At 68.8% G+C, this 43,627-nt stretch carries 42 protein-coding genes, 1 tRNA gene and 3 pseudogenes; 14 read left to right on the top strand and 32 right to left on the bottom strand.

Features of this window, described 5'->3' with window-relative positions; genetic code table 11:
- The 10 genes from QN152_06680 to QN152_06635 form a co-directional block, all read right to left on the bottom strand.
- The coding region (locus tag QN152_06680; protein MDR7539203.1) for an ABC transporter permease subunit at positions 1-554 on the bottom strand (554 nt) is incomplete at its 3' end.
- Entirely contained in the window at positions 523-1,533 is a 1,011-nt protein-coding gene (locus QN152_06675; protein MDR7539202.1) for an ABC transporter permease, read from the bottom strand. The genes QN152_06680 and QN152_06675, both read right to left, overlap by 32 nt.
- Positions 1,534-1,588: 55 nt before the next feature.
- The gene (locus QN152_06670) at positions 1,589-3,199 is read right to left on the bottom strand and encodes an ABC transporter substrate-binding protein (GenBank protein MDR7539201.1); all 1,611 of its coding nucleotides are present in this window, start codon (positions 3,197-3,199) and stop codon (positions 1,589-1,591) included.
- A gap of 109 nt (positions 3,200-3,308) precedes the next feature.
- Entirely contained in the window at positions 3,309-4,232 is a 924-nt protein-coding gene (locus tag QN152_06665) for an amidohydrolase family protein (protein ID MDR7539200.1), read from the bottom strand.
- The gene (locus QN152_06660; GenBank protein MDR7539199.1) at positions 4,229-5,026 is read right to left on the bottom strand and encodes an amino acid ABC transporter ATP-binding protein; all 798 of its coding nucleotides are present in this window, start codon (positions 5,024-5,026) and stop codon (positions 4,229-4,231) included. Before QN152_06660 ends, QN152_06665 begins: the two co-directional genes overlap by 4 nt.
- A 117-nt stretch (positions 5,027-5,143) precedes the next feature.
- The gene (locus QN152_06655; GenBank protein ID MDR7539198.1) at positions 5,144-6,160 is read right to left on the bottom strand and encodes an amino acid ABC transporter permease; all 1,017 of its coding nucleotides are present in this window, start codon (positions 6,158-6,160) and stop codon (positions 5,144-5,146) included.
- Positions 6,161-6,171: 11 nt separating this feature from the next.
- A complete protein-coding gene (locus tag QN152_06650; protein ID MDR7539197.1) occupies positions 6,172-7,191 on the bottom strand; it encodes an ABC transporter permease subunit in 1,020 nt (339 codons plus the stop codon).
- A gap of 100 nt (positions 7,192-7,291) precedes the next feature.
- Positions 7,292-8,305: a transporter substrate-binding domain-containing protein gene (locus tag QN152_06645; protein MDR7539196.1), complete on the bottom strand. Its 1,014-nt coding sequence runs from the start codon at positions 8,303-8,305 to the stop codon at positions 7,292-7,294.
- Positions 8,306-8,416: 111 nt separating this feature from the next.
- Positions 8,417-9,121: a rhomboid family intramembrane serine protease gene (locus tag QN152_06640; GenBank protein MDR7539195.1), complete on the bottom strand. Its 705-nt coding sequence runs from the start codon at positions 9,119-9,121 to the stop codon at positions 8,417-8,419.
- Between the two features lie 101 nt (positions 9,122-9,222).
- Positions 9,223-9,657, bottom strand: a complete 435-nt coding sequence (locus tag QN152_06635) for a DoxX family protein (protein ID MDR7539194.1) — start codon at positions 9,655-9,657, stop codon at positions 9,223-9,225.
- A gap of 174 nt (positions 9,658-9,831) precedes the next feature.
- Between QN152_06635 and QN152_06630 the strand changes: the two genes are divergently transcribed.
- Positions 9,832-10,182: a helix-turn-helix domain-containing protein gene (locus QN152_06630; GenBank protein MDR7539193.1), complete on the top strand. Its 351-nt coding sequence runs from the start codon at positions 9,832-9,834 to the stop codon at positions 10,180-10,182.
- Positions 10,183-10,290: 108 nt separating this feature from the next.
- Positions 10,291-11,295 (top strand): RNA polymerase sigma factor RpoD, encoded by a 1,005-nt coding sequence (gene rpoD, locus QN152_06625; protein ID MDR7539192.1) that lies wholly within the window; start codon positions 10,291-10,293, stop codon positions 11,293-11,295.
- 61 nt (positions 11,296-11,356) lie between these two features.
- Here the strand turns inward: rpoD and QN152_06620 are convergent, their stop codons facing one another.
- From QN152_06620 to QN152_06605, 4 genes are all read right to left on the bottom strand, one after another.
- The gene (locus tag QN152_06620; GenBank protein ID MDR7539191.1) at positions 11,357-11,713 is read right to left on the bottom strand and encodes a nitroreductase family deazaflavin-dependent oxidoreductase; all 357 of its coding nucleotides are present in this window, start codon (positions 11,711-11,713) and stop codon (positions 11,357-11,359) included.
- A 15-nt stretch (positions 11,714-11,728) separates the two neighbouring features.
- Positions 11,729-12,520 carry a phosphosulfolactate synthase gene (locus QN152_06615; GenBank protein MDR7539190.1) on the bottom strand — a complete coding sequence of 264 codons (792 nt, stop codon included), beginning with the start codon at positions 12,518-12,520 and terminating at the stop codon, positions 11,729-11,731.
- Positions 12,521-12,749: 229 nt separating this feature from the next.
- Positions 12,750-14,120 carry an MmgE/PrpD family protein gene (locus QN152_06610; GenBank protein MDR7539189.1) on the bottom strand — a complete coding sequence of 457 codons (1,371 nt, stop codon included), beginning with the start codon at positions 14,118-14,120 and terminating at the stop codon, positions 12,750-12,752.
- A gap of 4 nt (positions 14,121-14,124) precedes the next feature.
- Positions 14,125-16,431, bottom strand: coding sequence for a copper-translocating P-type ATPase (locus QN152_06605; GenBank protein ID MDR7539188.1), 2,307 nt, complete (start codon positions 16,429-16,431; stop codon positions 14,125-14,127).
- A 145-nt stretch (positions 16,432-16,576) separates the two neighbouring features.
- On the opposite strand from QN152_06605, the pseudogene QN152_06600 reads away from it, so the two are divergent.
- From QN152_06600 to QN152_06580, 5 genes and pseudogenes are all read left to right on the top strand, one after another.
- A pseudogene (locus QN152_06600) lies at positions 16,577-17,029 on the top strand (ABC transporter substrate-binding protein).
- Between the two features lie 12 nt (positions 17,030-17,041).
- Positions 17,042-17,293: pseudogene (locus QN152_06595) on the top strand (ABC transporter permease subunit).
- A gap of 24 nt (positions 17,294-17,317) precedes the next feature.
- Positions 17,318-17,445 (top strand): annotated as a pseudogene (locus QN152_06590) (hypothetical protein).
- Positions 17,446-17,744: 299 nt separating this feature from the next.
- Positions 17,745-18,197 (top strand): ABC transporter permease, encoded by a 453-nt coding sequence (locus QN152_06585; GenBank protein MDR7539187.1) that lies wholly within the window; start codon positions 17,745-17,747, stop codon positions 18,195-18,197.
- A 28-nt stretch (positions 18,198-18,225) separates the two neighbouring features.
- Entirely contained in the window at positions 18,226-18,357 is a 132-nt protein-coding gene (locus QN152_06580; protein ID MDR7539186.1) for a hypothetical protein, read from the top strand.
- Positions 18,358-18,420: 63 nt separating this feature from the next.
- On the opposite strand, the gene QN152_06575 is transcribed toward QN152_06580, so the two are convergent.
- The gene (locus tag QN152_06575; protein MDR7539185.1) at positions 18,421-19,002 is read right to left on the bottom strand and encodes a cation diffusion facilitator family transporter; all 582 of its coding nucleotides are present in this window, start codon (positions 19,000-19,002) and stop codon (positions 18,421-18,423) included.
- A gap of 100 nt (positions 19,003-19,102) precedes the next feature.
- Between QN152_06575 and QN152_06570 the strand changes: the two genes are divergently transcribed.
- A complete protein-coding gene (locus tag QN152_06570) occupies positions 19,103-19,468 on the top strand; it encodes a hypothetical protein (GenBank protein ID MDR7539184.1) in 366 nt (121 codons plus the stop codon).
- Positions 19,469-19,478: 10 nt separating this feature from the next.
- Positions 19,479-20,147, top strand: a complete 669-nt coding sequence (deoC, locus tag QN152_06565; protein ID MDR7539183.1) for a deoxyribose-phosphate aldolase — start codon at positions 19,479-19,481, stop codon at positions 20,145-20,147.
- 10 nt (positions 20,148-20,157) lie between these two features.
- Here the strand turns inward: deoC and QN152_06560 are convergent.
- Positions 20,158-20,234: transfer RNA gene (locus QN152_06560), tRNA-Asn, on the bottom strand.
- 124 nt (positions 20,235-20,358) lie between these two features.
- Here QN152_06560 and QN152_06555 point away from each other — a divergent pair.
- Entirely contained in the window at positions 20,359-21,531 is a 1,173-nt protein-coding gene (locus tag QN152_06555) for an AI-2E family transporter (protein ID MDR7539182.1), read from the top strand.
- Here QN152_06555 and QN152_06550 read toward each other — a convergent pair.
- The 3 genes from QN152_06550 to QN152_06540 are packed head-to-tail and all read right to left on the bottom strand — an operon-like array spanning position 21,528 to position 24,479.
- Complete coding sequence (locus tag QN152_06550; GenBank protein MDR7539181.1) at positions 21,528-22,976, bottom strand: M3 family metallopeptidase; 1,449 nt, start codon at positions 22,974-22,976, stop codon at positions 21,528-21,530. The genes QN152_06555 and QN152_06550 overlap by 4 nt on opposite strands.
- Positions 22,963-23,820 carry a hypothetical protein gene (locus QN152_06545; protein ID MDR7539180.1) on the bottom strand — a complete coding sequence of 286 codons (858 nt, stop codon included), beginning with the start codon at positions 23,818-23,820 and terminating at the stop codon, positions 22,963-22,965. Before QN152_06545 ends, QN152_06550 begins: the two co-directional genes overlap by 14 nt.
- The gene (locus QN152_06540) at positions 23,817-24,479 is read right to left on the bottom strand and encodes a hypothetical protein (protein ID MDR7539179.1); all 663 of its coding nucleotides are present in this window, start codon (positions 24,477-24,479) and stop codon (positions 23,817-23,819) included. The genes QN152_06545 and QN152_06540 overlap by 4 nt, the downstream gene beginning before the upstream one ends.
- 415 nt (positions 24,480-24,894) lie before the next feature.
- On the opposite strand from QN152_06540, the gene QN152_06535 reads away from it, so the two are divergent.
- Positions 24,895-25,920 (top strand): DUF362 domain-containing protein, encoded by a 1,026-nt coding sequence (locus QN152_06535; protein ID MDR7539178.1) that lies wholly within the window; start codon positions 24,895-24,897, stop codon positions 25,918-25,920.
- Positions 25,921-25,940: 20 nt separating this feature from the next.
- Here QN152_06535 and QN152_06530 read toward each other — a convergent pair whose 3' ends face one another.
- From QN152_06530 to QN152_06505, 6 genes are all read right to left on the bottom strand, one after another.
- Positions 25,941-28,082 (bottom strand): acetate--CoA ligase family protein, encoded by a 2,142-nt coding sequence (locus QN152_06530; GenBank protein ID MDR7539177.1) that lies wholly within the window; start codon positions 28,080-28,082, stop codon positions 25,941-25,943.
- A gap of 82 nt (positions 28,083-28,164) precedes the next feature.
- Positions 28,165-28,983: a hypothetical protein gene (locus QN152_06525; protein MDR7539176.1), complete on the bottom strand. Its 819-nt coding sequence runs from the start codon at positions 28,981-28,983 to the stop codon at positions 28,165-28,167.
- 101 nt (positions 28,984-29,084) lie between these two features.
- A complete protein-coding gene (locus QN152_06520; GenBank protein ID MDR7539175.1) occupies positions 29,085-29,984 on the bottom strand; it encodes an ABC transporter permease in 900 nt (299 codons plus the stop codon).
- Positions 29,977-30,984 (bottom strand): ABC transporter permease, encoded by a 1,008-nt coding sequence (locus QN152_06515; protein ID MDR7539174.1) that lies wholly within the window; start codon positions 30,982-30,984, stop codon positions 29,977-29,979. Before QN152_06515 ends, QN152_06520 begins: the two co-directional genes overlap by 8 nt.
- Before the next feature lie 64 nt (positions 30,985-31,048).
- Positions 31,049-32,626 carry an ABC transporter substrate-binding protein gene (locus QN152_06510; protein MDR7539173.1) on the bottom strand — a complete coding sequence of 526 codons (1,578 nt, stop codon included), beginning with the start codon at positions 32,624-32,626 and terminating at the stop codon, positions 31,049-31,051.
- Positions 32,627-32,755: 129 nt separating this feature from the next.
- Positions 32,756-33,856: a pyridoxal phosphate-dependent aminotransferase family protein gene (locus tag QN152_06505; protein MDR7539172.1), complete on the bottom strand. Its 1,101-nt coding sequence runs from the start codon at positions 33,854-33,856 to the stop codon at positions 32,756-32,758.
- A gap of 197 nt (positions 33,857-34,053) precedes the next feature.
- On the opposite strand from QN152_06505, the gene QN152_06500 reads away from it, so the two are divergent.
- Positions 34,054-35,253 carry an 8-amino-7-oxononanoate synthase gene (locus tag QN152_06500; protein MDR7539171.1) on the top strand — a complete coding sequence of 400 codons (1,200 nt, stop codon included), beginning with the start codon at positions 34,054-34,056 and terminating at the stop codon, positions 35,251-35,253.
- A 68-nt stretch (positions 35,254-35,321) separates the two neighbouring features.
- Here the strand turns inward: QN152_06500 and QN152_06495 are convergent, their stop codons facing one another.
- The gene (locus QN152_06495; GenBank protein ID MDR7539170.1) at positions 35,322-35,945 is read right to left on the bottom strand and encodes a CsgG/HfaB family protein; all 624 of its coding nucleotides are present in this window, start codon (positions 35,943-35,945) and stop codon (positions 35,322-35,324) included.
- A gap of 397 nt (positions 35,946-36,342) precedes the next feature.
- On the bottom strand, positions 36,343-37,149 hold the full coding sequence (locus QN152_06490) for a GNAT family N-acetyltransferase (protein MDR7539169.1): 807 nt from the start codon (positions 37,147-37,149) through the stop codon (positions 36,343-36,345).
- An 80-nt stretch (positions 37,150-37,229) separates the two neighbouring features.
- On the opposite strand from QN152_06490, the gene QN152_06485 reads away from it, so the two are divergent.
- Both QN152_06485 and QN152_06480 read left to right on the top strand, forming a co-directional pair.
- Positions 37,230-38,639 carry a serine hydrolase gene (locus tag QN152_06485; protein ID MDR7539168.1) on the top strand — a complete coding sequence of 470 codons (1,410 nt, stop codon included), beginning with the start codon at positions 37,230-37,232 and terminating at the stop codon, positions 38,637-38,639.
- A 112-nt stretch (positions 38,640-38,751) separates the two neighbouring features.
- Positions 38,752-38,925, top strand: a complete 174-nt coding sequence (locus QN152_06480) for a hypothetical protein (GenBank protein MDR7539167.1) — start codon at positions 38,752-38,754, stop codon at positions 38,923-38,925.
- A 6-nt stretch (positions 38,926-38,931) separates the two neighbouring features.
- Here QN152_06480 and gabT read toward each other — a convergent pair whose 3' ends face one another.
- Genes gabT through QN152_06455 form a run of 5 tightly spaced genes read right to left on the bottom strand, consistent with a single transcriptional unit; the run spans position 38,932 to position 43,596 of the window.
- A complete protein-coding gene (gene gabT, locus QN152_06475) occupies positions 38,932-40,260 on the bottom strand; it encodes a 4-aminobutyrate--2-oxoglutarate transaminase (GenBank protein ID MDR7539166.1) in 1,329 nt (442 codons plus the stop codon).
- A gap of 37 nt (positions 40,261-40,297) precedes the next feature.
- Positions 40,298-41,002, bottom strand: a complete 705-nt coding sequence (locus tag QN152_06470; GenBank protein ID MDR7539165.1) for an ABC transporter ATP-binding protein — start codon at positions 41,000-41,002, stop codon at positions 40,298-40,300.
- On the bottom strand, positions 40,989-41,711 hold the full coding sequence (locus QN152_06465; protein ID MDR7539164.1) for an ABC transporter ATP-binding protein: 723 nt from the start codon (positions 41,709-41,711) through the stop codon (positions 40,989-40,991). Before QN152_06465 ends, QN152_06470 begins: the two co-directional genes overlap by 14 nt.
- A 6-nt stretch (positions 41,712-41,717) precedes the next feature.
- Positions 41,718-42,722, bottom strand: coding sequence for a branched-chain amino acid ABC transporter permease (locus tag QN152_06460; protein ID MDR7539163.1), 1,005 nt, complete (start codon positions 42,720-42,722; stop codon positions 41,718-41,720).
- Between the two features lies 1 nt (position 42,723).
- Positions 42,724-43,596 carry a branched-chain amino acid ABC transporter permease gene (locus tag QN152_06455; GenBank protein ID MDR7539162.1) on the bottom strand — a complete coding sequence of 291 codons (873 nt, stop codon included), beginning with the start codon at positions 43,594-43,596 and terminating at the stop codon, positions 42,724-42,726.
- Positions 43,597-43,627 lie beyond the last annotated feature (31 nt).

The raw sequence follows: 43,627 nt of genomic DNA, 5'->3' as shown, positions 1-43,627 counted from the left end.
CCGCGGGCCAGCCGGGCGTAGGGTGTCCAGGTGACCAGAGAGATGGCGAAGATCATGTTGGGCAGACTGGGTCCCAGAGCGGCGGCAAAGGCCATGGCCAGCACCAGGCTGGGAAAAGCCAGGAACATGTCCGTCAGGCGCATCAGCACCTCGTCTGTCCGGCCACCGAAGTAGCCCGCCACCCAGCCGATCGCGGCTCCCACGCTGCCGCTGATGACCGACACGATGAGGATGATCTGCAGGGCGATGCGTGAGCCGAAGATGACCCGGCTGAAGATGTCGCGGCCGAACTGGTCCGTTCCGAACCAGTGCGCCCGGCTGGGCGGCTGCAGGCGGATGGAGAAGTCCTGGGCCAGGGGGTCGTAAGGGGCGATCCACGGTGCCAGTACCGCCACCAGAAGGATCATGCCCACCAGCACCGTTCCCACGATGGATAGAGGGCTGCGCTGCCACAGGCGGTAGGCGCGGCGCAGCTCCTCGTACCGGGGTGGGGCGGCGATGCGTCCCGCTGCGCGGGCCAGCTCAGAGGCGGATGCGGGGGTCCAGGAAGGCATAGGTCAGGTCCACGATCAGGTTCACCAGGGAGAAGACCACGGCGATGTAAAGGGTCCCGCCCATCACCGCCGGGTAGTCCAGGGAGATGTATCCCGTGGTGATGTACCGCCCCAGTCCCGGCCAGGCAAAGACCGTCTCGGTGAGGACCGAACCTTCCAGCAGTCCGCCGAAGACCAGGCCGATGACGGTGACGGTGGGGATGAGGGCATTGCGCAGTGCGTGCCGCAGGATGACCACCCGTTCCACCAGGCCTTTGGACCGTGCGGTACGGATGTAGTCCTGATGGAGGATGTCCAGCATGCTGGAGCGGGTGACGCGGGCAATGGTCGCCGTGGCCACATACCCCAGGACGAAGGCGGGCATGATCAGGTGGGCCACGGCATTGCGCAGGGCCACCCAGTCGCCGGCCAGGAGGCTGTCCACGATGAGCAGCCGCGTGCGGTTGGGCGGGGGGAGGACGGCCAGGTCCAGCCGCCCAGGTCCGGGAAGCCACCCCAGGCGGTAGTAGAAGAGGAGCAGGAGGACAAGCCCGGTCCAGAAGACCGGCATGGACACCCCGACGATGGAGAAGACCCGGGTGGTGTGGTCCTGCACCTGATTGCGCCGGATCGCCGAGACAACCCCCAGAGGAATCCCCAGTATGATGGCCAGAAAGATGGCGCTGAAGGTAAGCTCCACGGTGGCCGGAAAGTATTGTTGGATGTCCTGCCAGACCGGCCTGCCGGTGCGCAGGGAGCGTCCCAGGTCACCGCGCACCGCGCCCCAGATGTAGGCCACGAACTGCTGGTGCAGCGGCTTGTCCAGACCCAGTTCCCGGCGCAGCGCATCCACCTTCTCCGCCGGGGCGTTCCCCCCCAGAATGGCCAGAACCGGGTCGGCCGGGATGACGTGGGAGACAATAAAGGTGATGACCAGCACCCCGAAGACGACCAGCACCATCAGCGCCAGCCTGCGGGCGATGTAGGTGGTCAGGTTCATGGGGCGCTCCCGGTGGGGGGCCCCCTCATCTGGGGGCCCCACCGAATCTTCCGGACTACTGTCGCACCTTGCTGATCTTGGTGTAGTCGAAGTGGAAGGTGCCGAGCGCCGCCGCCGCCTCGAACCCTTTCACGTAGGTGCGGATGACCCAGTTATTGGTGACCTGGAAGAGGATGGCGAACGGACCCTTGTGGGCCACGAGCTCGGTGAGCTCCTTGTACATAGCCACCCGACGGGCAGAGTCCCGCTCCAGCATGGCCTTCTTCGTCAGGTCCGTGGCTTTGGGGTCCATCCAGGCATTGCGCCAAGCGAGCTGCCGGATCGTTCCGTCGGCGAAGGGCTTGGCCAGGGCGTCGGGGTCGGGGTAGTCCACGCCCCATCCCCACAGGACCAGCTGGTGCCCCTGCTCCCGGTACTTGGCCAGCATGGTGGCCGCGGCCCCCGTGACGATCTTGACCTTGACGCCGATCTTGGCCAGCTCGTTCTGGATCACCAGCGCGATATCGCCCCGGTAGGGGTGGGGGGCAGAGTGGATCAGCTCCACCTCGAAGCCGGCGGGATAGCCACCTTCGGCCAGGAGCCTGCGGGCCTTGTCCAGGTCCTGCTTGAAGGGCATGTAGGGGTTGTAGCCCAGGTATCCGCGCGGGATGAAGGTCTGCAGCGGAAGACCCTCGCCGCGCATGATGCCCTCCACGATGGCCCTGTAGTCGATGGCGTAGCGGATGGCCTCCCTGACCTGTTCCTTGGCCAGCGGCGCGTACTTCACGTTCATCCCCAGATACTCCATCCCGTGCCCGGGGACGCCGACGATGGCCAGCCCCGGTGTCTTGGCCGCGCGGATCTCCTGACGCATGGTCGGGGTCAGGTTCCAGGCCACGTCCACATCTCCTCGCTCCAGGGCGATACGCTGGGCGGAGGCTTCGGGGATGTCGCGAATGATAATCCGCTTGATGGGAGGGATGCCGCGCCAGTAGGTGGCGTTGGCCACCATGTCCACAACCTCATTGCGCTCCCAGCGCATGAGGATGTACGGACCGGACCCGGCGCTGTGGTCCTTGAGCCAGTCCACCCCCAGCTCACCCTCGCGGATGTGCTGCTCCACCACCCCGGGGTCCAGGACGGCCGTGGCCGGGAAGGTGAGAATGGCCAGCACCAGGTCAGGAGCGAAGGGCTGCCCCACCACCAGCTGGACGGTGTACGGATCCAGCGCCCTGACCACCGTCTCCGCATTGTCTTTGGTCAGCCCCAGCTCGTTGAACATGTACACGCTGGGACGGCTGAGGCGCAGCATGCGGCGCAGAGAATAGACCACGGCATCGGCGTCGACGGCCCGGCCGCTGGGAAACTTCATCCCTCTGCGGATCTTGAAGGTCCAGGTGCGGCCGTCGGGGGCCAGGGACCAGGACTCGGCCACCTCGGGCACCACCCGGATCTTGCCGTCGGCCAGCTCCAGCTCCACCAGCTTGTCGTACAGCTGGTCCACGATGACAGCGCCTTCGACCTCAAACACCACCGCCGGGTCCAGGGTGATGAGAATGCCGGTGTTCTGCCCGACCACCAGGGTGCTGGGGTCCACAGGGCCGCTGTGCGAAGGCACACTGGGGAACAACACCAGGGCCAGAATGAGAACGGCGCCCAGGCTGGACGCGGCCATCTGCCGACGCATCAGCATCGCCTCCCCTCGCTGCGTTTTCGGCTTCCCAGACCCAAGTATACGCCCTGCCACCCACCCGAAAGCGTCGGTCCGCGGCGGCCCGGGGGGGCCCGGCGGCGGGTCAGAGGTGGAAGACCCGGCGGGCGTTGTCGCCCAGGATGCGGGCGCGGTCGGCGGCAGTGACTCCCAGCCCATCCAGGACCTCCACCTGCTCGTGCAGGATGTGGTGCCGGTAGCCGCCCCAGACAGTGGAATCGGTGCCGAAGAGCACCCGCTCCGGCCCGAAGGCCCGCAGCGTGTCGCGGAAGACCTGCTCCAGGGAGGGTTCGCCGGGGGAGTAGTGGCGCCAGTTGTTGGTGCCGGAGGTATCCACGCAGACGTTGTCGGTGTGGTAGGCCAGGAAGAGCGTCTCCCGGAAGAACCCCGCGCCGAAGTGGGCGATGATGAAGGTCACCTCGGGGAATTCCCTGACCACGGCCGAGAGCGGAAGGGGGCTGGCGTAGGAGAGGTCGTAGAAGGCGCCCACGGTGATGCCGAAGTGGAAGATCACCGGCAGCTCCTGCTCCGCGCAGGCCTCGTAGATCGGGTAAAGCATGCGGTCGTTGGCCAGGAACCGCTGGATGGGCGGGTAGAGCTTCAGGGCGCACAGCCCCCGGGCCCGGAAGGTGCGCACGGTGCGCGCCGCATCCGGATGGCGCGGGTCGGCCAGCGACCCCACTCCATGCAGCCGCCGCGGGTTCAGGGCGACGAATCGGGCCATCTCCTCGTTGGCCTCGCCCACGGCAATGAAGACGCCGCCGGCCACCCCCGCCTGGTCGAAGGCAGCCAGCCAGGCGGCGGCGTGTTGTTCTAGAGTAACCCCTGCCACCGGCTGCAGCCGCTCCTCCAGGGTCATACCGCGGACGCGGCTGCGCCGCCGCGCCTCCTCCCGGATGGCCGGCGGCCGCTCCATCATGCGCCGGATCATCCCCTCGGTGGTCAGGTGCAGGTGCGCGTCGATGATGTCGCCGGGCGGCGTTCCGGTTCCCGCGGGGGCGTCGGTCACTGGTGCAGGATCTTAGAGAGGAAGAGTTTGGTGCGCTCGTGCCGGGGGTTGGTGAAGAAGTGCTCGGGGGTCCCCTCCTCCACGATCACCCCTTCATCCATGAAGACCATGCGGTGAGCCACTTCGCGGGCGAATCCCATCTCGTGGGTGACCACGATCATGGTCACGCCGCGCTCCTTGGCCAGCCCGCGCATGACGTCCAGCACCTCCTGGATCATCTCCGGGTCCAGGGCCGAGGTGGGCTCGTCAAAGAGCATGATCTTGGGGTTCATGGCCAGGGCGCGGGCGATGGCCACCCGCTGCTGCTGTCCCCCGGAGAGCTGGGCCGGATAGGCGTGCGCTTTCTCCGGTATGCCCACCCGCTCCAGCAGCTCCATGGCCACGCGCTCCGCCCGGGCCCGCGGCCAGCGGCGCACCTGGATGGGGGCCAGGGTGATGTTCTGCAGCGCGGTGAGGTGGGGAAAGAGGTTGAACGACTGGAAGACCATCCCCACCTCGCTGCGCACCGCGTCCACGTTGCGCAGGTCGTCGGTGAGTTCGATGCTGTCCACGACAATGCGCCCGCGGTTGTGCCGCTCCAGGCGATTGATGCAGCGGATCATGGTGGACTTGCCCGAACCGGAGGGGCCGGCCACCACCACCACCTCGCCCGGCCACACCTGCAGGTTGATGCCGCGCAGGACATGCAGGCGGCCGAACCACTTGTGCACGTCCTGCAGCAGGATGATGGGCTCCCCGGAGCGGGCCGGATGAGCCGCCGCGGGTGCTGTGGTTGGAGCCTGGGTCGCCGTCATAACCTGTCACCCCTATTGTAGCGCTCCCGGCGCCTCATTGATCAATGCCGCAGTCCACGGGTCCGAACCGGGGGGGCAGGCCCGCGGGATCATGCCGTGCGAATCCCGGATTTCCTCCTAGCGCTCGCCCAGCCCCAGGCGTTTCTCCAGCACCCGGCTGCCGTACGAGAGCAGGTAGGAGAAGACGAAATAGACCACCAGCAGGAAGACGTAGACCTCCTGCGTGTCGTGCAGGTACGCGGTGATGGCCAGCAGCGCCCGCCCCGTGCCCACCAGGTCGGAGAGTCCGATGATCACCGTAAGGGAGGTGTCCTTGAACAGGCTGATGAACTGGCCCACCAGCGCCGGGATCATGTTCTTCACCGCCTGCGGCAGGACGACGAAGCGCATGGTCTGCACGGCCGAGAGCCCCACCGCCCGTGCAGCCTCCGTCTGCCCCCGGGGCACCGACTGGATGCCGGCACGGACGATCTCCCCCACGTAGGCCGAGGTGAAGATGGTCAGACCGATCATGGCCCGCTGCACCCGGGTGATGGCGTCGCCCGAGAGCAGCGTGACGAAGACGAAGAACCAGAGGAGCACGGTGATCAGGGGGATGCCGCGGATGAGCTCGATGTAGAGGACGGAGAAGAGGCGAACAGCCGGCAGGCGGCTCACCCGGCCCATGCCCACCAGGACGCCGATGGGGAAGGACAGCGAGATGGAGACCACGGCCAGCAGCAGGGTGAGGTAGAGGCCGCCGATCTGGTCCAGCCGCACGGGAGACATCACCCAGAGCACAGCCGCCACTGTCCCGCCCCACAGCCCCAGCAGCACCCGTGCTCCCACCCTCAGCCGCGCTCCCACCGCTGTGAGCAGGGCGGCTGCGGCCACCAGGCCACCCGCCCAGTAGGCCCGGGAGACCAGCTCCACGGGCATGAGGCCCACCAGCCAGAAACGCAAGTTGTCAGTGACCACGCTCCAGTGCGCCCGCACCGCCCAGCGGAGGATGGCGGAGACAAAAAAGAACAGCGCCGCAGCGGTAGCGGCGGTGAGGAGGGTGTTCCACCAGCCGTCGAAGAGGTTGCGCCGCGCCCACCGCCAGGGGGTGAGCCGCTCCTCCGGGGGCGGCAGGACCTGGACGCGCACCGCCATGGCCGTTCCTCCTACACCGGCGCCAGGTGCAACCGGGCGCGCACCAGGTTGAGCAACCCGGAGATGATCAGGGACAGGACCAGGTAGCCCAGGGTGACCGCGGTAAAGGCCTCCAGCGAGCGGAAGGACTGGCTGCTCACCGTGTTGGCCGCAGTGAGGAACTCGGCGTAGCCGATGCCCAGGGCCAGGCTGCTGTTCTTGGTCAGGTTGAGGAACTGGTTGCCCAGCGGCGGAATGACGATACGCAGCGCCTGCGGCAGCACGATCAGGCGCAGCGCCTGCCCGTGGGTCAGCCCCAGGCTGCGCGCCGCCTCCATCTGCCCGCGGGAGACGGCCAGAATTCCCCCGCGGATGATCTCGGCGATGAAGGCGGAGGTGTAGACGGCCAGGCCGACCAACAGCGCCGCGAACTCCGTGGTAAGCTGCACCCCGCCGTCTACGGTCAGGCGGCCGAAGCGCTCGACCACGGTCCCGCCCAGGGCCAGCCCGGCGTTGGTCAGGACCACCAGGTCAGCGAAGAGGCGGATCGGTGGTTGCCCCGGCGCGCCGCTGGGCAGCTGCAGAAAGACGGCGAAGTACCAGAAGAAGAGCTGCACCAGCAGCGGCGTGTTGCGGAACAGCTCCACGAAGGCCAGGGCCAGGCGGCTGACCAGCCAGTTCCGGGAGAGACGGGCGATGCCCACAAACAGGCCCAGCAGCGTGGCCAGGACCACCCCCAGGACTGCCACCTTGACGGTGTTGAACAGTCCGGCGATCATGGCTTCCCCGGCGGAGTCTCCCGGGTCGTAGAGTTTGGGGCGCAGCGTCTCCAGGTCCACGGTCCAGGTGAGGGCGGTGAGCTGGAAACTTGCAGGCTGGCGCCAGAAGCTCCAATCCAGGTGGATGTTCTGACGGATGAAACTGCGCCCTACCTCCAGGCGCGCCCCCCAGACCGCCAGGGCCAGCAGGAAGATGAAGAGTACCTGCGCGGCGACTTCCAGCTTGCGGACATCACGCCACGGGGGGACCTTAGCTCCAGGAGAGGTGATCACATCAGGTCACCGGTGCAGACGAGCGGCGGGTGGGGCTCCACAGCCCCACCACACCGCTCGCCGGTTACCAGTCTAGCAGATCGGCCGGGATCCTGCGGCCTCAGCGCCACGGTCGGCTGGCCATGGCGCCTCCCTTTATGGCCAGCATGTTCCGCGTCCCCTCCCGGGTGATGGCCGTGCGCTGCCTGGGGCCGAAGTAGCGGTCGTAGATCTCTCCGTAGTTGCCCACCAGACGGACGGGGCGCAGCCCGGCACCCCCCTTCAGCTCGGCAAAGTTCTTGGCCACCGGGTCGCGTCCGGTGATGGCGGCCAGCCGGGCAGGGTCACGGGCGATGGCCTGGGTGATCCCCAGCTCCTCGGCCAGGATGACGGCCCAGACGGCGTACTTGACGGCGTCCGCCCACTTGGAGTCGTTCTCCTGGAACATGGGCGCCAGAGGCTCGTCGCTGAACTCCTTGCCCACCACCTTGAAGTCTGCCGGGTTGGGGGCTGTAGCCCGGAAGGCGGCCAGCTGGCTGCCGTCGGTGGTGAAGACATCGCAGCGACCCTGCACCAGCCCCTGGAAAGCCTGAGCCGCCTCCTGGAAGGTGATGAGCTGGAAGCGGAAGTTGCGCGCCCGCATCTGGTCCGTGATGTTCCGCTCGCTGGTGGTGCCCGCGTGCACGCAGATGCGCGCGCCGTTGAGATCCTCCAGACCGTTTATCCTGGAGTCGGAGCGCACCAGGAGCCGTTGGCCGTCAAAGAAGGTGACCGGGCCGAAGTCCACCTGGTCGTCCCGGGTGATGGTGACGGTGGTGGTGCGGAAGACCACATCCACCGATCCAGCGACCACGGCCGGAATGCGGCTGGCCGAGGTCAGGTTGACGAACTCCACGCGGGCCACGTCGATGAACGCGGCCACGGCCCAGCAGAAGTCGGCATCGAACCCGACCATTCTGCCTGAGGTGGGGTCAGGGAAGCTGAAGCCCGGGGTGGTCCCCGACACTCCGCAGATGAGCGTCCCGCGCTCCCGGACCACGTCCAGCCGGGAACGCGGAGCCTGCGCGTAGCCCACGTACGCCGCCAGGCCCACGGCCAGCAGCACCGCCAGCGCAAGGCCTACAACTCTTCGCATGCTCCACCCCCTCCGCTCGTATCCAGAATTGGGCGCCGCGGCGCCCCCCGGTGCATAGATCCGATGCGGTCAGGTGAGGGTACTACTTGGCTCCCCCCGGCCGCCCTTCCTTCACCAGTGAGGGCGGAAGGTACGGGCGACTTCCCGGGCGCGCCCGCGGAAGAGCAGGCCGGCCACCGCCCCCGCGCCGAAGCCCCCCACGTGGGCCCACCAGGCCACCCCTCCCTCCGTCAGGCCGCCCAGAGCGTAGGTCCCCTGAAGCACCTGGATGAAGATCCAGTAGCCGAGGACGAAGACGGCAGAAAGGGGCACAACGCGGATGAAGTAGAACAAGAAGACGAGGGTGTCAATGCGCGCGGCCGGCCAGAAGACCAGGTAGGCCCCCATCACCCCGGCGATGGCCCCGCTGGCCCCGACGAGCGGGATGCGCGAGGCCGGGGCGACGAGAATCTGGCCGAAGGCGGCCGCTACCCCCATGACCAGGTAGAAGATGAGGAACCCCAGGCGGCCGAGGACGTCCTCCACATTGTTGCCGAAGATCCAGAGGAACCACATGTTCCCCAGCAGGTGGAACCAGCCGCCGTGCATGAACATGGAGGTGAGCAGGGTGACGTACACCGGCTGCGGCCCCGGCGGCGGGAGGTCCACACCGCGGGTGATCTCGTAAGGGACCATGCCGTAGGCCTGCACCAGCGCCTCCAGGCGCGGCTGCGGCAGGCTGTCCAGGTAGAGGAAGACACCCACGTTGAGGGCGATCAGCAGGAAGACCACCACGGGGGTGCTCCGGCCGGGCAGGTGGTCTCGCAGCGGGATCACTCGACCGAGATTCGTCCCTCCCCGGGTCCCCTCCTGCCTCAGAGCGCGTAGGTCTGCTTGCAGATGAACTCAGCGAACCAGCCGGGGCAGGCGCAGCGAAGTCACAGCCCCACCGCTTGATCCAGTGCCGCGGCGCCGCCCCCCGTGAATACTAGGGAGAGGGCGGCGACCAGAAGCGCAAAGTCAAATTCCCAGCCCGTGGTCTGCTGGGCCATAAAGGGGACGTTCCATGCCCGCCTCTTTGCCCAGATTGCCACCAGCATGTCCACGGCGAAGAGGAGCCCCAGAATGCGGGTTCCCAGGCCCACGATGAGCAGCAGCGCTCCCAGGGTCTCCAGCAGGATCACGACCCAGGCAAAGAGCGCTGGCATAGGGACGCCCAACTGGCGCAGCGCGCCACTGAATCCGGCCGGACCCTTCATGGGTGAGTTCGGGTTCATCTTGGGCCAGCCGTGCACGAGGAATATAATGCCCAGGGCCACCCGCAGCAGCAACGGACCCAACCCGACTAGCGGTGCGAAGACGGCTTGCAGCATCAGCCTTCCCTCCCTTTCCTGCGGCGGAGTTCGACCCTCACGCTGGCGGGCAGTGCCCACCGGACCCTATCCTTTAAGGAGTAACTTCTTTTTCGTATGTGCTGAGAGCGTACAACTTAACGCTTCCTCTAGTCAAGCTCCTTCTCTTTTGTTAGAATCTTCCCTGGAACCACAATGCGCTCGCACCAGTCCGAAGAATCAGAACAGGTCTGCCCGCGCTTCCACCGGGCGGTCGAGCTGGTGGGGAAGCGCTGGACGGGGGCGATCGTGCGCACGCTGATGGACGGGCCGCGGCGGTTCTCCGAGATCCTGGACGCGGTTCCCGGGCTCCACGACCGTTTGCTCTCTGAGCGGCTGAAGGAACTGGAGAGCGAGGGGCTGGTGATCAGGAAAGTATATGCGGACACGCCCGTGCGCATCGAGTACGAACTCACCGATAAGGGGCGAGACCTGGAGCGGGTGGTGGCGGAGGTTCAGCGCTGGGCCGACCGGTGGCTGGCCGGGCTGACCCGCGCCGCGCACTGAGGTTCACCAGGCTTTCCCGCCGGGCAGGCTGCGGGCGCGGCCTGGCGGTCCGTCCAACCGGGAACATGGTTAGCTGAAGAGATGCCAGGAAAGGTAGGTCGGGGAAGAGTGGCACGCCAGCGGGGGCAGAAGCGCCAGCGGACAACTGACGAGCACCTGCTCCCCCCCGAAGAGGCTGTCCTGCCGGAACTCTCCGCTGAGGAGGCAGAACCGCAGCCCCAGCCCCTGACAGTTGGGGAAAGCGCCGAGGAGGAGCTGAGCGAGGAGCCCGAGGCGGGGATCGAGGACATCGACGACCCTGTGCGGGCGTACCTCAAGGAGATCGGCCGGGTGCCCCTGCTGCGGCCGGCTGAGGAGGTGGCGCTGGCACAGCGCGTCGAGCAGGGAGACGAGGAGGCGAAGCGCCATCTCATCGAAGCGAACCTGCGCCTGGTGGTCTCCATCGCCAAGAAGTACGTGGGCCGGGGTATGGACTTCCTGGACCTGATCCAGGAAGGCAACCGCGGTCTGATCCGGGCGGTGGAGAAGTTCGACTGGCGGCGGGGTTACAAGTTCAGCACCTATGCCACCTGGTGGATCCGCCAGGCGATCACCCGGGCCATCGCCGACCAGGCCCGCACCATCCGCATCCCCGTGCACATGACGGACACCGTCAACAAGGTGATCCGCGTCTCCCGGCTGCTCCTGCAGAAGCTGGGCCGTGACCCCACACCGGAGGAGATCGGCAATGCGATGGGGATCTCCGGGCAGCGTGTGCGGGAGATCCTGCGGGCCGCGGAGCAGCCGGTCTCTCTGGAGACGCCGGTGGGGGGCGAAGGGGACAGCGCCCTGGGCGACTTCATCAAGGACGAGCGCGAGGTCTCGCCGGAGGAAGCGGTCTCCTTCTCCGTCCTGAAGGAAGAGGTGGAGGAGGTGCTGCAGACGCTGCCGCCGCGGGAGCGGCATGTGCTGCGGCTGCGGTTCGGGCTGGAGGACGGCCGGCCCCGCACCCTGGAGGAGGTGGGCGGGGAGTTCGGCGTGACCCGCGAGCGCATCCGCCAGATCGAGTCCAAGGCGCTGCGCAAGCTGCGCCACAGCGGCCGCGCTCGCCACCTCAAGGACTTCACCGGGTAAGCAGCGTCGCTGCGCCCTGTGCCGGAGGGCAGAAGCATTCTCGCTCTACCCTCTCCTTCCCTTACAAGAGGCGGACCTCCACTGCGGCGTCGAAACCGCTGTAGTATTCCCCCACCTGCTCTGGCCCGTACTTGGCGCGAAACCGGGCCGCTACCCGACGGGCCACGGTCTTGTTCTCAAGCGGCCGCACGGTGAAGGTGCGGCGGTACCGCCCCGCGCGCACGGTCAGCGTGGGGTTGGCCAACAGGTTGCGGAACCAGTGGTTCCGCCTCCCCCGTGTTGGCAGAAGCCACACCCGTCCCCGCTCCAGGACGAACCAGACGGGTAGGGCGATGGCCCGCCCGGTGCGCCGCCCGATGGTGGTGATGGTGATCTGGTCACGGCGGCGCAGTGCCTGGGTGAACGGATCTTTGGCCACGCACCATCCCTCCCATCACCCTTTATAGGTCACCACCCGGCCCCAGGTGCTCTTCGTCCCCCAGATCCCCGAGCGCAGACACTCCAGCTGCACGATCTGGCTGTGGTCGACGAAGAGGTTCACCTCCGGGCCGTAGTTCTTGATGTACCAGGAGAAGACATCCGGGTCGGCGGCCTCAAACATCACCGCCTCCAGGCCCAGGGTGTTCACGATCTTCGCGGGGATGTCCGTGCGCCAGGTGGTCACACTCTCGGTAATGCCCTCCGACTCGATCATGATCATGGAAGCGCCCGCCTGGAGGAACCGCTTGGCCTGGGCGATGGCCCACTCCACGTCGCGCGTCCCCTCTGCGGCCAGCTCTGCCGCCGCGGTGGCGCCGCCGGCGCCGTACTGGATGCCCACCTCCGGCTTGGCCTTCAACCCGGCCTGGCGCACCTTCTCCACCAGGCGCAGCCAGTCGTCGCTGGGAATGCTGAGGAAGCCGGTGGAGAGCTCGATGATGTCGAAGCCCAGCGCCTTGCACTCCTCGATATACCGCTGCACGGCGGAGGCCCCCTGGGTGAGCACGTACTCGATGAAGCCCCCTGTGGAGACCAGTACGTTATAGCGGTGGCAGAGGTCGATCAGATCCGTCACTACCCGCCGCGGCATCAGGGAGAACGACCCGCCGGCGAACTTCAGGGAATCCACGTAGGCCCCCATGCTCTCCAGCAGGTCCTCCAGGTATCGCCGGCCCAGTGGGGTGTAGTACGGGCCGCGGATCTCGGTGACGCCCCGGGTGCGCGGCTTGGGCGGGCGGTCATTCATCCTGAGGAAGGGGAGGGAACGCTCCAGCAGCGGCGCGCGGGCTTCCGGCGCGGCGGGAACCGCCGCCTCCTCCCGCAGCGCCGGGACTGTCCCCGCCCGCGCGGGTCGCGGTCGCCTGGCCGGCGCCGCGACCCTGCGCCGACCACTCCTGGCACCACCACGTGCTCTGGTCATGATCGTTCCTCCTTCGGGTCTGGCTTACCTCACACCGGTGCGGACCCCCGCCGGCTCACTCCGGCCGGCGGACCTGTGCCAGCAGGCGCATTAGGTCGGCCACGGTGATTCCTTCCAGGTGCTCCACCGCCTCAGCGATCTCCCGCCGCAGACCGGCATCCGCATAGGGAGCGGCCAGGCGGTCGAACTTGGCCACAACTCCTTCCCAGCCCATCGGCCGGGTCCAGAACCCTTCGTAGTCTTCTTTCTCCCGGACCAGTATTCGCCCATCGCCCAGGACGATGCGAACGCGGCAGGGCATGCGCGCCGGGAACTGCCGGCTGAACTCCTCCACCGGCCGCACCGAGACTTTCCGCAGCAGCGTCTGCACGTCGCCGCTGTGGATGCGCTGTGGCGTGTATTGCTCGGGAAGGACCTGCCCGTCCAGCAGGGCCACTGCGGTCATGTAGTGCAGGCTGTGGTCTGCCTCCTCCTTGGTGCGGACCACCGTCTTGTCCCCCTCCTCCCCGCCGCCAATGATGTGGTAGGCGACGTCGAAGGTGTCGATTTCCACGCGCTCCACTTCCTGCGCTCGGATTCGGTGCTCGGTCCGCAGCTCCAGAACCGCCTCCAGCGTGGACTGCGAGTGGAACTCCGCATTGTACTTTTTCACGCTGGTCCGCCTCACCCGCTCCAGGTCCTCCCGGGACCAGTCGATGGTGAATCGACCGGCGATGGACTCCATGAAGCCCTTGTTGCCCTCGAAGACCAGGGGCGGACCGGTGATCCCGCACGCTGCCAGGAAGGTGGCGTGGGTGCAGGAGGCGGCGGTGTTGGGATAAGCCAGGCCCTTCCAGTGGGAGAGCGGCCCGGTGCGGGTGACCCGCAACGCGTTGAAGGCGGTCCCGCTGATGGCCAGGGCGTTGGCGGTGCGCTGCGCATCCAGCCCCAGGGCCCGGGAGACGCCGGCCGCCACGGCATAGGAGCCCTGGGTGGTGTGGTCGAAGCCCCTGGCCCGCACCGGGGCCACATCACATAGGCGGCACTGCACCTGGTAGGCCACGGCCAGGGCAGTGAGCAGGCTGCGTCCGTCGCCACCGGCATACTCGGCGGCGGCCAGCACCGCCCCCAGGTTGTCGCTGGGATGGCAAGTCTCGCCTGGAGCGACGTAGCTGTCGTTGAAGTCCAGGTAGCGCACCAGAGCGCTGTTGTAAAGGCTGGCCCGGTCCGGCGCAGCCGCCCCGCCCCCGATGAGCGTGCACCGGGGGGCCCCGGCAAACTCCTCCACGTAGGCCCGCACCAGCCGCACCGGTTCGCCGTCCAGCGCGCCGATGGCGCAGCCCAGCGCGTCCAGCACGCGGATCTTCAACTGCCGCACCGCCTCGGCGGAGAGGTCCTGGTAGGAGGTGGCGACGACAAAGGCAGCAAGCTGTTCGGCCTGGGTCATGATCTCACATCTCCTGAAGCCTGCGCCCCACCCGCTTCAGCATCACCGCATTGGTGGCCACGATCACCGAAGAGGCGGACATGAGCAGGGCGGCCCACTCCGGCCGCAGCATGATGCCGAACCGCGGGTAGAGAAGGCCCGCGGCCACGGGAATGGCCAGGATGTTGTATGCGGACGCCCAGAAGAGGTTCTGCCGCATCTTGCCCACGGTGGCGCGGGAGAGGAAGATGGCCCGCAACACGTCGGCCGGGTCGGAACGCATCAGCACCACGTCCGCCGTCTCGATGGCCACATCGGTGCCGGCACCGATGGCCATGCCGATGTCCGCCTGGGCCAGGGCCGGCGCGTCGTTCACCCCGTCGCCGACCATGGCCACGAACCTGCCCTCCTGCTGCAGCCGCTTAACGTACTGTGCCTTCTGCTCCGGGAGGACCTCGGCGAAGACGCGGGCAATCCCCAGCTGGCGGGCCACCGCCTCCGCGGTGGGAAGGTTGTCGCCGGTGATCATGGCGACCTCGATCCCCAGACGCTTCAGCTCCAGGACGGCGCGGCGGGAGGTGGGGCGTACGGGATCGGCGGCAGCGACCACGCCCACCGCCCGGCCGTCCACGGCGACGATCATGAGGGTCTGGCCTTCCCCAAGCAGCCTCTGCAGGTCGCTCTCCAGCGGGCGGAGATCGACGTTCCGCTGGCGCATCAGCCTGGCCGTACCCACCAGGACCTCGCGGTCGCCGACTGTGGCGCGTACCCCGTGCCCGGCCAGGTTCTCGAAGTCGGTGATGGCTTGATCGACCTCAATATGCCGCCGCTCGGCTTCCTCCAGCACGGCCCGGCTGAGGGGGTGTCCCGAACGGGCCTCCGCCGCGGCGGACAGGCGCACCACCTCGTCCGCGGAAACCCCGTTGGCGCCCACCACCTGGGTGATGCGCGGCCGTCCCTCCGTCAGCGTCCCCGTCTTGTCCAGCACGATGGCGGTGATGCGGGAGACCTGCTCCAGCGTGGCGGCGTTCTTGATCAGAATGTTGTGGCTGGCCCCCAGTCCGGTGCCCACGGCCACGGCGGTGGGCGTGGCCAATCCCAGAGCGTCCGGGCAGGCGATGACCACGGCGGAGATGGCAAAGGTGAGCGCCAGCAGCACAGGCTCGCGCATCCACCCGTACCAGAAGCCGAAGGTGGCCATGCCGGCACCCACGGCCAGGATTACCAGGTACTGGGCCCAGCGGTCAGCCAGCCGCTGCCCGGGCGCCTTGGACGCCTGAGCTTCCTCCACCAGTCTGACGATCTGGGCCAGGGCGGTCTGGTCGCCGACTTTCGTGGCCCTGAAGCGGACCGAACCGGACTGGTTGATGGTTCCGGCGATCACGGGATTCCCGGGCCCCTTGGGCACGGGGATGGACTCACCGGTGACCAGGGCCTCGTCCACCGCGGTCTCGCCCTCGGTGACAATGCCGTCCACTGGCACCCGGTCCCCCGGACGCAGCTCCACAAGATCGCCAACCTTGATTTCGCTGGTAGGGATCTCCGCCACGGCGCCGTCCCGCACCACGCGCGCCCTGGGCGGGACCAGGCTAAAGAGCGCCCGCAGAGCCTCGGAGGTACCGCGCCGGGACCGCATCTCCATCCAGTGGCCAAACAGGACGAAGGTGACCAGCATGGCCGCCGCCTCGTAGAACGTCTCCCCGGCGCGCAGCAGGGTGATGAGGACGCTGAACAGGTACGCCGCCAGCACACCCACGCTGATCAGCACCGACATGTTCAGGGTCCTCTTCCGCAGCGAGCGGAAGGCGCCGGCCAGGAAGACAGAGCCCACCCAGAAAACCACGGGGGTGGTGAGGAAGAAGAGAATCCAGTTAGCCGGGATGGGCCGGGGCAGGCTGACCCTCAGGAAGTTGGCCCCCAGGGGTGAGTAGAGGACGGCCGGGACCGTCAGCAGGAGCGACCAGAGGAAGCGGCGGCGCATGTCCGCCTCCATGAAGCGGGCAAAGCGGGGATCGGCCATCATCGCCTGGTGGTCGTGAGCCTCCCCCAGGCCGTGGCCCGCGGCGTGGTGAGCGTGGCTCGCCAGCCGGCGGTCGAGCCCGTACTCGAACTGCTTGGCCTCGAACCCGCACCCGCAGGTTACACTCAGGTTCGCCTCCTGACAGGAGAGGCACTCCCGGCCACAGGTGCATGGGACGCCGGCCCCGTAGCGGTGATGGTGGCCCCCAGCGATCCCAGGAGCTGGCTGGCCGGAAGCCGGCGGCGTGCCGGGGGAGACCAGCTCACGGTCGCGGCCGGAGTGATGTCCATGATGTGGCGAACTGTCCTGCATCCCGACTCCCTTGGCGCGCCAATCTCGAGCGTCCCGTGACCCTGTCCGGAAGACCTTTCCATCTGATCACGGAGACGTCCTTCCACCGGCTGCTCCGGAGCCGGTCTCTCCAGGGTCAGGCTGGTACGGATCCGGGAGGAACGACATGAGGGCTGGGCTAACCCTGATCCTGGTCCCCGTACTGGTAACCCTGCCGGCCGCAGGTCTGGCACAGACCGGCATCGTGCGCCTCGCCATCACGCGGGACGAGGGAAGCCTGAATCCCTATACCTACCAGAGCGGCTATCCCGGCTGGAACATCATGACGCTGGTCTACGACCCCCTCTTCTACCCCGACGCCAACAACGAGCCCATCCCCTGGCTGGTGCGTGAAGTCAGGGTATCCGGCGACGGGCGCACCTGGACACTGAGCCTTCATCCAAACCTACGCTGGCACGATGGCCGGGCGCTGACGTCGGAGGATGTGAAGTTCACCTTTGAGTACGTGCAGAAAGTGACCCACTCGCGCTGGACGCCGACCACGCGCAACCTGGAGGGCGTGGACGCGCCCAATCCCCAGACCGTGGTCTTTCGCCTGAAGGCTCCCCACGCCGGGTTCCGCCTGCGCCCGCTGGCGGACGCCCTGCTGCCGATCTCCACCGTCTTCATGCTCAACCTGGGATTCATCGCCAGCGGCGCCACAGTGATAGAAACGGTCTTCTCCTGTCCGGTACTCGGCCGGCTCCTCTACGAGGCAGTGCTCAACCGCGACTACCCGGTGATCCAGGCCACCTTCCTTATCCTCACCGTGAGCGTCATCGCTGCCAACGTGCTGGCCGACCTGCTCTACCCCCTGATCGACCCCCGGGTGCGCCATGCCTGAGGTCGGTACCAGGCTGAGGACGTCATGAGCACCGCCACCGCCGTGGCCGCCGGCGCCGGTCCCGTGCGCCTCCGGCCCCGCCGCCCTCTGGGGGCGGTGGGAGGGGCGGGGCTGGCGCTGCTCGCCCTGCTGGCCGTGGCCGCCGTCTTCGCGCCGTGGATCGCCCCCTATAATCCTGAGGAGACCAGCGGCGGGCCTTTCGAGGCCCCCTCGCGCAGCCACCCCCTGGGCACCAACGACATCGGGCAGGACATTCTCAGCGAACTTGTCTTCGGCGCGCGCATCTCCCTGGTGATCGGGTTCCTCGCCGCCCTGGTGGCCGTCGGCATCGGGACTGCGGTGGGCACGGTGGCCGGGTACTTCGGCGGCTGGCTGGACGTGGCCCTTATGCGGGTCGTGGACGTGGTCCTGGTGATCCCCTTCCTCCCGCTGATGATCCTGCGGGCTGCGTATGCCGGACCGGCTTTCTGGAACATCATCCTGGTCATCGGCCTGCTGGTGTGGGCGCGGCCGGCCCCGGGTGGTGCGGGCGCAGGTGGTGTCGCTGCGCTCGCTGGACTACGTGGACGCGGCGCGGGCGGTGGGCGCCTCCGCCGGCCGCATCCTCCGGCGGCAAGTCCTGCCGGGGGTACTCTCGCTCTCCCTGGCGCAGTTCATCCTGGCGGCCAGCAACGCCATCCTGATTGAAGCCTCGCTCTCCTTCCTGGGCCTGGGAGATCCCACGGCAAAGTCGTGGGGCTCGATCCTGTACTACGCGCAGGTGCGCAGCGCCTTCCTCAGCGGCGCCTGGCTCTGGTGGGTTTTCCCGCCGGGGCTGCTCATCACCCTGGCCGTCCTGGGCTTCGCCTTCACCGGCTTCGCCCTGGAAGAGGTCCTCAATCCCCGCCTGCGAGCCATGCGGTAGCAGACACCAGCCTGGAGGGACGATCGCCATGACGCCTGTTAACGAAGTCGCCATCCTGCTGCTGGCTACCTTCTATCTGGAGATGGTGGAGGCCGGCGGAGCCCTGCACTACGGACGGTCGGTCCATATCGAGCAATGGGGCGCAACTGAGGGGCCCTAGTGGGAGTGCACCGGCAGCCCGTCGTGCGTGTGAGCGGAGATCCGGTGGTGGGTCTCTCCGAACTCACCGGCAGGATCGACGTGGATGGTGGCCCGACTTTAGGTAGGGGACGTGGTGCAGGAGCTGGTGGTGGACCTCCCTGGCGATACGGTGCCCTTCGGCCACCGAGTGCGTGGCGGGCACGGCAACATTCAACTCTGCCTCCAGGTAGTGGCCGATCCAGCGGGCACGCACGTCGGTGACCCCCTGCACCCCGGGCACGTGCCCAGCGGCGTGGACCAGTGCCTCGATGACCTCGGGCTCCACCCCGTCCAGGATCCGGGTAAAGACCGCCTTCCCCGACTGCCACACGATGACCAGGATGGCTGCGGTGATGCCCAGCCCGGCGAACGAGTCGGCCAGCGGGTAGCCCAGCCAGACTCCCACCGCCCCCGCGAGCACGGCCAGGCTCGTCCAGCCGTCCACCCGCGCGTGGTAGCCGTCGGCGACCAGCGCCGCGCTGCCGATCTCCCGCCCCACCCGAATGCGAAAGATCGCCACTCCCTCGTTGCCCAGGAAGCCGATGACCGAGGCGGCGGGGCCGTGGTCAAGAGTGCTGACAGCCTCCCCTGGCGCCGATCCCCAGGTATATGCACGGACGGCCACCCCGGGGGAGGGAAGAATCAGGCGCCAACCCGATGCCGGCCCGGGGAGCGGCTGCCTATCCTGGGGAGGGAAGGAAGCGCAGGGGCGGCAGGAGGCGGACATGCGTCCCGGGCGGTGGGATGTCCTGGACGAATTGATCACGTTGCGCGAGTCCATGGAGCACCTCTTCGAGGAGGTCTACAGCTGCCGGCCGCCACTCTTCCGCGACGCGCCGGTGATGTGGGAGACGGAGACCATGCTGGTCCTGCGCGCCGAACTGCCTGACGCCGATCCCGACCGCATCGAGGTCAGCCTGAGCGCACAGACCCTCACCCTCGCCGCCGGTGGGCGGCGAAGGATCATCCCCCTGCCGCTGCCGGTGGCGCCGGGTCAGGCGCGGGCCAGGTACCGCGACGGGGTGCTGGAGGTCTGCATGCCCAAGGCGGGGACAGAGCAGGTCACGCACATCCGGGTGGAAGCCGCCTGAGGGGAAGACGATGCAGGTGGAGGAGCTGGCATCACGAATCGAGCACGCCGTCCTCAGCCCGGACGCCACCGAGCAGGACCTGGCGCGGGGCGTGCAGGTCGCCGTGCGCTGGGGTGTGCGGGCGCTGGTGGTCAAGCCCTGCCACGTGGCTGCGGCAGCGCGGCTCCTGGCCGGGGCCGGAGTGAAGCTGGTGGCCGTCGTTGGCTTCCCCCACGGCGGGCAGACCACGGAGACCAAAGTGCAGGAGACCCGACAGGCGCTGGCTCGCGGTGCCGAGGAAGTGGACATGGTGCTCAACGTGGGGGCCCTGCGACAGCGAGATCTGGCTACGGTCTTCTACGACATCCGCGCCGTGGTCGAGGCCGCGGAGGGACGGCCGGTCAAAGTGATCCTGGAGACCGGCTACCTTGACGACGGCCAGAAGCGTCTGGCCTGCCGGCTGGCGGCGCGGGCCGGCGCGGCCTACGTCAAGACCAGCACCGGGTTCGGGCCCAAGGGAGCCACCGTGGCCGACGTGGCCCTGCTGCGGCGCGCGGTGGGCAGGCGGCTGGGCGTAAAGGCCGCGGGTGGCATCCGCACCTACCAGGACGCCCTGGCCCTGCTCCACGCGGGGGCGGACCTGCTCGGCACCAGCCACACTGAAGCCGTCCTCGCCCAGGCCGTCCGGGAAGCCGCGTAGCAAGCAAAACTGGCTCCGCGGGCAGGAATCGAACCTGCAACCCTCCGGTTAACAGCCGGACGCTCTACCAGGTTGAGCTACCGCGGAGCGTCGCCTTCGGCTTCATCTTAGGAACCGCCCGCGGGGGTGTCAACTGCGCGGGAACCACCGCAGGGGTGTCAACTGCGGACGGTCCAGGAACCGTCGCCCGGGCAGCGAACCAGAAACCCCGATGGCCCGGCCGCGCGACCTGGTCACCACTACCGTCCTGGTCAGCCTGATAGTCCTGCTGGTCGCGGGGCTGATCCGCCTGCTCACCCTGATCACCGAGATCCTGCTGCTTGTGCTCATCTCCGCCATCCTGGCCACAGGTATCAGCCCGCTGGTCGTCCTGCTGCAGCGCATTCGCGTGGGCCGACGCCAGCGGCACATCCCCAAGACCGGCGCCATCCTCCTGGTGTATGCGGCCATCCTGGTGGTGGTTGTGCTCATGGGTGGGATCATCGTCACCCCGCTGGTGGCGGAGACCCGGGGGTTCCTCGCTTCCTTCCCCGAGTTCCTGGCCCGGCTTGAGGAGTCGGCCCGCGTCCTGCAGGAGCGCTACTCCTGGCTGCCCGACATCTCCGCCCTGGTCGCACGCCTGCCCCAGGAGCTCGCCGGGCTGAGCCGCTACTTCGGGACCGCAGCCGGTGTGGTCTTCCGCTTCTTCGGCGGGCTGGTCTCCACGGTCACCGTGCTTTTCATGACCTTCTACATGCTGCTGGAGGGCCGCCAGATTAAGCAGGCCTTCCTCTCCCTCTTCCCTCCGACCCAGACCGCACGGGTGGAAGGGATCCTGCATCGGGTGGGGCTCAAGTTCGGCGGCTGGGTCCGGGGGCAGCTCCTCCTGGGGCTGATCATCGGCGTCGTGGTGGGCATCGGCACCTGGGCGCTGGGCCTGCCCTACCCCCTGCTGCTGGGCCTCGTTGCCGGCATCACCGAACTGATCCCCATCATCGGTCCCATCATCGGCGCCATCCCGGCCGTACTCCTGGCCCTCTTTCAGCCGCCCTGGTGGTGGTTCCTGGCGGTGATCGCCTTCTACATCGGCGTGCAGCAACTGGAGTCGAACCTGGTGGTGCCCAGGGTGATGCGCATGGCGGTGGGGCTCTCTCCGCTGCTCACGGTCATCGCTCTGCTGGTCGGCGGCAAGCTCCTGGGGATCATCGGGGTGCTGCTGTCCGTGCCGGTGGCGGCGGCGCTTCAGGTGGTTGTGGCCGAGGTGCTCCAGGCTATTCGCGAAGCAGCCCGCCCCGAGGCTTCCCCTCCCGAGGCCGCCATACCCGAGGCTCCCCTTGCCGGGGCCGCTCGTCCCGAAACCGTGGTCCGGCCGGCCGGTGGAGACGACCAGGCCGGAGGCACCTAGACCACCCCCAGTGCCCGCAGATACGGCTCCGCGTCCAGCCTGGAGAACATCTCCGGGGGAAGGGCCCGGCCAGGCGCCATCATCTCCTCTCGCAGGAAGCGCCCCGCCTCGGCCTGACGCCACCAGCGCACGCCGAACCGCTCCTCCAGCAGCCGGCGCAGCTCCACCATCCGCACCTTGGCCAGGAGGTAGGACGGCGCGTAGACGTCGTGCAGGGCGAGGACGTGGTGCGTCTGCCAGTAGCGCCCCGGCATGGGTAGCCCTACGTAGCGGCGGTAGAGGTCGGCATAGAGGCGGTCGGCGGCGTCCATGTCCGGAGCCTCCCTCCAGTAGCGCAGCTTGAACAGGGAATTGGCGCCGTAGAAGGTGAGGAAGTACAGCTCCATGAAGCGCTCCCTGGCCACCAGGTCGTCGATGGCCGCCGCGGGGAGGCCTGCCTCCTCCGCCAGGAACTGCGGCGTGGTACCCAGGGATTCGAAGAGGGTGCTGAAAAGCTCCGCCACCCCGGCGGGGATGAGGTAGCGGTCCGCGTAGGAGCGCTCCGGCGACACGGAGGCGAAGTGCAGCGCGTGACCCAGCTCGTGGCAGTAGCCGGTGTAGTCGACCACAGGGCTGGTCCGCTGGTAGAGAACGTAGACCTCGCCGGGGATGCGCACGCCGAAGCAAACCGGAGAGGCGTGCTTGCCGGGACGGGGAGCGGCATCGATTTGAATCCGGGCGAAGGAAAACCCCAGCTCCTCGCAGACGGTCCGCAGCAGCCGGTCCAAGTCCACCTTCCGGAAGAACCGGTCCAGTGGCTCGTAGATCACATTGAGGAAAACGTAGTAGTCGTCGTAGAAGTCCGGTGAGGTGCCAAGCAGCGTCTCCGCATAGTGCTGCAGCTCCCGGGCAAAGTGCGGCTGCGCCGCCGCCGCCGTCTGCTCCACGAGCCGCTGCAGCGCCGCCAGGTCGACGCGTTCCTCCTCCAGGTAGATATCCAGGGGCGTCCGCCCGTAGCGGCCGGCGACCTCCCGGCTGAGGGCAAACCGCTCCGCCAGGAGGGGGGAGAGCACCTCCGCGCGCTCCAGCAGCCCCAGGAAGACGCGCCTGCGACGTGTGGCGTCGCGCGCGTGGCGGTGGTTGAACAGCCGCCAGTTGCTCAGGCTGACCGTCTCGCCTTCATCCTGCAGGAGGACCTCTTCGTTGCGCCGGCGGTAGATCTCGCTGTCCAGGCGGGTGTAGTCCGAGGCGCGGCTGTTGCGGATGGTGGCGTAGAGCAGGCAGCGAGGAAACTCCTGGGGCGGGATGGTCTGCAGCGCCTCCACCGCCAAGCGCTCGATCTCCCGGCTGAGGGCACTCATCCGCGTCTCGTCGTAGGGCAGGCCGGCGTACTGGCGGTACGTCTCCCGGTTGAGCTCAACCTCCAGCTCTTCCAGCCGGGCCTGGTAGGTGCTAAGGGTGAACATTGATCACCTCGACGGTCAGCCGGAAGCTCCCCCCGGGGCGGTTGAGGAAGTCCGGGATTATCACGCTGTAGGTGCCGGGGCGGTGCGCGCGGAACGCCCCGTCGAGGACGTGCAGGTTAGCATCCGGAATGGGAACCACCGTGGGTCCCCCGCCCTGGCGCACCGGCACCAGGCGCTGGCCCGGGACCAGCACCACCAGGTCGGCCTCGCCGTGGGGAACGCCGTCCCGGTCGGTCCAGTAGCGCCAGACCAGCGCGGGAGGAACCGGCGGGGGCGGAGGCACGGGACGAAACCTCCGCCCGTCCCAGCGCAGGCCGCGCGCCCCGGCGGGGTCGCGTTCCGCGATCACCCCGCCCACGACCTCCACCGTCCCACGGCTCTGTCCCACGTGCAGCACCACGGGCCGCCCCCGGCGCAGGCCGACGACGCGATAGCGCACGGTGCCGTTCGTGGCGTACTCGGGAAAGACCACGGCGTCCCGTCCGCCCAGCAGCGGGCCCGCCTGCAGCGAGGCGGGGATCTGCGCCAGGGGCAGAAGCATGAGCAGGCGCCAGCGGCGCCGCCAGCGGTCGTACCCGGCGAGCACGGCGCGCCGCAGGTTCGCGGGGCCTTCGGGGTACGCGGGGAGGTACGCAGTGGCCGCGATCTCCTGCGGAGGGCGGCCGTCCAGTTCCACGCGTCCCTGGCTGGTGACCACGCTGCCGGGCGGCAGCAGGGTACTCAGTGGGGGCGAAGCGGGCGGCGCACCCTGCCACCACAGCAGCGCCACCCCGCCCGCCAGTACGGTGGCCAGGCCCGCCCCCAGCGCCAGGCGGGCCAGGCCCCGGCGCCGGGTCCGGTTCACCGCTCGTCCGGCGACTCGACGATGGACAGCGCCTGGTAGAGGGCCGCGGCCAGGAAGGCGGTGGCCTCGTGTTCGCAGAGGTCGGTGAACCCGCGTCGGTCGAGGAAGCCCTGCAGCGGGGGGATCAGCTTGGCCAGCTTGCGGGACATGTAGGAGAAGAGGTCCCAGTAGGCCTCTTCCGTGGCCGGATCGCCCGAGCCCGTGCGCTCCATGAGGCTGAGGTAGCGGCTGTGCAGATCGCGGTAGAGGTCGTCCCGCTCGTGCTCCTCGCGGACGCGGTCCAGCAGAGCGGAGACCTCGCCGTCCTCCAGCGCCTCCTGTGCCAGGAAGGACATGTCCAGCAGCAGCTCGCTCAACTCCTCGGGCGGGTGGCCCAGGTAGAGGTCTTCCTTGTGCTTCTCCGCCCCAATCAGCCGGCGCAGCTCGCGGGAGAGCTCGTCGTCTGCCTTGGGCAGCGGCGGCGGGCCATCCTCACTGGTCCTCTCGCGGATGGCGATCTGGGGCAGGACCTCCTGACCAAACCGCTGCGAGAGGTAGTGCCGCACCTCCTCCCCGTCCACAGGGCGCAGGTGCGCCAGGATCAGGGCCTTGCCGGTGAAGCCCCGGTAGCGCCACCCCTCGCGTCCCAGTGCCTCCACCACGTCGGCAACCCGCTCCAACCACGGTCCGGCACGTTTGGCCTCCCGCCGCAGGAACGCGGTTAGCGTCTTGACCGAACGGCCGCGGAAAGGAAGCTTTCGCGGCCGTTCGAACAGGCGGATCTCTAACTCCGTAAAGGTCTGAGCTCGGGCCATGACGGGCTAGGGCTAGTATACCAGATGGCAACGGGGCGGAGCCCTGGGCTCCGCCCCGAAGAGGTCTTTGCGGGGGAGTGGCGACCGGGACCTCGCTAGGGCTTGAGACCAGTGAGAGGCCGTCGCACCGAACGGCACCCGTTCCTGGGTGTTGGGGCCGTCGCCCCCGCAATCAGTCTTTGCCCACACAGCAGGCACTCTAGACCTCCACATCCACCTGTGTGGCGGACACCCCTTGAGGGGATGCCCGGCACGGATGTCGTAGAGTAGAGGAGAAGCCATGCGTCTGGGCCGCCGCGGGTTCCTGCGCGCCGCCGTCACCACGGTGGGAGGGATGGCAGCGCTGCGGCTGTGGCCCTTTCGCTTTTCCTCCCAGCCCGGAGCGGTGCCTGTGATGGGAGCACCGCTCCGGGCGCGGGTGGCCCTGGTGGCCACCCAGAAGCACCGCGAGGGGGTGCTGAGGGCGCTGCGCCTTTTGGACCCCCTCCGGCTGCATGGGCGCTCCGTGGTGCTCAAGCCCAACCTCAACAGCAGCCACCCCTTCCCCGGATCCACACATGTGGAGACCCTGCGCACGCTGATCGAGGTCTGCCGCGATGCCGGAGCACGGGAGATCACAGTCGCCGACCGCAGCGGCATGGGGGAGACGGAGCAGGTCATGGAGGAGAAGGGGCTGAAGGCCATGGGCCGTGAGATGGGGGTGCGCCTGGTCGCCCTGGACAGCCTGCCCTCGTCCGCCTGGCGGTCGCGCTTTGGGCCAGGATGGCACTGGGTGCGCGGTGTCCTCTTCCCCACCCTGCTGGAGCAGGCCGACGCCATCGTCCAGACCTGCTGCCTGAAGACACACCGCTTCGGCGGGCAGTTCACCCTCTCCCTGAAGAACACGGTGGGCATGGTGGCCCGCACCGGCCCGGATGGTTACGACTACATGCGGGAGCTGCACTCCTCGCCGCTGCAGCGGGTGCTCATCGCGGAGCTGAACACCCTCTACACCCCGGCGCTGGTGGTCCTGGACGGGATCGAGGCCTTCGTGGACGGTGGCCCGGAGTCGGGCAGGCTCGCGCGTCCCGGCGTGGTCCTCGCCGGGACCGACCGGGTGGCCATTGACGCGGTGGGCGTCGCCCTCCTGCGGCTGCACGGGGCCACCGGCCCGGTGGCGCGCGGCGCTATCTTTCAGCAGGAGCAGATCCGCCGGGCAGTGGAGCTCGGCCTGGGCGTTGCCTCTCCAGCGGCCATTGACCTGGTCACGGACAGCGCCGAGGGGCAGGCGGTGATCGAGGCGGTGCGCGGTGAGCTGGCGCGGTAGGGCTGAAGTCCCTGCGGCCCTCAGCCCGCCTGCCGCAACAACCCGGCGGCGTCCGCCGCCTGCAGGCGCACGCGGGTGTCCACCGCCACCGCGCCCTGCCCGGCCGGAAAGACCCGCAGGGGATTGATCTCCACCTCGGCGATCTCGGGGACCTCATCGGCAAGCTGCGCCACGCGCAGGAGGACCTGGCGTACGGCGGAGCGGTCTGCAGGGGGGAGGTGGCGGTAGCCACGCAGCCTGCGTCCCGCCCAGGTGGTCTGCAGCAGGTAGTCGGCGTCCTCCTCCGTGAGTGGTGCCAGGGCGAAGGCCACGTCGCGCAGTTCCTCCACCTCCACCCCGCCCGAGCCGAACATGACCAGGGGCCCGAACTGCGGGTCGCGCACCGCTCCCACCACCACCTCCTGCCCCGGAGGGAGCATGGGCTGCACGTACACCCCCAGGGCGTGCGCCCGGGGCGCAAACCGGCGCACGTCGGTCATAATGCGGAAAAACCCCGTTGCAACGGCGGCAGCATCGGGCAGATCCAGAAGGACCCCGCCTGCCTCGGACTTGTGGACGATCTGTAAGGAGACCACCTTGAGGGCCACGGGGAAGCCGATGCGCCGTGCCACCTCCACAGCCTCATGGGCAGATGCCGCGAACTCTCCCGGCGCGTGCGGAATACCGTAGGCCGCCACCACCCGTGCGGCACGCTGGGGGAGGAGGATCTCTCCCGTGGCGGAAGACAGCTCCGCCAGCAGACGGCCTGCCTCTCCCCGGTCGGCATCGGGGAAGCGCACCGGGACAGAGGGTGGACGGGCGAGCACCTCTGCCCGTCGCCAGAGAGCGGCCAGCGCGCCCGCCGCACGCTCCGGGGAACGGTACTCCGGCACATGCGCGGCCCGCAGGCGCTCGCCGGCGACGCGCACGAGCGCCTCGCCCATCAACGCCACTACCACAGGCTTGGCGGCGGCGCGAACCACCGGGACGATGGCCTCGACCACAGCCTCCGCCGGGTCGCGGGGCGGCGGTGGCAGGATCACCAGCGCACTGTGCACGCCGGGGTCGGCCAACAGCAGGCGCAGGCTACGGGCGTAGTCCTCCGGAGAGGCGGAGGCCAGGATGTCCACCGGGTTGCGTAGGCTGGCCAGCGGAGGGAGGAACTGACGCAGCGCGGCCTGGGTCTCTGCTTGCAGCTCGGCAAGGTGGAGACCGCTGCGCTCCACCGCATCGGCGGCGATAACGCCCGGCCCACCGGCATTGGTCAGCACCGCCACCGCGGGCCCCGCCGGTAGCGGGCACCAGGCCAGGGCGCGCGACCAGTCGAACAGCTCCTCGCTGGTCTGGGCGCGAAGGACCCCGGCACGGCGGAATGCGGCGTCGTAGGCCGCCTCCTCTCCGGCCAGAGCACCGGTGTGCGAGGCGGCGGCGCACCGTCCGCCGGCCGACCGCCCCACCTTCAGCGCCACGATGGGCTTGCGCCGCGCTACGGCAGCGGCCTCCTCCACGAACCGCCGTCCCTGCCCTATCCCCTCCAGGTAGAGGGTGAGAACGCGGGTGTACGGATCCTCGGCCACCGGGGCCAGCACGTCGCTCTCTGTGAGGTCGGCCTGGTTGCCCAGACTGATCAGCAGGGAGAGCCCGAACCCCTGCCCGCTGGCCCAGTCCGTGACCGCGGCGCAAATGGCTCCGGAATGCGAGATGAAAGCCACCTCCCCCGGCAGGGAACCCGGCGGCGGCAGGAAGGTGACGTCCAGGGGGAGGTGGGTGTCGATCAGACCCACGCAGTTGGGGCCAAGCAGCCGGATGCCGAGCTCGTGGGCGAGGCGGCGGCATTCCTCCTCCAGCGCCTGGCCCTCCGGCCCCACCTCGCGGAATCCCCCGGAGAGCACCACGGCGGCGCGGATGCCCCGGGAGGCGCAGGCACGCAGCGCATCCGGGACCGCCGCCGCCGGCACGATGAGGACCGCCAGGTCAACCGGGTCGGGGACAGCCGCCAGGTGAGGATAGACCGGACGGTCAAAGAGCCGGCCACCCCGCGGGTTGACCAGGTGCACCGCGCCCCGGTAGCCGCAGTGCACCAGGTTGGCCGCCACCGCATGGCCGAGCTTGCCCGGATCGTGGGACGCCCCCACGAGCGCGACCCCCCGGGGGCGAAAGAAGGGAAGGAGTGTGGGATCCATGGCAGCGCCCGACCCTCCAGCCTACGCGGCGCGTGGGCTGCAGGTATCGGGCGACGGCCCGATTGTGCTGGCGAGGAAGGGGTCAGGCGGGGGCGCCGAAGAGGAGCATCCGGCTGGTGCCGATGTACTTGGTGGCCATGACGTTGAGGGGCTTCCGCGCCAGGGGAAAGGTCTCCGCCAGAGTCTCCAGCGTGCGGCTCATGTTGGTGCGCCGCGCCATCTCGTGGCGCGCGGCCAGGCGGTAGAAGCGCCGCCCTTCGTCCTCCAGCTCCTCCAATGTGCGCCGCACCCGCCAGGGGCGGGTGGGCCGGGGGGTCAGTCCCGCCCGGGACGCAGGGGCAACGTACTCCGGAAAGATGCCGGTGAGGAAGAGGGCGATGTCGGCGATGCGCCGAAGGATGGGAAAGCGCAGCTCCTCAGGCATCAACCCCGCCAGGGCGATCATGTCCTCGCTGCTGAAGTCGCTGAAGCGGCGGCGGCGGATGCGCCCCGCCTCCTCCACCTCTACCAGAAAGCTGTCGGTGCGGGTGAAGGAGGTGAGCATCGCCACCAGGTAATCCTGGATTTCCCGGTCGGCCAGCAGCTCGCCAGCCCGCGCCGCGTCGAAGACGGCAACCCGCTCCACGCCGTGCTGCTCCACGGTGTAGGGGAGCATCTGCAGCTCCCGACGCACCCGGCGCACCAGGACGCTGAAGAGCAGCCAGGGAGAGACGCGGACGATGGCCGTCTCCTCGGCCAGGAGGCGGCGGAAGAGACGGTCGTCCTCCAGCAGGTGGTCCAGCAGATCCTCCTCCGCGCGCAGGCGACGGGCGGCCCGCTCGGTGTCTTCCTCAGGCAGCAGGGTCTGGGCGACGAAACGCAGATCTGTGCTGGTCAGACGGTCCAGGACGGAGACGGACACCTTTCCTCCTCACCCCTCTCCTTTCATTCTACCCGCACGGGCCAGCACGGGCGCGCCCCCGGCTCCCTCCGGCCCCTGCGGAAGAGGCCAGGCAGGCACCGCTATCCACCGACCTGTCGCCGCAGCCGAGGGTCCAGCAGGTCGCGCAGCCCGTCTCCCATCAGGTTGAAGCCCATTACGGTAACCATGATGGCCAGTCCCGGAAAGGTAGGGTACCACCAGTAGTCGCGCAAGAACGTCCGCCCCTCGCTGGTGATCGCTCCCCACTCAGGGACCGGTGGCTGCGCGCCAAACCCCAGGAAGCTCAGCGAGGAGGCAATGAGGATGGCGTTGCCCACGTCCAGCGTGGCCTGGACGATGATGGGCGGAATGGCGTTGGGCAGGAGGTGCCGGAACATGAGGCGCCCCGTGCCCGCCCCCAGCGCCCTGGCCGCCATGACGTACTCCGACTCCCGCAGGGCCAGCACCTGGCCCCGCATGATCCGGGCGTACCAGGGCCACCAGATGATCACCAAGGCCAGCATGGTGTTACCCAGGCTGGGGCCCAGCGACGCCGCCAGGGCCATGGCCAGGATGAGCGCGGGAAAGGCCAGGAACATGTCGCAGACCCGCATGATGGCCTCGTCGACCTTTCCGCCCAGGAAGCCGGCCAGCAGGCCGAGCACCGTCCCGATTAACGCCCCCAGGGCGGCGATGCTCACCCCTACCCCCATGGAGACCCTGGCCCCATGAATGATGCGGCTGAGGAGGTCTCGCCCCAGGTGGTCCGTGCCCAGAGGATGCGCCAGGCTCAGGGGCTGCAGCCGCTCGGCGATGCTGATGGCCAGCGGGTCATAGGGGGCCAGCAGCGGCGCCCAAAGCCCCGTGCCGCTCACCAGCAACACGATCCCGGCACCCACCAGGGTGAGGGGGCGGCGGAGCAGCCAGCGTCCCACCAGCCCTCCCCGCAACCTGAGGTCGAAGGCGGAGCGGGCGGACCCGGGGCGGGCGACCTCAGTCATACCGAATCCGCGGATCAACCACGCCGTAGAGTAGGTCGACGACCAGGTTGACGGTGGTGTAGATCAGGGCGCTGACCAGCGTAATGCCCATGACCGCGGGGTAGTCCAGGTAGGTCATGGAGCCCACCGCGTAGTAGGCCATGCCCGGCCAGGCGAAGATGGTCTCGGTGACCACGGCGCCCTGCAGGAGCGTGCCGTAGGAAAGCCCGATTACCGTCAGGGTGGGGATGAGGGCGTTGCGCAGGGCGTGCCGGTAAAGGACAAGCCGCTCGGCCAGGCCCTTGGCCCGGGCGGTGCGGATGTAGTCCTGGCCCAGGACCTCCAGCATGCTGGAGCGCACCATCCGCACCACAGGGGCCAGAGAGACATAGGAGAGGAGGAACACCGGCAGCAGCAGGTGGCGCACGCTGCTGCGCAGCGCCTCCCAGTCCCGCGCCGCGACGGAGTCCACCAGGTAGAGACCGGTGAGGGGAGGCGGGGGGTCTACCCCCATGTCCAGCCTCCCCGTGCCCGGCAGCCAGCCCAGGCGGACGAAGAAGACGTAGATGAGCACAAGGCCCAGCCAGAACACCGGCAGGGAAACCCCGGAGATAGCCACCACCCGGCTGAAGTGGTCCGGCAGGCGGTCCTTGCGTACCGCCGAGAGCACGCCCAGGGGAATGCCCACGGCCACCACCACCAGGAGGCTGAGCGTGGTCAGCTCAAAGGTGGCGGGGAAGTGCTCGGCGATGTCGGTGATCACCGGGCGCTGTGTGCGGATGGAAGTGCCCAGATCGCCCCGCAGCAGCTCGCGGACGTACACGGCCAGCTGGATGGGCAGGGGCCGGTCCAGCCCCATGTCGTGCCGGATCTTGGCGATGGTTTCGGCGCTGGCCTTGGGGCCTGCCCGCAGCAGCGCGGGATCCCCGGGGACCACGTGGGAGATGAGGAACGTCAGGACCAGCACGCCGGCGAAGACCAAGAACTGCAGGAGGAGGCGGCGTGCCAGAAAGTGAGCCATGAACGCCCTCGGCTCAGGTGGGGAGGAGCGACGCGCCGCCCCTCCCCACCCGGCGCTGCATGGGCTAGGGCCCTTTGGAGATCCCGTTGAAGTTGGGCATGAACAGCAGCATGGGGTTGTAGACGTAGCCCCGGACGCGGTCCCGCATGGGGATGCGGTAGATGGCCTGGTGCAGGTAGACGTAGACGGCGTCCTCTACGGCGATCTTCTGGATCTGCCGGAAGAGAGCCAGGCGCTTGGCCGGGTCGGTCTCCTGCCGCTGCGCCACCACCAGCCGGTCCATCTGCGGGTTGACGTAAAAGGACCGGTTTCCCGCCAGCCCGCCGTTCTTGGAGTAGAACCAGAACCAGGTGAACATGTCCGCGTCGGGATAGTCGGGGGTCCAGAAGCCCGTGGCCATGTCGAAGTCCGCCTTGTCCAGCTTGGCCCGCATGGTAGGGCGGGCGAACCCTTCGATCTTAACCTTGATGCCCACCTCCGCCAGGTTGGCCTGGACGATGGTGGCGATGTCCGCCCATTCCCGGATGCCCGGGTCGATGAGCAGGCTGAGCTCGAACCCCTGGGGGTAGCCGGCCTCCGCCAGCAGCTGCCGGGCGCGGGCCACATTGCGGGTGTACTGGAAGACCGTCTTGTCGTGCCCCGCCATGCCCTGGGGGATGGGACCGCGCATCTGCACCGCCCGGCCTTTCTTCACCCCGCGAATGATCCCTTCGTAGTCGATGGCGTAGGAGATGGCCTGGCGGACCTTTACCTTGGAGAGGTAGGGGTTCTTGTTGTTCAGGTACAGGTAGGTCACCAGGAATGAAGGCGCCTCGAAGACGGTGATGCCGGGCTTGCCCTTGAGTGCGTCCAGCTGGTCGTCCGTCAGCGTCTCCCCCATGTCCACCTCTCCCCGCTCTAGCAGGTCCCGCAGGACCGCCGGGTCGGGGATGTTGCGGATGATCACCTGACGCAGGGCCGGCTTGCGGCCCCAGTAGGTGGGGTTGCGCTCCAGCACCAGGCGCTCCCCACGCCGCCACTCCTTGAGGCGGAACGGCCCGCTGCCGGCGCTGTTTCCGGCCAGCCAGGCCTGCCCCATGTCCCCTCCGCTCTCGTGCTTCATCACGCCCGGACTGACGATGCTGGCCTGGTCGGTGGCCAGCGACCCCAGGAAGGGCGCGAACGGGGTCTTCAGGGTGAAGCGGATGGTCGTGGGGTTCACCACGGTGATGCCACTGGCGTCCAGGATCCCGTCCCACAGGCCGGCGGCGCCCTTGCCCATCTTCAGCAAGCGAGTGAAGCTGAACTGCACCGCCCTGGCGTCCAGCGGTGTGCCGTCGGTGAACTTCACGCCACGGCGCAGGCGGAAGGTAAAGGTCTTCCCGTCGGGAGAGATGGTCCACGACTCCGCCAGCTGGGGCGCCACCTCCGTGGTGCCGCCCTTGAGCTGGACGAGCCGGTCGTAACAGTAGTAGATGGCCCTCCAGGCGATGTTGTCCACGGTGACCTGAGGGTCCATGGTCTCCACGTCGCTGGTGGATCCGAAGATGAGCACATCCTGCGGGGTCGCCTGGGCGGACCCCGCCGGCAGCGGTGCGGCCAACAACGCCACCACCACTACCGGAACGACCGCCCACATCCAGCCAAAGACTCTCACAGCCATCACCCTCCTCTGTGTCCGACAATTCCCGGTGGGCACGGGCTCCTGGCCCGTGGACGATCCTCCCCCGACCATCACCTCCCTTCGACGGATCCGCCATGGTCGGCGCACTACACGCCGCCACGGCCGCCGCTACAGCACCCTCTGCAGTTCCTCCAGCAGCCGGCCGATCTGCTCCGCCGTGTGCGTGGAGAAGACCACCACCCGCAGAACCCCGGCGGTGCCTGCGCCCACGTAGTGGGCCCGCTGGATGCAGATGCCCCGGGCCATCAGCGCCTGCTGCACCGCATCCATCTGCCGGGCCGACCCCAGCGCCCAGGCGGCGATGGGTACCGGCGTATCCTCCACCGGCAGGCCCAGGCGGCGCAGGCCGGCCTTTAGCATCCGCGCGTTCTCCCATAGCTGCATGCGCCACTCCGGATGCTGTTCCAGCAGCTCCATCCCCGCCAGGGCCGCAGCCGCCGCAGAAGAGGTGGGCGAGGTGGCCCCGGTCATGACGTGGCCGGCGCGCACCGCCCGGACGAAGGGCCCCCTGCCGGGGATGATGCCCCCGTAGGCGCCGAAGGCCTTGCTCAGGGTGCCGCCGAACAGCACCCGCTCGGATGCCAGGCCGTAGTGCTCGCAGGTACCCCGCCCCCTCTCGCCGAGCACACCCACCCCGTGGGAGTCATCGAGCCAGACCACGGCATCGTAGGCGGAGGCCACCTCAAGGTAGGCGGGCAGCGGCGCCAGGTGCCCCATGAGGGGGAAGATGCCGTCGCTGACGATCAGGGCCCGCTGCCCCGTCCGCAGGTGAGTGAGCAGCCCCCGGCGCAGGTCCTCGGGGTCCCGGTGGGCGAAGGGCACAACGGGCAGCCCCAGGACGGGGAGGAGGTCGGTCAAGCTGTAGTGGGAACCCTGGTCGACGAAGACGGCGCTGAAGTCAGCCGCTCCCACCAGCGCCTGCAGCGCCGCCAGGTTGGAGAGGTAGCCGGAGGCGATGTAGGCCGCGTCCTCGCTGCCGAAGAACCTGGCGGCCGCGGCTTCCAGGGCGACATACAGCGGCGTAGTCCCGAAGCCGCCGCGACTGGTCGCCGGGTGCATCCCGTAGCGGGCCAGAGCCGCGGCCGCCGCCTGCAGCACGGCGGGGTGATTCTGCAGGGTGTAGTACCCGGTCCCCCCGAAATAGAGGTAGCGCTGTCCGCTGATGACGGTCTCGGCGGCGGGAGCGCTCTCCATCACGTACCGCGGCATCGCCCTCTCCTCCCGCGTACCACTACGGGATCAGGGGAGAAATCCCTGTCTGCTCCAGCGTCCGCGCGGACAGCCGGCACCGCCGGCGGCTCTTTCCCTTCGGAATTCTTCCGGCGCGCCAGGGGGAGACCCGCCGCCGCGGAGAGAATCGGACAACACCCGCACATTCGGGCTGAGGACGCCCGGGAGGCCGGCCTGTGGACCCAATCAGCAGACGCATCAGCGAGCTCGCCACCCGCGTGGCGAGTATCCAGAGGCGAGGGATCTACCCATACCTCCAACCCGTGGCCGCCATCGACGGCGCCCACGTGACCATCGGCAGGCGGCGGATGCTGCTGGCATCCTCCTACTCCTACCTGGGGCTGCTGGGCGACCCGCGGATCACGGCGGCCGCGCAGGAGGCCCTGGCCTGCTACGGCACCGGGACCCACGGCGTGCGGCTGCTAGCAGGCAACACCGATCTGCACGACCGGGCGGAGGAGCGTATCGCCCGCTTCGTGGGCGCCGAGGCCTGTGTCCTTTACTCCAGCGGCTACCTGGCCAACTTCGCGGCCATCTCGGCGCTGGTGGGGCGCAACGACGTGGTGATCTGCGACAAGCTCAACCACGCCAGCATCGTGGACGGGTGTCTGCTCTCCGGAGCCCGGTTCGTCCGGGTTCCACACAACGACATGACCGCCTTCGACCGGGCCCTGGCAGGGGTGCCCGAAGGGGTCGGCCGGCTGGTGGTGGTGGACGCCGTCTTCAGCATGGACGGCGACGTCATCAACCTGCCCGCCCTGACCGAGATCTGCCGGCGCCACGGGGCCTGGCTGATGGTGGACGAATCGCACTCCCTGGGGGTCCTCGGCCCAAGAGGCGAGGGCATCGAGGCACACTTCTGCCTGCCCGGGGTCATCGACATCAAGATGAGCTCCGTCTCCAAGAGCATCCCCTCCGCCGGGGGGTACATCGCCGGGAGGCGCGACCTGATCACCTTCCTCAAGCACGCCTCGCGGGCATTCGTATTCTCTGCGGCCCTACCCCCGGCCAGCGCCGCGGCGGTAATGGCCGCGCTGGACGTGATGGAGGCCGAGCCACATCGGGTGGCCCGCCTGCGGGCGCACGTCCGGCGTCTGCGTGGCGCGCTGCGGGCCGGGGGAATCTCGGTGCGCGACGACCCCACCCCCATCATCCCGGTGATCGTTGGCGACGACGAGCGGGCGTGGCACCTGACCCACCTGCTGGACGAGCGCGGCATCTTCGTGCTGCCCATCGTCCCGCCCGCGGTGCCCCCGTCCACCAGTCGCCTGCGCGTCACCGTGACCGCGGCGCACTCCGAGCAGGAGGTAGACGCCATCGCCGCCGCCCTGCTGGCCGCCTGGCGGGAGGTGGCCCTGGCTCCTGCAGAGGGCTGAGGCGCGGCTGCTTCGGCGAAGGCTCGCGGGGAGCGGATGCTGGGTCTGAAGGCGATGGAGCGGCGGCGTCACCTCAGATAGGGCTTGATCTTTGCGGTGAAGTCCTCCACCGCTTCCTGAGTGGCCTTGCCGATGAGCTGGCCGTCAAAGTTGCTCACGGTGACGTGCGTCCACCAGGGACCCACCCAGACCGAGACCGACGACTGCGTCTTGCGGGCCTCGCTGCGCGGTTCGGTGACGAAGACGCCAGCGGCCACGTCCAGGACCTTCCCCCGCAGGGTCACGCTCGCGGTCACCGTGTAGGCACACCCGACGATGGGAAGACACCCTCCAGTGTACTGCTGGTCGAACGCGGCCACCTGCCCCATAACCACGTAGTCGGCTTCCAGGGTGCGAGCCACCTTCTGCGCGGCCTCCACATCCAGGAACCCCGCCGTTTCCACGCGGGCCTGGCGCAGAGCGTCCTGCACCTGCTCCCGAGGCACCACCCGCAGCGCGGCGTCCTCGCGCAGCCTGGAGATCACCCGGGCGGTGACCACCTCCCGGGTATACGACCAGCCCCGCGCCAGGTCCTCGAAATCCACCACCATGACCCCTTTGCGCGTCGTCTGCCCCCGGCCTGGAGCAGCCAACAGGGCAGGCACCAGCACCAGCAGGATCCCCAGCACCCACCACCGCATCTGTCTGCTCATTGTGCACCTCCTCATCGGTGCAGGCCGACGGCAGAAAGCGCCGCACTGGCTGTTAGCCGGCCGATGTCCTTCCAGCCGAAGAGGCGGTTCTGAACCCGGCAGGCGCGCGGCACCGCAGCGCCAGCCCACGCAGCCTGCGGGTGGAGCGGAGGGACAGGGCCATCCCATGACAGGATATCGCCATGGACCGGATGATGGTCAAGGAGGTGAGGAGTCGCCGGACCTCGGCCGGCTCGACGCGGAACACGCACCCTCTGGCCTCCGCCAGCGGGAGACCTCGATTCCCCATCAATAACGTGTGGATGGCCGCGAGTGCAATGGAGCACGGCCTCCGGGTTGCCACCACCGACGCCCACTACAGCCTAGCGCCCCAGATCCTGGTCGACCTCTTCGACCTTCAGACGGACCGCTCGTAGAGGACCGCGCGCCTTCCCCAGGACCCCGACCGGTATCCCGCCTGCTTCGCCCGGATCAGTAGGTGGCGGTCGTATGGCAGGAAGACTGCCACTATGTCGCTGCGGGCGGCGCGCCGGGCCACGCGCAGTGCCTCTATGCCTCCCCACAGCACGGAGGCGTAGGTGACGCCGGGCTCGCCGGCCCAAAGGATGAAGGCAGCCCTCGGTCCCACCAGTAGCTCACCTCGCCCGGCAATCTGCTGCAGTGAAGTGGCGCTTGGCGGGAGAAAGTGCCCTCGGTACGCCAGGTAGGCTTGCCCCGCTCTGCACAACACGCTGCGGCGCCAGCGGCGGTAGACCTCCTCCGGCGGGAGGACCGCGGTCACATTCCCTGCCCCCGGAAGCGTCCCCGCGACCAGGCGGGAGAAGACGGCCACGCGCCGAAAGCCGGCGGCTTCCGCCAGCCTCCGGCTCGCCCGGTTGCGCGCGCTCACCCACAGACGCAGCGCCGGAACCCCTTCCCGCGCCGCATGGGCGATGGTCGCCTCCACCAGCATGCGGGCGTAGCCGCGACGGCGAAAGGCGGGGTGGGTCCGCGCCTGCCCCAGCCAGAGGGCACCGTCCAGGCAGGTGGTCACGCCCAGCATGGCGACCAGACGGCGGCCGGCCTGGACTGCAAGGATCTGACCGGCGCGCACCATCTCGTCCAGGTAGGCCAGGACATAGTCGTCCGCACCGGCGGCGGCGCGGCAGAGGCGGGCCAGTGCCGGAAGGTCGCGCGGCAACGCCCGCCGCACCCGGGCCCGCACGTCATCTCCTGCGGTCATGCTCAACGAAAGCGTTGCCGTCTTGCGGAGGAAGCGGTGCGGCGGGCAGAATGGTCATGCCGATGACTGACTCCTTGGCACCGCTGGAGCACTTCGTCCAGGAGAAGATGGGCGAGACCGGCCTCCCAGGCCTCAGCCTGGCCCTCGTTCGCAAGGGGGAAGTGGTGTGGAGCCGCGGCTTCGGCTTCCGTGATCTGGAGCGCGGGCTGCCTGTTACCCCGCAGACCCTCTTTGGTGTCGGCAGCGTGACCAAGTCCCTCACCTGCCTGGCGTTGCTGCAGCTCCAGGAGCGCGGCCTGCTGGACCTCGAGGACCCCGTGGACCGCTACCTCCCCCTCCCTGTCCGCCCGCCTGGGGAGGAGCCGATCCGCCTGCGGCACCTGATGGCGCACACTTCCGGCCTGCCGGCGCTGGGCTACGCCGAAGCCACCATCCGCCACCACGTCGGCACCTCCCAGCGCTGGTTCCCCATCAGCGGCATCGAGGACATGCTGGCCTTCCTCGACCAGGCACAGCCCTGGCTCGTCGCCTCGCCCGGAGAGCGCTGGTTCTACCTCAACGAAGGCTATGTCCTGCTGGGGGCGGTCATCGAGCGGGTCTCCGGGCAGCCCTACCCCGACTACGTCCGCCAGCACATCCTGCAGCCCCTGGGGATGACGCGCAGCGGTTTTCGCCCCGACGATGTCCAGGGCGATCCCGATGCCGCCATCCCCTACGTGATCGACCGGGAGAAGCGGCGCACCCGCAGTGCCTACCTCTTCGGGGGCATCCAGGCGGACGGCGGGCTGATCTCCTGCGCCGCGGACCTGGCGCGGTACGTGGCCATGTTCCTGGCCGGGGGCCGTGGGCCCGGCGTGGCCCTGCTGCCTCCCGACATGTTGTGCGGCATGTGGCAACCCCGCGTTCCCATCCCCTTCTGGCGGCGCGGTCTGTTGGGGCCCGAGCCCGCGGTTTTCTACGGCTACGGTCTGCAGGTCACCCCGGACTTCCTCGGGGAGACGCTGGTGGGGCACGGTGGCAGCGTGCTGGTCTTTACGGCTTATGTCGGGTTCGTCCCGCAACGCGGGGTGGGTGTGGCCCTGCTGGCCAACGGGAGCGGCTACCCCCTGAACCAGATGGGCGCCTTCGCCCTGGCCCTGCTCCTGGGCGCGGATCCCTGGAGCGTGCCCGCCCTGCGTGCGGAGCGCCTGCTGGACGGGCTGACCGGCGTCTACGAGACCTACCGCGGGACGATGCGCGCCACGGTGGTTCGCCGTGGCGACTACCTGGTGCTGGAGATGCAGGATGGCCCGCAGGAGCAGGCGGCGCTGCTGGTCCCCCAGGGTTACGATGCGGCGGGCCTGGACCCGCAGCGCCCCCGATTCGTCACCCTGGCGGCGGCGCGCTGGCTGCCCGTGGAGTTCACGCGGCGAGAAGGGGAGGTGGACCTGATCTACGAGCGATACCGGCTCCGCCGCGTGGGCAGGCTGTGAGCGCCGTGCGTCGTGCGTGTTGCGCGTCCGCGACACCGCCGATACAGTATATGGGTGGGCGAGAGCCCCATTTACCGCCGATGGCGCGGCAGACGGTGAAGGGGGTGACGGTATGCGTGCGAGGCTGGCCGTGCGCGATGCCGCAGCGGCATGCCAGCGAGACCTGGCGCGCATCGCCAACGATTTGAAGGGGCTGGGAGAGTACCCCAGCACCAAGGACGTGGTCAAGCACCTGCAGGCGCTGCTGGAGGCCCTGCAGCGGTTCATGCGCGAGACGGGCGACTGAGCCCGCTCAGGCGGCCGCGGCCGCCAGTGCTTCCTCCAGGATCTGCAGTCCGGTCTCCAGCTCCTCGTCGCTGATGGTCAACGGGGGCAGGAGGCGGACCACGTTGTCGTAAACGCCGGCCTTGAGGACGAACAGGCCGCGCTCGTGGCAGCCGTGCAGCACCGCTGTGGTCTCCTCGACGGCCGGCTCCTTGGTGGCACGGTCCCGGACCAGCTCCAACGCCGCCATGGCTCCCAGGCCCCGGGCCTCTCCCACCAGCGGGTAGCGTTCGGCCATCAGGCCCAGGCGGCCCCGGATGGCGGCGCCCACGTGGCCGGCCCGCTCCAGGAACGCGGGATCGGTCACCAGGTCCAGCACGGCCAGCGCCGCCGCACAGCTTACGGGGTTACCGCCAAACGTCCCTCCCAGGCCCCCCACCCCCGGTGCGTCCATCACCTCCGCCCGCCCCACCACCGCCGCCAGGGGCAGGCCGGCGGCCAGCGACTTGGAGAGGATCAGCAGGTCGGGAGCGACGCCCGCATGCTCGACGGCGAAGAGCCGCCCGGTACGGCCAAATCCGGTCTGGATCTCATCGGCGATGAGGAGGATGCCGTGTCGGCGGCAGACCTCCGCCACGGTGGGCAGGAACTTCGGGTGCGGCACCACGAAGCCGCCCTCGCCGGCCACAGGCTCCACCACCACCGCCGCCACCTCCTCGGCGTCCACGTGGGTCTTCAGAAACGCCTCCAGGGCCTGCCCGGTGCAGATGGGGCAGTCGGCGGGGTCCCCGCCCCGCGGACAGCGGTAGGGGTATGAGTAGGGCGCCCGGTAGACCTCGGGAGCGAAGGGGCCGAAGCCGAACTTGTAGGGCTTGATCTTGCTGGTCAGGCTGAGGGCCAGCAGCGTTCGTCCGTGGAAGGCGTACTCGAAGCAGACCACGGCGCGGCGCCCCGTAGTCGCGCGGGCGATCTTCACGGCGTTTTCCACCGCTTCGGCCCCGCTGTTCACCAGGAGGACCTTTTTCGCCCAGCCACCGGGCGTGACCGCAGCCAGGCGCTCCGCCAGGCGCAGGTAGGGTTCGTACATGGCCACATGGGCGCAGGTGTGCAGGAAGCGGTCCACCTGCTCGCGCACCGCCTGCACCACCGGCGCGGGGCGGTGCCCCACGTTGACCACGCCGATGCCGGCGGCGAAGTCGATGAACTCGTTGCCATCCACGTCCCGCAGGCGGGCTCCCTCCGCTCCGACCACGAACGTGGGGACGGTGGTGGCCACCCCGCGGGGGACGTATTGCTGGCGCAGGGACAGGAGCTCCTGGGCCCGGGGGCCGGGCAGGGCAACTGTGGTGCGAGACATACTCTCCTCCCTTCTCCGGAGGACGGCCGCGGAGGCGTCAGCGGCCCAGATAGGCACGCCTGACATGAGGGTGGTCCATCAGCTCCGCCGCTCTTCCCTCCAGGACAATGCGTCCGGTCTCCAGGACGTAGGCGCGATCCGCCACCTCCAGTGAGAGGTAGGCGTTCTGCTCCACGAGCAGCACGGTGCGCCTCTGCTGGTGGAGCTTGGCAATCACGTCGAAGACGGCATCCACGACCTTGGGGCCCAGGCCCAGGGACGGCTCATCCAGCAGCAGCAGCCTGGGGTCGGCCATCAGCGCCCGAGCGATGGCCAGCATCTGCTGCTCCCCGCCGGAGAGCGTCCCCCCCGCCTGACGGCGACGCTGCGCCAGCACGGGGAACAGGTCGAAGACCTCCTCCAGGCGGGCCTCGATCTGAGTTCGCTCCCTGATCTGCAGCCCGCCCATCCACAGGTTTTCCTGCACGCTCAGGTAGGGGAAGATGCGCCGCCCCTCAGGCACGTGGGCGATACCCAGCCGGGCGATCTGGTGCGGTTCCATCCGGTCGATGCGCGTAGTCTGGAAGTGGATGGTGCCGGACAGCGGGTGGAGCAGGCCTGAGATGGTGCGTAGCAGCGTGGTCTTTCCCGCGCCGTTGGCGCCGATGATGGACACGATCTCTCCCGGGGATACCAGCAGCGAGGCGTCGCGCAGCGCGGCCACCTGGCCGTAGGCTACGGTTATACCCTCAATGCGCAGCACGGCGCCGCTCCCCCAGGTAGGCGCGGATGACCGCCTCGTCGGTGACGATCCGCTCCGGGACGTCCTCGGCGATCTTCCGCCCCTGGTCCAGGACCACGATGCGCTCGCACAGGGACAGGATGGCGTCCATGACGTGCTCCACCACTACGATGGTGATGCCACGGGCGCGGATGGCCCTGATCAGCTCCACCGCCGCGCGCACCTCGGTGGGGTTCAGCCCGGCCATGACCTCATCCAGCAGCAGCAGCTCCGGCCGCGTGGCCAGGGCGCGCGCCAGCTCCAGCCGTTTCCGGTCTTCCAGCGTCACCTGGCTGACCAGCTCCCGGGCCTTTCCCGCCAGCCCGACGAATTCCAGGATCTCCATGGCAGCGCGCCGGGCTGCGGCCATGGTCCCCGCATGGATGAAGGCCCCCACCGCCACGTCGTCCAGGACGGTCATCTTGACAAAGGGGGCGGGAATCTGGAAGGTCCGGCCGATGCCCAGGCGGGCGATGCGGTGCGGGCGCAGACCGGTGATGAGCCGACCGCGGAAGCGCACCAGGCCGCGGTCCGGGGGATAGACCCCGGTGACCAGGTTAAAGAAGGTGGTCTTACCACTGCCGTTGGGGCCGATCAGGCCGACTATAGTTCCGGCGGGGACGGTAAGGGAGAGGCCGTCCAGGGCCAGGATGCCGCCGAAGCTCTTGGTCAGATTCTGCGTCTCCAGCACCGGAGATCACCACCTCACCCGCTCCCGCCACCAGCGCCAGGCCGCGCGGGGGGCCAGCAGGGGCGCGCGCCGGCCCTCCAGCAGGCCCACGATACCCCCCGGCATGAACAGGACGACGATGCAGATGGCCGCGCCGATGATCACCAGGTAGAGGGTGCTCTCACCCCAGACGAGCCAGAGGCTGCGGCTGACCAGCTGCACCAGGAAGGCACCCAGCAGCGGCCCCCAGAAGGTGCCCATGCCGCCCAGGAAGACCATCACCACCATCAGGTCGGTGATGATCCCGCCTAGCACGCTATCCGGGTGGATGTAGGTCAGCCAGTAGGCGTAGATGCCGCCCAGCACCCCGGGGAAGAAGGCGCTCAGGGCGAAGGCGTTGATCTTGACGCCCACCGTATTCACCCCCACCATCTCGGCGGCCTCCTCGTGCTCCCGGATAGCCAGCAGCTTGTAGCCGAAGGGCGAGCGCTCCAGCAGCAGGTATGTCGTCACGTAGACCAGGGTGCTTGTTCCCAGGGTGATGTAGTAGAAGAACGGCAGGTTGAGAAACGGGGGCAGGCGCATGCCGAAGGCTCCGCCGGTGACCTCGAGCACCGTGGCCACCTGCCGCAGCATCTCTCCGAAGGCCCAGGTGGCGATGGCGAAGTACGCCCCGCGCAGCCGCAGGGTGGGATAGCCGATGGCTGCAGCCAGGGCGGCAGCCAGCACCCCGGAAACCGCCAGGCCGGCGGGGAAGGGCCATCCCAGCACGGTCATGCCTATTCCCGTGACGTAGGCGCCCAGGCCGAAGAAGGCGCCGTGCCCGAAGCTGAGGTAGCCGGTGTAGCCGCCGATGATGTTCCAGCTCTGGGCCAGCCCCGCCCACAGCAGGACCTCAGTGGCGATGCGGATCCAGAAAGAAGAGACGGTGAAGGGCAGAAGGAGCAGCGCGGTCGCCAGGAGAGCTCCCAGGGTGAGGCGGGGAGCGGCGCTGCGGGCAGGTGAGCGGACCTCGACGGCTGGCGTGGTCACGTCACAACCCGCGGCGGAGGATGCCCCGCGGCGCCACCAGCAGGCTCAGGTACATGAGGAGGAAGAGGGCAAAGAGAGTGTAGCGGCCGCTGATGTAGACGCCGACGAAGGACTGAATCAGACCCAGGAGGAGGCCGGCCACGATCACGCCGGGGACATACCCCATTCCGGCCAGCACCACCACGAAGAAGGCGAAGATGACGTACTTTGCCCCCATGGCCGCGTGGATGGAGAAGAGCGCTCCGATGAGCACGCCGGTCATCCCGGTCAGGCCCGCGTAGGTGGCGTAGACCAGAGCACCGACCCGCCGCACGTCCACCCCCAGGAGCGCCGCCGTCTCCCGGTCCTGGGCGGTGGCCCGGATGGAGACGCCCAGGCGGGTGCCGTAGAGGAAGATCATGAACAGCACCGTGGTCAGGACGCCGAAGACGAAGCCAGCCAGGCGCAGCGCCGGGAGCGTGGTCACCCCCAGGGAGACGCTCTGCCCGGAGAGCCAGGTGCTCACCGAGCGCACGTGATAGCCCCAGGCGGAGAGGGCACCGCCTTTAGCCAGGGTGGAGAGACCGAAGGTGAAGACCAGGCCCATCAGCGCCGGGTGATGCCGCCGCCCGCTGACCGCCCGGTAGATCAGCGGGTAGACCAGCCAGCCGGCGGCAAAGAACAGGGCGAAGATCAGGGGGAGGTAGACCATGGGGTCCTGCCCCAGGTAGCGCACCAGCCAGTAGGCAGCATACGCGCCCAGCATGACCCACTCCCCCACGGCGAAGTCCACGATGTGCATGACGCCAAAACAAAGGGAGAAGCCCACTCCGACGACGATGATCAGCCCACCGATAAGGGCCCCGTCGATGAGGGTCTGCAGGAATAGTTCCACGGCTAGCGCACCTCAGGAATTCACCGCCGCG

The sequence above is a fragment of the Armatimonadota bacterium genome, from assembly GCA_031459715.1.
Taxonomy (GTDB): Bacteria; Sysuimicrobiota; Sysuimicrobiia; order Sysuimicrobiales; family Humicultoraceae; genus Humicultor; species Humicultor tengchongensis.
This window is presented reverse-complemented; position numbering and strand designations above follow the sequence as displayed.

What these genes read in the sequence shown, in the direction of transcription:
- QN152_06675 (MDR7539202.1), bottom strand. Translation starts at nt 1,533, where the DNA reads ATGAACCTGACCACCTACATCGCCCGCAGGCTGGCGCTGATGGTGCTG.
- QN152_06670 (MDR7539201.1), bottom strand. Translation starts at nt 3,199, where the DNA reads ATGCGTCGGCAGATGGCCGCGTCCAGCCTGGGCGCCGTTCTCATTCTG.
- QN152_06660 (MDR7539199.1), bottom strand. Translation starts at nt 5,026, where the DNA reads ATGACGGCGACCCAGGCTCCAACCACAGCACCCGCGGCGGCTCATCCG.
- QN152_06655 (MDR7539198.1), bottom strand. Translation starts at nt 6,160, where the DNA reads ATGGCGGTGCGCGTCCAGGTCCTGCCGCCCCCGGAGGAGCGGCTCACC.
- QN152_06645 (MDR7539196.1), bottom strand. Translation starts at nt 8,305, where the DNA reads ATGCGAAGAGTTGTAGGCCTTGCGCTGGCGGTGCTGCTGGCCGTGGGC.
- QN152_06635 (MDR7539194.1), bottom strand. Translation starts at nt 9,657, where the DNA reads ATGCTGCAAGCCGTCTTCGCACCGCTAGTCGGGTTGGGTCCGTTGCTG.
- QN152_06630 (MDR7539193.1), top strand. Translation starts at nt 9,832, where the DNA reads ATGCGCTCGCACCAGTCCGAAGAATCAGAACAGGTCTGCCCGCGCTTC.
- QN152_06615 (MDR7539190.1), bottom strand. Translation starts at nt 12,520, where the DNA reads ATGAATGACCGCCCGCCCAAGCCGCGCACCCGGGGCGTCACCGAGATC.
- QN152_06610 (MDR7539189.1), bottom strand. Translation starts at nt 14,120, where the DNA reads ATGACCCAGGCCGAACAGCTTGCTGCCTTTGTCGTCGCCACCTCCTAC.
- QN152_06605 (MDR7539188.1), bottom strand. Translation starts at nt 16,431, where the DNA reads ATGCAGGACAGTTCGCCACATCATGGACATCACTCCGGCCGCGACCGT.
- QN152_06585 (MDR7539187.1), top strand. Translation starts at nt 17,745, where the DNA reads ATGCCGGACCGGCTTTCTGGAACATCATCCTGGTCATCGGCCTGCTGG.
- QN152_06580 (MDR7539186.1), top strand. Translation starts at nt 18,226, where the DNA reads ATGACGCCTGTTAACGAAGTCGCCATCCTGCTGCTGGCTACCTTCTAT.
- QN152_06570 (MDR7539184.1), top strand. Translation starts at nt 19,103, where the DNA reads ATGCGTCCCGGGCGGTGGGATGTCCTGGACGAATTGATCACGTTGCGC.
- deoC (MDR7539183.1), top strand. Translation starts at nt 19,479, where the DNA reads ATGCAGGTGGAGGAGCTGGCATCACGAATCGAGCACGCCGTCCTCAGC.
- QN152_06555 (MDR7539182.1), top strand. Translation starts at nt 20,359, where the DNA reads ATGGCCCGGCCGCGCGACCTGGTCACCACTACCGTCCTGGTCAGCCTG.
- QN152_06550 (MDR7539181.1), bottom strand. Translation starts at nt 22,976, where the DNA reads ATGTTCACCCTTAGCACCTACCAGGCCCGGCTGGAAGAGCTGGAGGTT.
- QN152_06535 (MDR7539178.1), top strand. Translation starts at nt 24,895, where the DNA reads ATGCGTCTGGGCCGCCGCGGGTTCCTGCGCGCCGCCGTCACCACGGTG.
- QN152_06530 (MDR7539177.1), bottom strand. Translation starts at nt 28,082, where the DNA reads ATGGATCCCACACTCCTTCCCTTCTTTCGCCCCCGGGGGGTCGCGCTC.
- QN152_06520 (MDR7539175.1), bottom strand. Translation starts at nt 29,984, where the DNA reads ATGACTGAGGTCGCCCGCCCCGGGTCCGCCCGCTCCGCCTTCGACCTC.
- QN152_06515 (MDR7539174.1), bottom strand. Translation starts at nt 30,984, where the DNA reads ATGGCTCACTTTCTGGCACGCCGCCTCCTCCTGCAGTTCTTGGTCTTC.
- QN152_06510 (MDR7539173.1), bottom strand. Translation starts at nt 32,626, where the DNA reads ATGGCTGTGAGAGTCTTTGGCTGGATGTGGGCGGTCGTTCCGGTAGTG.
- QN152_06505 (MDR7539172.1), bottom strand. Translation starts at nt 33,856, where the DNA reads ATGCCGCGGTACGTGATGGAGAGCGCTCCCGCCGCCGAGACCGTCATC.
- QN152_06495 (MDR7539170.1), bottom strand. Translation starts at nt 35,945, where the DNA reads ATGAGCAGACAGATGCGGTGGTGGGTGCTGGGGATCCTGCTGGTGCTG.
- QN152_06485 (MDR7539168.1), top strand. Translation starts at nt 37,230, where the DNA reads ATGACTGACTCCTTGGCACCGCTGGAGCACTTCGTCCAGGAGAAGATG.
- QN152_06480 (MDR7539167.1), top strand. Translation starts at nt 38,752, where the DNA reads ATGCGTGCGAGGCTGGCCGTGCGCGATGCCGCAGCGGCATGCCAGCGA.
- gabT (MDR7539166.1), bottom strand. Translation starts at nt 40,260, where the DNA reads ATGTCTCGCACCACAGTTGCCCTGCCCGGCCCCCGGGCCCAGGAGCTC.